The sequence below is a fragment of the Methylibium petroleiphilum PM1 genome, from assembly GCF_000015725.1.
GTDB classification, from domain to species: Bacteria; Pseudomonadota; Gammaproteobacteria; order Burkholderiales; family Burkholderiaceae_C; genus Methylibium; species Methylibium petroleiphilum.
In genome coordinates, this window is the sequence record NC_008826.1 from 57,672 (window position 1) to 113,704 (window position 56,033).

55 protein-coding genes and 1 pseudogene (2 of these 56 cut by a window edge) are annotated in these 56,033 nt (G+C 65.2%); 31 read left to right on the plus strand and 25 right to left on the minus strand.

Annotation, left to right across the window (positions count from 1 at the left end; genetic code table 11):
* The 4 genes and pseudogenes from MPE_RS19625 to MPE_RS24345 form a co-directional block, all read right to left on the minus strand.
* On the minus strand, window positions 1-256 hold the 5' portion of the coding sequence (locus tag MPE_RS19625) for a hypothetical protein (protein ID WP_041930346.1). It extends 155 nt beyond the left edge of the window; the window shows 256 of its 411 coding nt (coding positions 1-256); its start codon is at window positions 254-256; its stop codon lies off the left edge, out of view.
* A gap of 558 nt (window positions 257-814) precedes the next feature.
* A pseudogene (locus MPE_RS19635) lies at window positions 815-3,616 on the minus strand (Tn3 family transposase); the annotation flags it as partial.
* Window positions 3,617-3,660: 44 nt separating this feature from the next.
* Window positions 3,661-4,853 (minus strand): IS3-like element ISMpe1 family transposase gene (locus MPE_RS19640; protein WP_085984391.1). Its coding sequence is split into 2 segments (ribosomal slippage): window positions 3,661-4,598 and window positions 4,598-4,853, totalling 1,194 coding nucleotides; the frame shifts between segments, so codons are not numbered across the junction.
* 28 nt (window positions 4,854-4,881) lie between these two features.
* Window positions 4,882-5,022 (minus strand): hypothetical protein, encoded by a 141-nt coding sequence (locus MPE_RS24345; protein ID WP_158304635.1) that lies wholly within the window; start codon window positions 5,020-5,022, stop codon window positions 4,882-4,884.
* Window positions 5,023-5,390: 368 nt separating this feature from the next.
* Here MPE_RS24345 and MPE_RS19650 point away from each other — a divergent pair, with 368 nt between their 5' ends.
* From MPE_RS19650 to MPE_RS19675, 5 genes are all read left to right on the plus strand, one after another.
* Window positions 5,391-6,974 carry an ATP-binding protein gene (locus MPE_RS19650; protein ID WP_011831466.1) on the plus strand — a complete coding sequence of 528 codons (1,584 nt, stop codon included), beginning with the start codon at window positions 5,391-5,393 and terminating at the stop codon, window positions 6,972-6,974.
* A 164-nt stretch (window positions 6,975-7,138) separates the two neighbouring features.
* Window positions 7,139-7,441, plus strand: coding sequence for a hypothetical protein (locus MPE_RS19655; protein WP_011831467.1), 303 nt, complete (start codon window positions 7,139-7,141; stop codon window positions 7,439-7,441).
* Window positions 7,442-7,880: 439 nt separating this feature from the next.
* Entirely contained in the window at window positions 7,881-8,111 is a 231-nt protein-coding gene (locus MPE_RS19660; protein WP_011831468.1) for a hypothetical protein, read from the plus strand.
* Between the two features lie 14 nt (window positions 8,112-8,125).
* Window positions 8,126-8,788, plus strand: a complete 663-nt coding sequence (locus tag MPE_RS24455) for a DUF7673 family protein (RefSeq protein WP_011831469.1) — start codon at window positions 8,126-8,128, stop codon at window positions 8,786-8,788.
* A 189-nt stretch (window positions 8,789-8,977) separates the two neighbouring features.
* Window positions 8,978-11,287, plus strand: a complete 2,310-nt coding sequence (locus tag MPE_RS19675; protein WP_112191199.1) for a site-specific integrase — start codon at window positions 8,978-8,980, stop codon at window positions 11,285-11,287.
* 190 nt (window positions 11,288-11,477) lie between these two features.
* On the opposite strand, the gene MPE_RS19680 is transcribed toward MPE_RS19675, so the two are convergent.
* Complete coding sequence (locus MPE_RS19680; protein ID WP_011831471.1) at window positions 11,478-12,485, minus strand: ParB/RepB/Spo0J family partition protein; 1,008 nt, start codon at window positions 12,483-12,485, stop codon at window positions 11,478-11,480.
* Window positions 12,482-13,675, minus strand: coding sequence for a ParA family protein (locus tag MPE_RS19685; RefSeq protein ID WP_011831472.1), 1,194 nt, complete (start codon window positions 13,673-13,675; stop codon window positions 12,482-12,484). The genes MPE_RS19680 and MPE_RS19685 overlap by 4 nt, the downstream gene beginning before the upstream one ends.
* Before the next feature lie 893 nt (window positions 13,676-14,568).
* Between MPE_RS19685 and MPE_RS19695 the strand changes: the two genes are divergently transcribed.
* From MPE_RS19695 to MPE_RS19705, 3 genes are all read left to right on the plus strand, one after another.
* Window positions 14,569-15,825, plus strand: coding sequence for a replication initiation protein (locus MPE_RS19695; RefSeq protein WP_041930350.1), 1,257 nt, complete (start codon window positions 14,569-14,571; stop codon window positions 15,823-15,825).
* A gap of 170 nt (window positions 15,826-15,995) precedes the next feature.
* Entirely contained in the window at window positions 15,996-16,412 is a 417-nt protein-coding gene (locus tag MPE_RS19700; protein ID WP_011831475.1) for a hypothetical protein, read from the plus strand.
* A gap of 946 nt (window positions 16,413-17,358) precedes the next feature.
* Window positions 17,359-18,627, plus strand: coding sequence for a replication initiation protein (locus MPE_RS19705; RefSeq protein ID WP_259372588.1), 1,269 nt, complete (start codon window positions 17,359-17,361; stop codon window positions 18,625-18,627).
* 4 nt (window positions 18,628-18,631) lie between these two features.
* On the opposite strand, the gene MPE_RS22950 is transcribed toward MPE_RS19705, so the two are convergent.
* Window positions 18,632-19,849 carry a hypothetical protein gene (locus tag MPE_RS22950; protein ID WP_049820940.1) on the minus strand — a complete coding sequence of 406 codons (1,218 nt, stop codon included), beginning with the start codon at window positions 19,847-19,849 and terminating at the stop codon, window positions 18,632-18,634.
* Between the two features lie 65 nt (window positions 19,850-19,914).
* Between MPE_RS22950 and MPE_RS19715 the strand changes: the two genes are divergently transcribed.
* Window positions 19,915-20,127 carry a hypothetical protein gene (locus tag MPE_RS19715; protein ID WP_041930352.1) on the plus strand — a complete coding sequence of 71 codons (213 nt, stop codon included), beginning with the start codon at window positions 19,915-19,917 and terminating at the stop codon, window positions 20,125-20,127.
* Window positions 20,128-20,172: 45 nt separating this feature from the next.
* Here the strand turns inward: MPE_RS19715 and MPE_RS22955 are convergent, their stop codons facing one another.
* Window positions 20,173-20,937, minus strand: coding sequence for a hypothetical protein (locus MPE_RS22955; RefSeq protein ID WP_011831480.1), 765 nt, complete (start codon window positions 20,935-20,937; stop codon window positions 20,173-20,175).
* 7 nt (window positions 20,938-20,944) lie between these two features.
* Window positions 20,945-21,772 carry an HDOD domain-containing protein gene (locus MPE_RS19730; RefSeq protein ID WP_011831481.1) on the minus strand — a complete coding sequence of 276 codons (828 nt, stop codon included), beginning with the start codon at window positions 21,770-21,772 and terminating at the stop codon, window positions 20,945-20,947.
* 122 nt (window positions 21,773-21,894) lie between these two features.
* On the opposite strand from MPE_RS19730, the gene MPE_RS19735 reads away from it, so the two are divergent.
* From MPE_RS19735 to MPE_RS19765, 7 genes are all read left to right on the plus strand, one after another.
* Window positions 21,895-22,530 carry a hypothetical protein gene (locus MPE_RS19735; protein WP_049820942.1) on the plus strand — a complete coding sequence of 212 codons (636 nt, stop codon included), beginning with the start codon at window positions 21,895-21,897 and terminating at the stop codon, window positions 22,528-22,530.
* Window positions 22,531-22,698: 168 nt separating this feature from the next.
* Window positions 22,699-23,076: a hypothetical protein gene (locus MPE_RS19740; RefSeq protein WP_041930353.1), complete on the plus strand. Its 378-nt coding sequence runs from the start codon at window positions 22,699-22,701 to the stop codon at window positions 23,074-23,076.
* Between the two features lie 2 nt (window positions 23,077-23,078).
* The gene (locus MPE_RS19745) at window positions 23,079-23,624 is read left to right on the plus strand and encodes a hypothetical protein (RefSeq protein WP_011831484.1); all 546 of its coding nucleotides are present in this window, start codon (window positions 23,079-23,081) and stop codon (window positions 23,622-23,624) included.
* A 441-nt stretch (window positions 23,625-24,065) separates the two neighbouring features.
* The gene (locus MPE_RS19750) at window positions 24,066-24,311 is read left to right on the plus strand and encodes a hypothetical protein (RefSeq protein WP_011831486.1); all 246 of its coding nucleotides are present in this window, start codon (window positions 24,066-24,068) and stop codon (window positions 24,309-24,311) included.
* A 234-nt stretch (window positions 24,312-24,545) separates the two neighbouring features.
* Window positions 24,546-24,836: a hypothetical protein gene (locus tag MPE_RS19755; protein ID WP_011831487.1), complete on the plus strand. Its 291-nt coding sequence runs from the start codon at window positions 24,546-24,548 to the stop codon at window positions 24,834-24,836.
* 72 nt (window positions 24,837-24,908) lie between these two features.
* Window positions 24,909-25,205: a hypothetical protein gene (locus MPE_RS19760; RefSeq protein WP_011831488.1), complete on the plus strand. Its 297-nt coding sequence runs from the start codon at window positions 24,909-24,911 to the stop codon at window positions 25,203-25,205.
* Between the two features lie 38 nt (window positions 25,206-25,243).
* Complete coding sequence (locus MPE_RS19765) at window positions 25,244-26,434, plus strand: hypothetical protein (RefSeq protein WP_011831489.1); 1,191 nt, start codon at window positions 25,244-25,246, stop codon at window positions 26,432-26,434.
* A gap of 112 nt (window positions 26,435-26,546) precedes the next feature.
* Here MPE_RS19765 and MPE_RS19770 read toward each other — a convergent pair whose 3' ends face one another.
* A complete protein-coding gene (locus MPE_RS19770; protein ID WP_011831490.1) occupies window positions 26,547-27,206 on the minus strand; it encodes a hypothetical protein in 660 nt (219 codons plus the stop codon).
* A 142-nt stretch (window positions 27,207-27,348) separates the two neighbouring features.
* On the opposite strand from MPE_RS19770, the gene MPE_RS19775 reads away from it, so the two are divergent.
* Together MPE_RS19775 and MPE_RS19780 are read left to right on the plus strand one after the other, a co-directional pair.
* Window positions 27,349-28,140 carry a hypothetical protein gene (locus MPE_RS19775; RefSeq protein WP_011831491.1) on the plus strand — a complete coding sequence of 264 codons (792 nt, stop codon included), beginning with the start codon at window positions 27,349-27,351 and terminating at the stop codon, window positions 28,138-28,140.
* A gap of 142 nt (window positions 28,141-28,282) precedes the next feature.
* The gene (locus MPE_RS19780) at window positions 28,283-29,650 is read left to right on the plus strand and encodes an Eco57I restriction-modification methylase domain-containing protein (RefSeq protein ID WP_011831492.1); all 1,368 of its coding nucleotides are present in this window, start codon (window positions 28,283-28,285) and stop codon (window positions 29,648-29,650) included.
* A 115-nt stretch (window positions 29,651-29,765) separates the two neighbouring features.
* Here the strand turns inward: MPE_RS19780 and MPE_RS19785 are convergent, their stop codons facing one another.
* The 3 genes from MPE_RS19785 to MPE_RS19795 all read right to left on the minus strand — a co-directional run bounded on the left by MPE_RS19785 (window position 29,766) and on the right by MPE_RS19795 (window position 32,045).
* Window positions 29,766-30,761 carry a lambda-exonuclease family protein gene (locus tag MPE_RS19785; protein WP_237706458.1) on the minus strand — a complete coding sequence of 332 codons (996 nt, stop codon included), beginning with the start codon at window positions 30,759-30,761 and terminating at the stop codon, window positions 29,766-29,768.
* A gap of 132 nt (window positions 30,762-30,893) precedes the next feature.
* Window positions 30,894-31,157 carry a hypothetical protein gene (locus MPE_RS19790; protein WP_011831494.1) on the minus strand — a complete coding sequence of 88 codons (264 nt, stop codon included), beginning with the start codon at window positions 31,155-31,157 and terminating at the stop codon, window positions 30,894-30,896.
* 630 nt (window positions 31,158-31,787) lie between these two features.
* Entirely contained in the window at window positions 31,788-32,045 is a 258-nt protein-coding gene (locus tag MPE_RS19795; RefSeq protein WP_041930354.1) for a hypothetical protein, read from the minus strand.
* A gap of 223 nt (window positions 32,046-32,268) precedes the next feature.
* On the opposite strand from MPE_RS19795, the gene MPE_RS19800 reads away from it, so the two are divergent.
* Genes MPE_RS19800 through MPE_RS19810 form a run of 3 tightly spaced genes read left to right on the plus strand, consistent with a single transcriptional unit; the run spans window position 32,269 to window position 40,057 of the window.
* Window positions 32,269-37,116, plus strand: a complete 4,848-nt coding sequence (locus tag MPE_RS19800; protein WP_011831496.1) for a DEAD/DEAH box helicase — start codon at window positions 32,269-32,271, stop codon at window positions 37,114-37,116.
* 59 nt (window positions 37,117-37,175) lie between these two features.
* A complete protein-coding gene (locus MPE_RS19805) occupies window positions 37,176-38,639 on the plus strand; it encodes an SMEK domain-containing protein (protein WP_041930355.1) in 1,464 nt (487 codons plus the stop codon).
* Window positions 38,636-40,057 carry an argonaute/piwi family protein gene (locus MPE_RS19810; protein ID WP_011831498.1) on the plus strand — a complete coding sequence of 474 codons (1,422 nt, stop codon included), beginning with the start codon at window positions 38,636-38,638 and terminating at the stop codon, window positions 40,055-40,057. Before MPE_RS19805 ends, MPE_RS19810 begins: the two co-directional genes overlap by 4 nt.
* A gap of 66 nt (window positions 40,058-40,123) precedes the next feature.
* Here MPE_RS19810 and MPE_RS19815 read toward each other — a convergent pair whose 3' ends face one another.
* Complete coding sequence (locus MPE_RS19815; RefSeq protein ID WP_011831499.1) at window positions 40,124-40,555, minus strand: hypothetical protein; 432 nt, start codon at window positions 40,553-40,555, stop codon at window positions 40,124-40,126.
* A gap of 158 nt (window positions 40,556-40,713) precedes the next feature.
* Between MPE_RS19815 and MPE_RS19820 the strand changes: the two genes are divergently transcribed.
* Window positions 40,714-40,920 carry a DUF3563 domain-containing protein gene (locus MPE_RS19820; protein WP_011831500.1) on the plus strand — a complete coding sequence of 69 codons (207 nt, stop codon included), beginning with the start codon at window positions 40,714-40,716 and terminating at the stop codon, window positions 40,918-40,920.
* A gap of 71 nt (window positions 40,921-40,991) precedes the next feature.
* Here MPE_RS19820 and MPE_RS24105 read toward each other — a convergent pair whose 3' ends face one another.
* The 6 genes from MPE_RS24105 to MPE_RS19850 form a co-directional block, all read right to left on the minus strand.
* Complete coding sequence (locus MPE_RS24105) at window positions 40,992-41,216, minus strand: hypothetical protein (RefSeq protein WP_041930356.1); 225 nt, start codon at window positions 41,214-41,216, stop codon at window positions 40,992-40,994.
* Between the two features lie 2 nt (window positions 41,217-41,218).
* Window positions 41,219-41,716: a hypothetical protein gene (locus MPE_RS19830; RefSeq protein ID WP_011831502.1), complete on the minus strand. Its 498-nt coding sequence runs from the start codon at window positions 41,714-41,716 to the stop codon at window positions 41,219-41,221.
* A complete protein-coding gene (locus MPE_RS19835) occupies window positions 41,709-42,242 on the minus strand; it encodes a hypothetical protein (protein WP_041930357.1) in 534 nt (177 codons plus the stop codon). The genes MPE_RS19830 and MPE_RS19835 overlap by 8 nt, the downstream gene beginning before the upstream one ends.
* Before the next feature lie 142 nt (window positions 42,243-42,384).
* Window positions 42,385-42,603, minus strand: a complete 219-nt coding sequence (locus tag MPE_RS19840) for a hypothetical protein (protein ID WP_011831504.1) — start codon at window positions 42,601-42,603, stop codon at window positions 42,385-42,387.
* Between the two features lie 105 nt (window positions 42,604-42,708).
* Entirely contained in the window at window positions 42,709-43,626 is a 918-nt protein-coding gene (locus tag MPE_RS22960) for a hypothetical protein (RefSeq protein WP_011831505.1), read from the minus strand.
* A gap of 19 nt (window positions 43,627-43,645) precedes the next feature.
* Window positions 43,646-43,960, minus strand: coding sequence for a hypothetical protein (locus MPE_RS19850; protein ID WP_011831506.1), 315 nt, complete (start codon window positions 43,958-43,960; stop codon window positions 43,646-43,648).
* 211 nt (window positions 43,961-44,171) lie between these two features.
* Here MPE_RS19850 and MPE_RS24460 point away from each other — a divergent pair, with 211 nt between their 5' ends.
* Window positions 44,172-44,798, plus strand: coding sequence for a P-loop NTPase family protein (locus tag MPE_RS24460; protein ID WP_011831507.1), 627 nt, complete (start codon window positions 44,172-44,174; stop codon window positions 44,796-44,798).
* Here the strand turns inward: MPE_RS24460 and MPE_RS19860 are convergent.
* The 5 genes from MPE_RS19860 to MPE_RS19880 all read right to left on the minus strand — a co-directional run bounded on the left by MPE_RS19860 (window position 44,747) and on the right by MPE_RS19880 (window position 48,195).
* Window positions 44,747-45,682 carry a hypothetical protein gene (locus MPE_RS19860; RefSeq protein ID WP_041930358.1) on the minus strand — a complete coding sequence of 312 codons (936 nt, stop codon included), beginning with the start codon at window positions 45,680-45,682 and terminating at the stop codon, window positions 44,747-44,749. The genes MPE_RS24460 and MPE_RS19860 overlap by 52 nt on opposite strands.
* Entirely contained in the window at window positions 45,679-45,990 is a 312-nt protein-coding gene (locus MPE_RS19865) for a hypothetical protein (RefSeq protein ID WP_041930359.1), read from the minus strand. The genes MPE_RS19860 and MPE_RS19865 overlap by 4 nt, the downstream gene beginning before the upstream one ends.
* 19 nt (window positions 45,991-46,009) lie before the next feature.
* Window positions 46,010-46,483 (minus strand): RDD family protein, encoded by a 474-nt coding sequence (locus tag MPE_RS19870; RefSeq protein WP_011831509.1) that lies wholly within the window; start codon window positions 46,481-46,483, stop codon window positions 46,010-46,012.
* A 79-nt stretch (window positions 46,484-46,562) separates the two neighbouring features.
* Window positions 46,563-47,114 carry a hypothetical protein gene (locus tag MPE_RS19875; protein ID WP_148211105.1) on the minus strand — a complete coding sequence of 184 codons (552 nt, stop codon included), beginning with the start codon at window positions 47,112-47,114 and terminating at the stop codon, window positions 46,563-46,565.
* A gap of 67 nt (window positions 47,115-47,181) precedes the next feature.
* Window positions 47,182-48,195, minus strand: coding sequence for a ParM/StbA family protein (locus MPE_RS19880; RefSeq protein WP_011831511.1), 1,014 nt, complete (start codon window positions 48,193-48,195; stop codon window positions 47,182-47,184).
* A gap of 273 nt (window positions 48,196-48,468) precedes the next feature.
* Here MPE_RS19880 and MPE_RS19885 point away from each other — a divergent pair, with 273 nt between their 5' ends.
* The 8 genes from MPE_RS19885 to MPE_RS24350 all read left to right on the plus strand — a co-directional run.
* On the plus strand, window positions 48,469-49,041 hold the full coding sequence (locus tag MPE_RS19885) for a hypothetical protein (protein ID WP_011831512.1): 573 nt from the start codon (window positions 48,469-48,471) through the stop codon (window positions 49,039-49,041).
* 2,348 nt (window positions 49,042-51,389) lie between these two features.
* Window positions 51,390-51,725 (plus strand): hypothetical protein, encoded by a 336-nt coding sequence (locus tag MPE_RS19890; protein WP_011831513.1) that lies wholly within the window; start codon window positions 51,390-51,392, stop codon window positions 51,723-51,725.
* A 29-nt stretch (window positions 51,726-51,754) separates the two neighbouring features.
* On the plus strand, window positions 51,755-53,641 hold the full coding sequence (locus MPE_RS19895) for a UvrD-helicase domain-containing protein (RefSeq protein ID WP_148211106.1): 1,887 nt from the start codon (window positions 51,755-51,757) through the stop codon (window positions 53,639-53,641).
* 50 nt (window positions 53,642-53,691) lie between these two features.
* Window positions 53,692-54,156: a hypothetical protein gene (locus tag MPE_RS19900; protein WP_011831515.1), complete on the plus strand. Its 465-nt coding sequence runs from the start codon at window positions 53,692-53,694 to the stop codon at window positions 54,154-54,156.
* A gap of 23 nt (window positions 54,157-54,179) precedes the next feature.
* Window positions 54,180-55,049: a 4,5-DOPA-extradiol-dioxygenase gene (ygiD, locus tag MPE_RS19905; RefSeq protein ID WP_011831516.1), complete on the plus strand. Its 870-nt coding sequence runs from the start codon at window positions 54,180-54,182 to the stop codon at window positions 55,047-55,049.
* A gap of 40 nt (window positions 55,050-55,089) precedes the next feature.
* A complete protein-coding gene (locus tag MPE_RS19910) occupies window positions 55,090-55,542 on the plus strand; it encodes a hypothetical protein (protein WP_011831517.1) in 453 nt (150 codons plus the stop codon).
* Window positions 55,543-55,574: 32 nt separating this feature from the next.
* Window positions 55,575-55,940, plus strand: coding sequence for a hypothetical protein (locus MPE_RS19915; protein WP_011831518.1), 366 nt, complete (start codon window positions 55,575-55,577; stop codon window positions 55,938-55,940).
* On the plus strand, window positions 55,937-56,033 hold the 5' portion of the coding sequence (locus tag MPE_RS24350; protein WP_011831519.1) for a hypothetical protein. It continues 74 nt past the right edge of the window; only the first 97 of its 171 coding nucleotides appear in the window; it begins with the start codon at window positions 55,937-55,939; its stop codon lies beyond the right edge, outside the window. The genes MPE_RS19915 and MPE_RS24350 overlap by 4 nt, the downstream gene beginning before the upstream one ends.

Below are 56,033 nucleotides of genomic sequence, written 5' to 3' on the forward strand. Positions count from 1 at the left end.
CGAACACCTCGCTGGAGGGATGAACCCACAGGAAGGCCTGTTGAGCCGTTGCGAAGGTCCTGGACCCTTGGTAGCCCATCCGAGCATCCACAACCACGCCGCGGATGGAGATGCGGTCCCGGGCTCCAATGGCGTCCAACAGCTCAACCAGCGGTCCGGCCGGCTTGGTGCCGGATGGAAGCTGGCCGGTGGTCTGGAAGCGCATCAGGTCGTGCGGATTGGTCGCAAGGCGGCGCATCTGTTTCGGGGTCACCATGGCGCTTCAGGTGTAGCTCGGAGGAGAGTAGGTGAGGCGAGGGCGGTCCTCTCCCGGCCGGCGGGGGAAGATGCTTCCAACGCTCCGGTCGACGGACACCAATCGCACCGCCACGCATTCGACGGTTCTACGCTGTGCGGCCTCGCCGGTGGTCCATGTGAGCGCTTGCCGGGCGTGTCCGATCAGCGTGAACGCTGAGGCTTCCAAGGCGAGGAGGTGTCGAGCCTGGGCTTGGACCGCAGCCAGTTGCGCTTCGCGGACGTCCGTGCCGGGCTCCGGGTCCGGAAAGGCGCACCGCGCGGACTGCAGCAGGGCGTCGTCGGTCCTGATGATCCGGCCAGAGACGACTTGGCCCGGCGTCAGGGGATCGAACTCGAGGCCGAAGAAGACCGGCTTGGGGTCCCCTTGTTTTCGGTGCCAAAAGTGACGGTACGCCTCTGCCCGTAGAGCCAGCATTGGCGCGGGGTTCGCTTTCAGACCGCGCGCAAGTGCTTGTCAGGCAATGAGTTCCTGTTGGTCCTCCGATCGGCCGCTGAAGGCCTGTTTGTGGGGTCGATCTCAGCCAGCAGCACCTGTTTTCACTGCAGTTTGTGACGGCAGGATCTGGCCCGCGTAGCGCTCCAGCGGGAAGCGGAAGACTCCCCGCAGGTTGATGCCTTCAAGGCGCGTGGGCGCAATGCGCCCGGTCAGCTCGGCCGGCACGATCTGCCGCCTATTGGCCCACCGGTCCAGCACTACCTGCATCTGCGCCGTGTTCCATGCCATCACGATGTTGGCCAGCAGGCTCAGCGCATCGGCCACCGCTTGCATTTCGTCGGCTCTCCGTGCCTGCGCTGGCCCCACACGGCCGGTGTAGATCGCCCGCTTCAGCGCATTGACCGCCTCGCCGCGGTTGAGGACCCGTCGCAGCTCGCGGCGGAACGCCTCGTTGACGAAGTAGTCGGCCAGGAACGCCGTGCGCAGCAGCTTGCCCAACTGGACGCCGGCGTCGTAGATCGGGTCGCCTCGGGCGGCCGAGCCGAACCTGGCCAACGCCGTGACCGCGCTGGCGTGGCCCGTGATCACCGAGGCTGCCAGATGCACCAGACTGTCCCAGTGGGTCTCTATCAGGGCCGTATCGATGGTGGCCTCGCACACGGCAGCGATCTCCTCGGGCACCTTCATGCCGCGCGGCACGAACAGGTGCCGCTGATTGAGCTCCCTGAGCCTGGGACACAGATCGAAGCCCAGCAGCCGAGCCAGGCCCATGGCGAAGTCGGTGTAGCCGTGCGTGTCCACAGCCAGTTGCGTGGTCTCGACCTTCTCCTGCCGCACCACGCCCTCGATGGCCGCGCCAGCCTGACGCTCGTTGAGCACGATGGGCTGGGCATGGAAGATCCCCCAGCGGTCCTTGACGTGGCTGTAGATGCCGATCGAGGCCGTCTGCCGCCTGGGGTCCTGCCGTGCCTGCCAGACCCGGCGGCTGGTCTCCAGGCTCATCATGTCTGACGAAGCCAGATCCGCTCGGCCCCAGGTGGCGGCGATCGGTTGGCGTTGCATGTGCTCCAGCACCGCCTGGCAGGCCAGCGCCAGGCGCCGCTCGTCACCGGCCCAGCGCATAGCCTGGCGAATACTGGTGGCCGACAGCTGCGGGATCATCCGTGCGCACTCGGCCGCAGTCAGGCTGGTGCCGTGGGCCAGGATGCCGGCGTAGACCATCAGCAGTTCCTGGCCAGATCGCGGCTCGCGTGCGAGCATGATCCAGCTGAAGCGCACCTGGGCGTCCACCGCCAGGATGACCTCGGGCAGTTGCACTTCGCCGATGCGCTGATCGAGCCGGCTGCGCAGCCTGCTGACTTCGGGGTCCTCATCGTCGGCCGCCAGCGGAGCCAAGTGCAGTTCGTCGTCGACACGCAGCGCGCCGGTGCGTACCGCCGTGGCCACGGCGTCGACGCCGGCGCGCACGCGCTCCAGCAGCGGCGCGAGGTAGTTCGCTGCCTTGGCCGGCATCTGTAGCCTGGCGTAGTGGCGCCGGGCCTCAACCTCCCAGCGCTCGTCCGGGATGAACAGCCGCTCGCGGCCTCGGAAGCTCAGCGAGTGTTCGATCCAGATCGAGCCATTGCGCAATCCCCGGCGCAGCGCGAACAGGGTGGCCACTTCCAGTGCCCGGAACGCCCGCTCCCGGTCGGTGTCAGCGATGTCCTGGCGCCACGCTGCCCCCAGCCGTGCAGCGGTGACATCGACAGGCAAGGTCTTGTCGCCGGCTGCGTACTGCGCGCGCAGGATGTCCAGCGCCTGCAGCGCCGGGTGCTCACCCGTGGCCGTCCACGACAGGCTCCCAGCGGCCACCAGCAGCGAGCGCACCGGGGCGATGGCGGCGATCAACTGCCGACGGATGCCCGAGGCCCGGCTCGGTGTTCTCTGCGCGCGCCGGGCTGCGACCAGTTCGAGCAGGCGCGTGCGCAGTTCGGCCGTGCCGGCTTCGTCCCGGGCCAGCTCGGCCAACTCCTGCAGCAGCAACTGGTACTGCCGCGACCAGTCGATGGGGGCAACCGCATCGTCGGCACATTGGCGCCAGAGATCGGCGACGCGGCGCTGGAACATGAGGATGAACTGGTCGGTGGCCGTCAGCAAGCAGTAGCGCAGGAAGCAGGCCGTCTCGACGGTCCGGGCGGGCTCCTTGACGCGGGCGTTGACCGACGGCGCTCGCGAGGCCATGCGTCGCGCGTAGCGGCGCACCAGCACGTTGTTGATCTCGGCCAGCGCGCGGTCGACGCCGAGCTCCTTCAGGCAAGTGATTCGCTCCAGAACCTCTGCTATCTGCCGCGTGGAATGCTTGGCCGGCGCGCTCCACAACCAGGACTGGCAGGGTTGTCCATCAGGACGCGGGGCATCCAGCACCGCGCTCCAGCGCTTGAGGGTCGAGACGGGAACCGACTGCCGAACCGCCTCGGCCGTCGTGCGCTCGAGCTCGCTCAGGGCGGCCGCCACCAGGCCGCGGATGTCGCGCTCGCGCAAGACCAGCAACCTGTGGCTGTACAGCCATTGCCGGGCGTGGACGATCAGACGTTCTCGGTCGGCGCACTGCGCGACTTCATCGCGCAGCACACGCACGAGCGCACGACGCTGGTGCTCAGTCATCCAGCCAAATCCCAGGGACTCGCAGGCCAGCTGTTGGTGATCGAACAGGGTGCGGCCCCGTGCATACAGCGCCCGCACGGACGCCAGATCGGGAGTCTCGATGCCGAGTTCGCGGCCCAGGTGGGCCAGCAGGACGCTCGGCACGACGCGCACGCTGTTCAGCGGCCGGCCGGTCATGCGCACGAAGCCGATGTGCAGCGCCAGGCCCAGCCGCAGACCGTCGCCGCGGCGTCGCGCGATCAGCTTGACCTTGCCCCTGAATCCCGTAGCTCTTAGCATCCTTGTTACGCGGCCTTGTTGAGCTGTGCCGCGACCCAGCGCTCTTCATACTGCCTGGGGCTGAGGTAGCCCAGCGAGGAATGTAGCCGGCGGTGGTTGTAGAAGGCCATCCAGTCGATGACCTCGTCCATAGCCTGCCTCCTGGTGGCGAACTTACGCCCATGCAGTCTGCCGACCTTCAGGCGCCCCCACAGGCTCTCGGTCGGCGCGTTGTCCCAGCAGTCGCCCTTGCGGCTCATCGACGAGCGCATCCCGTACCCGGTCAGCGCCTTCTGGAACTCGTCGCTGCAGTATTGGCTGCCGCGGTCCGTGTGCACGATCAGCCCCGGCGGTGGCCGACGCCGGAACCACGCCATGCGCAGCGCGTCCGTCACCAGGCTGGCGCGCATGTGGGGCTGCATGCTCCAGCCCACGATCATCCGACTGTGCAAGTCGATGAAGGCCGCCAGGTACAGCCAGCCTTCGTCGGTAGCGATGTAGGTGATGTCGCTCGTCCACTTCGCGTTGGGGCCGTCGGCCGCGAAGTCCCGCTGAAGCAGGTCTGGCGCGATCGGCAGGTTGTGCTTGCTGTCGGTGGTGACGACGAACTTGCGGCGGCCCCGAGCCTTGATGCCGTGCTGCTGCATCAGGCGTCGAACCCGTTCCTTGCCGACGCGGTGGCCCCGGGCGCACAGCTCCTTAGTCATCCGCGGCCATCCGTACTCCTGACGGACCTCGGCGTGAATGGCACGCACGTGCGCCAGCAAGGCCTCGTCGCTCAGACGCCCCGAGCCCGGCCGGCTCGGCTGGCGTCGATACTGGCGGCGTTGGTGCTCGAAGTACCCGCTGACGCTCACGCCCAGCACCTCGCAGCTCAGGCTCACCGGCCAGCTCTCCTTCATCGTCCGGATCCAGGCGTACTTTGCAGAACATCCTGCGCAAAGTACGCCGCCGCTTTTTTTGCGATGTCGCGCTCCATCTTCACGCGCGCCAGTTCCGCCCTCAGCCTGGCCAGCTCCATCTGCTCTGGCGTCACCGGCCGGTCGCCAGCGCCACCAAGCTGCCCCTGCTCACTGGAGCGCACCCAGTTGCTCAGGCTGGCCTTGGGAATGCCCAGCACCTTCGCCGTCATCCCCACCGACTGGCCTGCCCTGACCAGCCTGACGGCCTCCAGCTTGAACTCCTGCGTGTACTTCCCACGCACTTGCTTGTCATTCATCTCGTAGCTCCTGTCTCTGATTCCATCATCAGCCAAGAACTACGTTTTTCGGGGGCAAGGTCAGCTCTCGCTCGGCGGGGCTGAAGCTGAAGAAGGCCTGCAGCTCAAACTGGCTGAGCTCACGCGGCAGCTCGCGCTGGCCCAGATACGGTGATTGCCAGCCTTGCATGGCCTCGCTCCCAACTCAAGCCTCGGGCCGCCCACGATAAGCCCCTGCGCGAGCCAACAGGAAAGTTCATCGAATCAACAACTTACCGAACAGCGCTCGAACGGACCCGCGCCAATGCTGGCTCTACGGGCAGGAGCGTACCGTCACTTTTGGCACCGAAAACAAGGGGACCCCTGGCTCTCACGATCGGTATCACCGGAGCAGGTCGCCCCCAGGAGCCCGTCAGCGACCCGACGCTCTTTCCCGCCATTTCCAGCGTGTTGTGCACGACCTACTGTTTCATCTACATGGTGCAGGGGCTGCGTTGGCGTGACCAGCTGCGTCGCGCCTTGGTCAGAGAGCATGCAGCCGCCGTGGAGGTGGGAGCAATGAAGAGCAGGTTCCTCGCCACGATGAGCCACGAGATCCGAACGCCGCTGAATGGCGTTGTCGGTGCAGCTGAGCTGCTGCAGAAGAATGGCTTGAGCGAACGCGAGAAGGCGCAGATGGTGTCTCTGCTCACCCAGAGCTCCCGGGCTTTGATGGCGCTGATCAACGACATCCTGGACTGGTCGAAGCTCGACGTCGGGAAGGTCATGATCGAGCGGCACCCGATCAACCTGCGCGCCCTGGTCTTCGAGTCCAACGAGCTCTTCGCGGCACAGGCGGCCAACAAGGACATCGAGTTGACCTCGAGCTGCAATCCTGACGTGCCTCGCACGTTGCATGGAGACCCGACGCGGATTCGGCAGATCGTCAACAACCTGGTCAGCAACGCCGTCAAGTTCACCGAGCGCGGCGGTGTGCACATCCACCTGTCAATCGACGGCATCGACCCGAGCGAACGGCATCAGGAAGGCGACCCGCGTACGGTGCGCATCGAGGTGTCCGACACCGGCATCGGCATCTCGCCAGAAAAGCTCGGCAAGCTGTTCAAGGCATTCAGTCAAGGCGATGTCTCGGTGACGCGCAACTTCGGCGGTACCGGGCTGGGCCTCGTGATCAGCCAGGAGCTGGCCAACCTGATGGGCGGCCGCATCGAGGTCTCCAGCACCCCGGGCGTGGGTAGCGTCTTTACCGCCTTGCTGCCGATGATCGCGACGGATCAGGTCGCGTCTACCGGCGTGCCTCGAGCTCGCCCCGACATTATTCTCGCCGCCACCAACGTGGGCTTGCGGCGGCACATCCGGTCGCTTCTCAGCGACTTGCGCATCGACCCAACGACGGTGGGACACATCCCAGACGAGTCGGAACTGTCGGAATGTCGCTTGTTGCTGGTCGACGCGCCCATGTTGGCTGGCATCACCAACCTGTCGGCGTGCCTGGATCGCCATTCCGCAGCCGGCCGTCGAGTCGCAGTCCTCACGCCGCTGAATTGCGACGCCGTCGTTGGCGTTCTTCCCGAAGCAGTTCTCCTGTACAAGCCCGTTCGACTGACCAGCATTCGCGCGTTGGTCGATGCCGTCGACGGCGTCTCCACCAGCACTGGCGAACAACGAACCGGCTCCGATGGAGCGCAATCGACGCCGCCGCTTCGAGGCTTGCGCGTACTGATCGCGGAGGACAACCAGGTCAACCAGGTTGTGTTCCAGGCAATGCTCGCCCAGGCAGAGGCCGACTGCAGCATTGCTCGCAATGGCCAGGAGGCCCTCGACGCGCTGGCGGAGCACAAGTTCGATGTCGTGCTGATGGATGTCCAGATGCCTGTGCTCGACGGGATTTCTGCCGTGCGAGAGTTGCGCGCGCGCGAGTCCTCGAACCCAGGCTCCGGTCGCACGACCGTGGTGGCCATGACCGCCAACACGGAGCCGCAAGACATTGCCCAGTGCCGCAGCGCCGGAATGGACGACTTCCTACCCAAGCCGTTCTCCATCGGCCAGCTGACGTCCGTGCTCGCGCGCCACGCCCATCGCTCGCCCGCTGCCGCTGGCCAGGCGCTGGCCACAGGCGCGGCGGCGTCGACTTTGAAGTGATGAGCTGAGCGTGTTTGCAGCCGGGCAAATGCCCGAGAGGTAGTCAGCCACCGCCTAGTCGTCGTCGCCCGGCCATCGAAGCCGGGTAGCGCGGTTCGCTGGCGGTGTGAGCCATCTCCTCTGGTCAGGTCGATTGGAGACCTGCTTCAACCAAGGAGATGTTCATGAGCACAAACTCGGAATGCGCCTTCATCGAAGTCGCGAAGGGCAAGTGGTACTACTTGCTCGAGGACTACGACGCGCCCAAAAACGCCTGGGACTGGCGCGACCACGCCAGCGCCTACGGCCCCTTTGCAACCGAAGAAGCTGCCGACCAGCACCTGCGCGACAACCACGCCAATCCCGGAGGCTCCTGGTCCAGGCCGCTGCCCGAAGGCGTGGACGCACTCGACATGTCGAAGGACGAAACGCTCGCCAGGCTGATCCAGTCGGCACGCGCGCCGACGGCCAGCCGCCGCCGCTGGTGATGGCTCGCGCTTCGGCGCACTTCGCAACCCCTTCAAGCCGCCCCGGTCACATCGACCTGGGCGGCTTTTTCCGTTCCTGGCGCGACGTGCTGCAGGCGTTGGCCGCAAGCAATGGCGCTCGACGAGCGTTCGGACCATGTTTGCTGCGCAGCAAATAACCCGTGATTCGCTTTCGCCACGGTCCGAGGCGTAGTTGATCGCTAAGCAGCCAATGGAAGGACAGGTCGACGTGTGGCAGCCAAACGACCAGCGGATCGGCAGCAGAGCACCACGCGAACCAGCCCGGCGTTTTCACCCTCTGCTATTTATTGCGCTGAAGTCGTGTCCTGATTACTGGTGTTATGAGGACATCGGTTAAAATCTCCGAACGGGGCATCGCGCTCCACGAGCCTGCCCAACCCCTGGGCTTTCTGAACGGCAACAAGCACTTGGAGAGCGCATGCCCGACGATCTGAACGACTTCCCGCGGCGCGGCATGCTCCGCGATCGCGACCACCAGCGGCTGGACGACCTGCTGACGGCGTTGCTGGCCGACCTGGCCGCCGGCGCCGTCACTGCCGACCAGGTGCGCATCGAACTGGCGCACCTCATCGGCGCGGTCGACATCGGCAATCGCACCGAGGTGGATGCCTCGCTCGACCTGGGGCGCAAGCGCGCCCAGCGTCGCTGAAGGAGCCGGCCGCCATGCCCGCACCAACATCGCGCGTCGAGCTCGAGGAAGCCGGCTTCGAGGCCCTGCAGCGCCTGTACCAGGTCGCCCTCGGCGACGCCGGCCAGTGCCGATTCATCGCGCGCTTCCTGCTCGGCCTGTACAACGGCACCCGCTTCCCGTTCGACCTGACGGACCTGCGCGCGATCGACGAGGCGCTGTTCGAGGACTGCATGACCGTCCTTCGCATGGACGCCCGGCTGTGCCGCCAGGAGATCCACCTGTACTTCACCAACGGCGGCGCCAAGTTCGAGCAGCTGGTCCGCGACTGGAACGTGCGCGACGTGGCCAAGCTGGCCGCCACCGGCGACGGATCGCCGCGGCCGGGCCCGGAGCGCGGCGTGCTGCGACACGAGGACGACGTCAGCGCCAGGCTGGTCAGCTACGGCAACTCGCCCGGCTACCGGGACGCCACGCTGACGCTTGACTGCGAGGCGATCGGCGACAACCGGGATGCCGTCGGGACCGTCCGACTGAGCATCCACCTGCAGCATCCGTCGACCGTCGATGTGCTCCAGCACCTCCAGCACGTGCACGCGTTCGCCTGGCGCGACTGGCCGCGGCGCGCGCCGCTGGACGCCAAGGATGGCGAGCAGCGTCCGGCCTGGCTGGACCGCCCGAGTGCTTCTCTCGCATGAACAACGAACTGGCGCCATCCCAGCCACCCTTTCGGCTGCGCTCACACCCATGGTGCGCCCTGCCCTTCCCTCTCAAACTGCGGGTTAACCCGTAGCGCCTCGGCCGTGCTTGACCCTTCTTCCGAGCCTCCCGGCGACGCCAGCGACGCCCCGGCGAAGCGCAAGCGCGGCCGCCCGGCCGGCGTGAAGATGCGCATCGCCGCCGACCAGCTGCGGCACCACCACTTCAGCTTTGTCCGGGAGATCATCGAGCTGCCCGACCAGCCGCTGAAGAAGCCGTGGGAGCGGTATCTCGCCTTCGAGGGCGGGCCGAGCGATGAGCGGCACTACGCTGCGCGCCTGCGCGAACTCGTCAAGCTGATGCGCTTTGCCGCCACCGAACGCGGCCTGGCCGCGCGGGCCGACGTCGCGCTTGCCGGCGTCATCCCGCCGTCGCCACCGCCCTCCCCTGCCCTGCCGAAGCCGTCGGCGGCGGCACCGGTCCGGACGATCCCCGACCTGGATGAGTGGGTCGGGCAGCGCTGCGAGGCCCTCGGCATCGACGTCGACTTCCAGACACAGGCCGAGTGGCTGGCCGAGTACGAGGAGGAGTTCGGTTTGAACGCGCCGCCGGTACCGATGCCGGCCACCGCCCTGCCCTCGCCATCGCCGGCGCCGGCCTCGAGCGGCCGCGCGCCCTCCCCTGCCCTGCCCAAGCGCCAGGACCGTCTCGCCGCCCTGAACGAGCTCGCGCATGCGCTGGCCAAGCCCCCTGCCCTTTCCGACCCCCTGAGCGCCTGGCTGTCGGAAGACTTGGCGCGCCGTCTCGCCGGCACGGAGGTCGATGGCCGGCGCCTGCCTCTGCTCACGCTGGACAACCTGATCACCTTCGTCAACCTGTACCACTACCGCTGGTGGGAGCACGTGCCGCGGCTTGGTCAGGAGCGCGGTGATCGGCTGACTGCCTGGCTGGCTCCCCTCTCCGACGCCCTGGGCCGACCTCTCAAGGAGGTGGCTCGAAGGCCACAGCACGAGATCCGCCTGGCGCGCGAGCGCGCGCTGCGCGGCAGCAAACGCTACGGCATGGTCCCGCTCGATCAGCTCGCCGTTCCGCCCGACCTCAGCGGGCGCGATGGCACCTTCAGGTTGCCCGGGGTAAACGTCTGGGGCGTGGACACGGACTTGGACGCGATCTTCAACTGGATGGCTCGATACGCGACTTCGCCGCGCACCTCCGCCTCCTACGGGTCGATCGTCGAGCGCTTCTACCTCTGGGCCGTCCTGGTGAAGCGCAAGCCGATGTCTTCGCTCACCGAGGGCGACATGCGGGACTACCGGGACTTCATCACCCGCCCGCCCGCGGACTGGGTCCAGGAGCGCTTCGTCATGCGCGGCGGCCCCGACTGGCGGCCGTTCCGAGGCCCCCTTTCCCCGGCGAGCCGCAAGCGCAACTTCATCGTCATCTCGATGATGCTTAGCGCGATGGTCGAGAAGGCCGGCTACCTCAAGGGCAATGCTGCGGAGGGCGTGCTGCGCAGCCTCACCGTCCGCGGCCCAGCCATCAACATCGACCGCACCTTCACCGACGCTCAATGGGCGTACGTGATGCGCCGGTGGGACGAGGAGTACGCCTCGTGCGGCCCGAGGCACGCCGACGACGAGGAGCAGCCCTTCTGCCCCGACGATGGTCACCCAGACCAGGAGTTCACGCGCGCCGCCCTCCTCCGCCGTACCCGCTTGGTGCTCGAGCTGGGCGCAACGACGGGCCTGCGGCTTTCAGAGTTCCCCACCACGCGCCTCAAGTCGATCGCTCGCCAAGTGGTTGATGGCGAGGAAGTCTGGCTCATGACCGTCCTCGGCAAGGGGAACAAGCTGCGCGAGGTGCTGCTGTTTGACGACGTGCGGGAGATGGTCGAGCAGCACCACCGCGACATGGACATGATGGGCACGGCGTTCGACCCGAGCAATACGCGCAAGTTGCGCACCCTGCACGAGGACGACGCGCTCTCGTCCGAACCAGTGGCACCGCCCGCCGCGGAACCCGACCCCTCAGCTCTTCTCCTGCCCGGTGCGCCCCGGGCCGCGGACGATCCCGACTGGACGCTACGTCCGCTCATTGGGGCCTTACGCAAGGCCGGCCGCCGCTGGAAGCTGGATGCCAATGGGGTCAAGGTGATTGATGAGGAGTCGCCAAGGAACGCCGACCGCTACGGCTCGATCGATCCCTCAGGCCTCTACAAGTCGCTGAAACGCTTCTTCGAACTCTGCAAGAAGGACGCAGCCGAACACGGCCTGCCTACCGAAGACGCCAAGGCATTTGCCTCTGCGTCGACGCACTGGATGCGCCACTTCTTCGCAAACACCGCCCTCGCCGACGGTGTCGCAGCCGAGGCCGTGAAGGACGCCATGGGGCACAAGAGCCTGAACACCACCTCGATCTACCTACGCACGGAGCGACGGCGAATGGTCGAGCAACTCGGCAAGCTGAAGCGTCGCGGCGCACCTGGTGGAGCCGGGTGATTAACGGTTAATCACCCTCTCGGCGACTGACGCGCCTGGCCTCGCAAGTCGCGCTGAGCGGCCCGCAGACCCCGGTGATTAACCGTTAATCACCCCGCGCGAAGGCGCCCTCGCCTCCTCTACCTGGCCGCGACAGTCCAATGAAAACGGGGCCCTTGGCCCCGTTCCTTGCGCCCCGCCGAGACGCGCTTCAGTCCTTGAACAGCTTCTCGATGAACTCGATGAGCCTCTTTTCTGCGGCCGGCTGCAGCGCGCCTCCTTTGACCTTCAGGGCAATCCCACCGCGCTTGTCCCGCAGCAGTGTTCCGACCACCCGATCGCCAACCTTCAGTTCGCGCTGCTGAGCCCCAGCGCCCTCCCCTTGAGGGGGCGAGGCAACGCTGATGAGTCGGTCGAGCACCACCTTCGACGCCGGTCGCTCGGCCATCTTGCCGATCGCCTCCGCTTCAGCGGTGACCTTGACAGCGTCCTTCTCCAAGACGTCAGCCAACTCCTGTGCCCACCGGAACTGCAGATCGAGCGGCGACGGGAACGCGGCGATGATCGCTTCTGGCAGGGACGCCAGCTTGACCGCTGAACTCACCAGCGCCTGGTTCACGCCCAGCTTGGCCGCCAGTTGCCGTTGCGAGCTGTAGAGCCCCGCTTCGAGCGCGTCCTTGTACATGACGCCCTGCTCCCACGGCGTCAGATCCTCCCGGTTGCGGTTCTCTCGCTCCATCTCGGAGAAGAGCTCTTCCTCGCTCATCCTCGTCACGACGATCGCGTTCACCAAGAGGCCGAGCTCCAGGCAGGCGCGGTGCCGCCGACGACCGTAGACGATCTCGTACTCGTCCTTGCCGTCAGCCCCCTGCCCCACAACGCGCACCTTGATCGGCTGCACGTTCTCGCCGGCGGTCTCGATCTCAGCCTTGAGCTCCAAGTACCGCGGCGTCTGGAACGACAGTTCGTGCCGGTTCTTCCAACGGCTTTGCCGAATCCGCTTCGGGTCCAGTTTCACGACGGTGTTGCCGTCCTTGAAAGTCGCGAGTTCGGCCTCGAGGTCCTGGACCTTGTGGTGCGCAGTGATCGACTGCGTGATCGCGGCGACGCCGGACCGCCGCGTCGCGGCAGGCGCCACCACTTGCCCACTCTTCTCGTCAGCAGGCTCGTCGCCTAGGTTGCCCAGATCGACGCGAGACGCCTTGTCCTTCAAGCTCATGCTGCTTCTCCCATCGTGTTGCCGGACAGCTGGCGCAACCAGGCGACGCCCATCTGCTCCTCGATGTGCTCGACGACCCGATCGTAGGTCTGCGTCGCACGCTTGCGCGGCTGGTCATACACCGTGCCGAACTCAGCCGAGGCCGAACCAGCGGTGCGGGTGAGCGGTACCTCGACGGGCATCACCTTCTCGCCATAGGCAGCCGTGATCCATTCGCGGACCACCGGCGCCGACAGATCTTCCGGATCAACCTTCGAAAGCAGGACGTTGATGAACTCGAACTGCTTGACGGCGCCGTGCTTCTGCAGCCCCTCGGTCAGCACCGACACCAGGCTCCAGAACTGGGTGCTCGACAGGAAGTCCAAGGAGCTGGGCGGCAGCGGCATGAGGATGCCGTCGGCCGCCATCAGTGCGTTGATCGTGAGGTAGGACAGGGCAGGTGGCGTGTCAATGATGATCGCGTCGTACTTCAACCTGGCGTTATCAATCCCGTTGTGCAGCACGTTCCAGAACTGGAAGTTGCGCACGTTCATCTGTCGCGCAGGCAGATCGAACTCCGCGGAGAAAAGGTCGGAGACGGCGGGCACGAGGTCGATGCCCTCCCAGTAGGTCTCGCGAATCGCGTACTCAATCGAGTCCCGCGCGCCGCGACACAGCGGCAGGATGGTCTCGTCCTCATCGATCTCGGCGTCAGGCAGGTAGCCGAAGAGCGACGTGGCGCTCCCTTGCGGATCCGCGTCGATCAGCAGCACCTTGTGGCCCCTCATGGCCAGGCCCTGCGCTAGCGTCACCGCGGTGGTGGTCTTCGTGACGCCACCCTTGAAGTTGGCGGTAGCGATCGTCACAGCCTCCGCACCTTCCGGACGCAGCTTGCTCTTGCGCAGCTCTCGGGACCAGGCCCTCACGTCGCTCAAGGTGAACGCCCGGCGATGGCTCGCGGTCTGGCCAGGCGGGAGGTCACCCTTCTTGGCGCGGTAGTCGATATGCTTCGGGTCCAGGCCGACGATCGCCGCCATGTGCGCTGTGCCAAACGTCGGTGCCTGCTTCTTCGCGTTCGGTGCGAGCATTGCCTTGCGCACTCGCTGAACGACCGTCCCAGCTCGCTCCGCGATCTTTCCGAACGCCTCTAGCGTTACGGGCTGCCTCCCGATAAGCCTGAGGGCGGTGTCTGCGTCGCTCTTTCCATCCATGCTGAGGTCCCTTCTTTGACTATTCGGCAATTCTCGTGCAACCTGGCCACTTTCGCCAAGTCTCCATACCCTTGCCTAGTCGTTGAATGAACCTCCGCGAAATCCGGACGATGCGCTCCAACTCCGCGAAATCCGGACGATTGCTCTTCCTCGTGGATAACCCAGTCCCGATCCTTTAACTATCACAATAATTCAGGACTTTGGTTGGCGAAAACTCTTTTGTTATCAATGGGTTACGCTGCTTTGCGTCCGGGTAACGCGAAGGACCCGTCCGGCATCTGCGAACCGGCGTCTGTGGATTGCGAACCGATCGTCCAGCCCCTTCTGGACAACGTCCGGATCCCGCGGACCCTTATCCAGCACTTATCCACAGGCCAGATCTCGGTGCTCGAGCTGGTCTGGAGGCGCTTGCCGATGCTCACCTGCTTCCCCATCGTCCGGATTCCGCGGAGGCGAGCGAAGAGTCCCCCGTCTCTCCCTCGTGCGAGGATCGCGCCGCGCTGCACCGCGGCATCGTCCGGATCCCGCGGACCCGTTGCCCGGCTCGAGCCACGTGATCGTCCGGGTTTTGCGGACCCTGAGTCACCTGGCCGCGCCTCGCCATCGTCCGGATTTCGCGGACCTCCAGCACCCGGCAAGCACCGCCATCGTCCGGATTCCGCGGGGGTAGGGCGCTCAGAGCCGATTCGTTGTGCCCAGTACAGACGCCGCCGGTCGGAAAGCGGCGCCCGCAGCGGGCTCGCCCGCTATCGTCCAATGACACTTGGACGTAGACTTGCCAGATGTCCGCGGCCCCTTCAACAGACCCGTCCGTCAGCCCTCTGACGCTCAGGAAGTCTGTCACCACTCTGGCGATCGCGCCACAAACCGAGGCGCTAACGCGCACGGCCCGGATGGCCTACAACCTGATGATCTTCATCGCGCAGAACATGCGCGAGGACGAGGATGGCGGCTACACGGCGCCGATGAGCGAGATCGTCAAGGGGTACGGCGGCACCACACGCGACTCGGGCCGCGTGCGCGGGTACATCGAGCAGATGTGCACCACGCTGGTCCGATGGTTCCCGTTGTCACGCAGCGATGAAGAGCAGGCGAACACCCAGGTGACGATCGCTGGCCTGCCTGATCCGCCGGAGTCGGCAGAGTGTCGCGTCTTCAGCCTGTTGTCGGAGGCGAGGTTCACGCGCCGCGGCGGCGAGCAGTGGCTCACCTGGTACTTCCCGCCGACCATCCGGGAGACGGTTGTCCATCCTGTTCGGTGGGCACAGGTCGACATCCAGGAGATGTCGCAGCTGTCGCACTATGCGAGCGTCGCACTATTCGAGATCTGCTCGCGCTACAAGGACGTGCCTGGCGGCCTGACCAACCGTGCCGCACCGGTCTTCTGGGTGCGCGCGCTGCGCGGCGAGCCAGAGGAGCGCTCGAAGGTTCGAGAGTGGCGCAAGTTCAAGAACGAGTCGCTGAAGCCGGCGCTGGCCGAGATCAACCAGAAGACGAGCCTGAACGTCGAGCTGATTGAAGTGCTGCGCGGCAAGACCACGGTAGAGGTGCAGTTCTCTGTGCGCCGCAAGCCTTCGGTGAAGGTCGTCGCGCCGATCGACCTCAGCCTCGTGGAACTGGCCGAGAGTCTGGGCCTGCGCGAGCGCCAGCTCGACCGCCTGGTCGAAGACTACAGCGAGCAGAAGGTGAGGAAGGCGCTCGAAGCTATGGTCGCGCGCAACCGCTCGATGCCCGGCTCGCCGATTCGCTTGCCGTACGGCTACCTTCAGAAGGCCCTACGCAACGAAGCGCTGGAATCTCCTCTTCTGGATGAGCCCGCAGAGGAGACCTCGGCGGTGCGAAAGCCGCCTCGCTCGCGCAACCAGCAGGAGCAAGAGCGCCAGGACCAGTGGATGGCGGACCGCCGCGCTCAGCTGAATGCGGCGCTCGACAACCTGTCGGTGGACGAGCTCGAGTCCTATGCCGCCAGTGCGCGCGCCACGCTGGCAGAGAAGGGCTTGCTCACGCCGGCCATGCTGCGTCGGTTCGACCAGAAGCAGTACAGGGCCCCGATGATCTGGGAGTACATCCGCACCGCCTACGCCGAAGCTACCTTCGGCCCTGACTGGCGCGCTGCGCCGCCCGCCGTGGAGAGTCATCAGACAGAGTGAATCGAAGCGATACATCCGCCGTATCACTACCTGATATACTTCAGTTGTTGCTTGTGCAACCGGAACAAGAGCTTCGTCTTACACGCCGACGTGGTTCATATCCGGGTATCAGGACGCCTCGCAAGACGACCTGGTACTTCAACCCAACCCAACTGAAAAGGAAACATTCCATGTCCCTCAACATCACCCTCAAGGACGGCAACGGCGCGTTCTACGTCAACCAGTCGACCAAGCAGAACGCCCCGAAGCTGGAAGGCTTCGTCGAGTTCTCGCTGGACGGCGAGAAGGACGGCCCGAAGCTGCGCCTGGACGCCGCCGCCTGGACCAAGGACAAGGACGGCCTGGCCTACTACAGCCTGTCGATCGGCGGCCTGAACGGCGCGCTCTTCCCCGAGAAGGAGAAGAAGAGCGCCGAGAGCCCGGACTACACCGGCTCGGTCGGCCCGAACCGCGAGCTGCGCATCGTCGGCTGGAAGCGCAAGGCCGAGTCGAACGGCGAGATGTACATCTCGCTGCTGATCTCCGAGCCGAACCGCCAAGGCCAGCGCGCCCCCGCGGCCGCCGGCAAGGAAGCCGCGTTCATCTGATCGCGACCTTCTGAACCCACAGGGCTCCCACGTCTATGACGCGGGGGCCCTTTTTCTTTTCGCTCGTGGGCTGCGCGGTCGGATCTGGCCCTGAGCGGCGGCAAGCATTTCCTTCAGATCCCCGAGAAGATCGCACGCAATGTCCGCGCCGAACGCATGGTGCTGCTCTACATCACTGGCGCATCCGATCAGTCGCACCAGGGACTCAGCACGCACGAGCACCTGTGAGGCTTCATCAAGAATCTCCCAAGCAGGGTGAACCGTTGCGACCGCGGCGTCATGACGATTGATAGCTCCCATGACTAGCACTCCCTTTTGATGATCGCTGAGCCTCACGACCACATCGTGTTGCTCGGATCGCGCGGTGACAAGCGATTTAGCTAGTGATGTGCAGGCGTTCGGTCGGCCCTACTGAAATGAGCCAGTGGCGAACCGCGATCACATACCTTGTGCCTCGAAGCGACAACGTTGCAATCGTTCGGCTTCGCCGCTATGGCTCGGCAGCCGCATAGTCGGTCGCAGCGCTGGTACCGGCTTGCAGGCCTCGTGACCCCGTGCTTGGTCACCAGCGAGCTGCCCTGGATCCTGTCACCTGAGCCCGCCATGCCGTGAGGTGACCGCTTCACCGCGCGTGGTCACCTCACCCCGAGTCCACACACCTGCCGACCCGCCGGCCGTCACCCAGCACCCCGAGTCCACACACCTGGCGCCCCGCCGGCGAGCACCTGCAGCCCCGCAGCCAGGCACCCGATCGGCCGCTAGCCCGCGCTATTGCTTGCTTCGCTGAGCGCAAAGGTATTGAAAGTGTTCAAAGTTCCTTGAAACACACAAAGGCGGCCTGGAAAGGAAGCCCCTCTTTTCCGTCGATCGACGGGTGACATCGGCACCCAGAATGAGTGACTTCCTTGTCTTGCCGCGGTTACCTGTCATGTCACGTTCGAGTGCCATGCCCCAGAGAGGGCAGGCCAGTCTTTTCGCCTCTGAGGACGAAGCTGATCCCTACAAGAAAGCTGTCGAGATCGTCCACGCGCTTCCGCGTCAGGGCCTGTCCTTGCTCAGCCGGAAGGTTGGGAACTGCCTGCTCCGGCAAGTCGTCAACGTCGGCCCTCGCGACGATGCTTGGTACGAGATCGGCATCAGCCCGCTGGCCCAGATGGCCGGCTTCGACTCCAAGGACTTCGCGCACCTGAAGTCCGCGCTGCGCGCCCTCATGGGCTTGGTCTTCGAGTGGGACGTTGTGACTCCGGTGACCAAGCGCCGCGGCTGGGAGGCTGCCAGTCTCTTCCCCAACGTGAAGATCCCTCCCGGCGCCGGCGTCGTGCGCTTCCAGGTCAACCCCGAGCTGCTGCCGCTGATCGTCAAGCCCGAGGTCTACGCGCTCATCGATATGGCCGTCGTGCGTCGATTCCGGCGCACCGCATCTCTCGCGCTCTGGGAACACTGCGTTCGCTTCGAGCGCGTCGGCGCGACGTCAGAGGTGCCTTGGCAGACGCTGCGCGACATCCTGCTGGGCCAGTCGGCCGACTCGAAGACGTACAACGAGTTCAAGTATTTCAAGGCCAAGGTCCTGGCTCCCGCGATCCGCGAGATCAACAGCGAGTCGAACCACCAGGTCGAGATGCGCATGAACTACGTCGGGCGTTTCGTCTCGACGATCGCGTTCACCATCCGGCCGAAGGCTGAGGCTACCGACAGTCTGACACCTGAGACCATGCACATCGTCGGCGAGATGGTGCAGATCGGCGTGCCGCAGGGCGACGCGCGCCGCCTGGCCAAGATGTACGGCGAGGCCAAGCTGAAGGGCGCGTTGCAGTACACGCGTGATCGCATGGCTGACACGAAGCGTGAGCCGCTGAGCAATCCAGGCGCCTACTTCCGGCACGCCCTGCACACGGGCTACGCGCGTCCGGCGGAAATCGCCATCGCGCCGGAGCAGACCACTTCGCCGAGCGAGGACCTGGCCACCCAGCTTCGCTCCCACCGGGCAAGAGAGGCTCAGGCGTACTACCGAGAGCTCGACGCTGACGAACAGCGCCAGCTGGTCGAGCGGTACAACTGCCAGCAGGCACTGGGAGCGTTGCAGGTGAAGACCAAGCCCACGCGCGCGGCCGAGGCGGCCTTCTCGCGATGGCTGGCGATCGACACGTGGGGCGAGCCGTCCAAGGAGGACCTGCTCGAGTTCGCCGCGCAGATGCTGGCGGCGAAGACTCGCTGAGGCTTTAGGCCGCGCGCGCCGCGGGCGCTTGCGCCGGCGCGTTGAAGAGCTCGGCCTGCTTGCGCACGAGGGACAGCAGGATCTCCGGCGTCAGGAACGGGTCGTTCTTGAGCATCTGGCGCATCAGCAGCGTCGTGACCGCGTAGCCATCGCCCGGCATGATCGGCACGCCGCGCGGTGACTGGCCCTTGGCATTGACCGAGAGGTAGAGCTTGTTGCCCTGCTGCTCGATCGTGAACCACTTCGAGTTGTTCTCGCCGTGGCCCTTGCCCTCGAATCGGTTGATCCAGCCCATGAAGACGGCCAGGACCAGCGGCAGCTCGCGCTGCGACAGCTGGATGGCGATCTTGCGCTGCCAGTCATACTGGCGCGTGGCGCTGGCCTCCGCCGCTTCCAGGCGCACCGTGTGCACCTTGGCGCGGGTCTGGTCGGCGCTGAAACACAGCGCCGCCTTGCCACCGTAGATGTGCTGGCTAAGGTACTCCTGGTCGGCCGACGCTTCCGCCGGCTCGGCCTGGCGGGCCTGCTGGCGCTGTTCGTGACGCTGATCCTGGCGCTGCGGCTCCGGACGATGCTCGGTGCGCTGCTCTTGACGGGCAGCCGGCTCGCGCCGGCCGCTGTCACGCCCCATGTGCGCGCGGCCCGGGATGTCTTCGTCGAACTCCGGCGGGGCAGGGCGATCGTCACCATGCGGCGCGTCGCCACGAGGGGAGGGCGCCGGCGCCGCTGCTGCAGGTGCTCCGCGGCCCGGGCGGTAGTGCATCGCGTTGGGCATGACCACCGCCGTCGTGGCGGCGCCGCGCGCCGGAGGCTGCGCAGGCGCTTCGGCGGCCGCAGCTTCGGCCTCGAGGTGGCGTGCGATCGTCAGCCGGATGTAGCGCGCGTTGTCGCCGTCGGGTAGGCCGGCTTCGTCCCACTCGCGGACGCGCATCGCGAAGTCGGGGCCCTCGGCCTTGCCGATCGCCACCATCGTGCGCGTCGAGAGCGCAGCCAGGCGGCCGCGCTGCAGGCGCTGGATTGTCGACTCGTGGCAGGCCAGCAGCACGCCGCGCAGGTAGTGCGACTCGCGCGCGGAACCTCGCTTCGCGCCTTCGAGCGCGCGCACGAGCATCGTCCCCTCGACCTGGAGGATCTCGTTGATGATCTTCTCGTTCGGGGTCGGGATCTTCAGCGCGCGCACGGCGGCGGCCAGCTGGGCGGGGTCGATGTGCTTGGGTTCCATGAGCGCATTATAGCTAGCTTCGCTATCTTTGCTAGCATTGCTGCACATGCGTTACACTCGCGGCCATGAATCGGGAGATCGAACCGGCGCCGCCGGCCGACAGGGTGCAGATGAACGTGAGGCTCCGGCGCGACCTGGTGCAGGAGTTGATGCGCCTGGGCGGCCTGGAGCAGGCCGAGACGGGCCGCCGCGTCACCCAGCAGCAACTGTTCGAAGCCGCCGTCGAGAGCTACGTCGCTCAGCTGCGCAAGAAGCACGGCGCGCCCAGCAAAGGGTGACGACCCCGCTCCCTTGATCGGTGAGCTGGTCCGCGGCCGCGTCGGCTACCAGATGTCGACGTCGAGCGCCTTGACGAGCTCCTCCATCGGATCCACCGGCAATCCGTTCCAGAGGAGATCTGCCGGCCTAGCCACATTCAGCGACAGGAGCACTGGTGAAAGCGGCAGACCGATCGTCTTGGCCACGGCGCGCATCGTGCCCAGGTCCCGAAGTGTCGCTGGCTCGCTGTCACGCCACGCGCGGATCAGATCGAATGGAAGCCCTGTCTTCGTACAGGCCTCTTCCAGCGACTGCGAGAAGGTGGATGCGATGAACTCATCAAGCACGACCTCTGGGTGCCCGGCAAACTTCGCGCGGGAGATGTCGCCGAAATACTGAGCGAGGGCATGAAGCATCTGCTGCTTCGACTCCGAGCTACCCGCGAGCGCACGATCCAAGAGCGACTGGATCTCTTCCTTCGGTGCGTCTCGGTCGCCTATGCGATTGATCAGCGCCTTCATTGCATCCATGTCCACCACCCTTGCGGGATCAAACATGGCACTGGCCAACGCGCGTATGTCCTCCGTTCTGAGGACGTCGGCCAGGAAGAAGATCCTCACGCACGGACACCCGAGGAACTGAGCAGTCTTCTCGATCTGCGCGCGCCCGAGGTGATCGTAGATGCTCAGCGGGCGGCTGTTCGGCTTCGCGTCAAAGCATTCGAGCAGGACGTCCGGATCAAACCCGCACGCCGTCGCGGCATCCTCGAACTCGATGCCTCTCTCAATGGACTTGTCGATGATCGCCTGGTACAGGCGCTCCGCGATCATGCGCGCCTCATGAGATGGCTGAGACCAGTGCTCCAGCCTGGTCGGCGCTTCGCTTCAGCTGATCCGCCAGCCACTTCTGCTCCACGCCTAGCGAGCCGAGAGTTTCGCCACCGATGCCTTCGAGCACCGACTCGATGCCGTCCCCTCTCAGCGCGCCGCTCGCCGACACGCTCCCGCAGTAGACGGCCGAAGGGAGCCCGCGTGGCGCTGCGTCACGCGCGATGTACTGCTGCACTGCCTCAGTGATCGTCGCTGGCAAACCCCACCGCCTCAGGAGCTCGCCACCGACCTGGGCATGATCGAATCCAAGCACTTCTTTCTCGACTGCGGCACGTGCCGGAAGGTCCATGGCGACTGACCGATCGCGCACCTGCTGAGCCTCATCCGGCAGAGTGAGGTGCATGACGAGCACGCCCAAGCTGTGCAGCAGGCCTGCGGCAAACGCCGAAGACCCCTCGCTACTGCCTCGCGCCGTGATCGCCGCCGCCACCTGCCCAGCGATGGCGCTGTGCATCCAGTGGTTGGTCATGTCCACGCCACGAACGGTCCCGACTGCAGACATTGCGCATGACGCGAGGACCAGCACCCTGAAATCGCTGATTCCGAGCACCCGAATCGCGTGCTCGATCGTGCCTACGCTGCCCTTGCTTCCGTAGAAGGCGCTGTTGGCCAGGCGCAGCGCTTTCGCGGCCACCACCTGGTCCTTGGCGATCACATCGGCGATCTGACGCATGTCCGAACCATCGCTTCGCGTTACGCGGTCGAGCTCCAAGACGACTTCCGGCAGATGCGGCAGTCGTGTGGCCTGTCCAAAGACGCGGTTCAGATCGCTCATATAGACCCCGAATTCTAAATTTCGGCCCACCTGTCTGGAAGGTTTATTCGCGCATGTTGCCGATCTCCGTGGGCACCGTCCACCTGGACCCCGCTCCACCAACCTTCCGACAGGAGAAGCTCATGCTGACCATCGCTCAACAATCACATCAGTCCCGTGATCTCGCTTTCACCGTCGTCGGGTTCTTTCCGAGCGGCGAGGGCTACTCCGACACCGTGCTCGCTCGCGACCCCGAGGAAGCCAAGATCCGCGTCATCTCGGATCTGCGCTACTCGGAAGAGGGCGGCGATCTGGAAGTCTCCTGCGTCCTGGACGCCGCCGGCAAGGTGGTGGAGGACTCGACGGCCGACGCGTTCGACATGCTTGTCGAATCCGACGCCCTGGAGATCCTGATCACCCACCTCCGCGAGACGATTCCCGGCCCGGCCACCTCGGCCGCGGACGCGTCGGAGGCCAGTGAGATCGACATGCTCAACACCTACCTCGAACTGTTCGAGCTGGTGCTGAGCGACGCGCCCCACGCGCTCGATGGCCTGACCATCGGTGCCGACGGGTACGCGGACGAAGACCTGACGTTGCGCTTCATCGACTCGATGGGCGCCGACCACGAGATCATCCCCGCCGAGGCGCTTCTGCACCTTGCGAGGAAGTCGCTTCAGCTGGGCTTCGGCCCGGCCGCCGCGCAGATCGAGTCCCTGGCCACGCGGGCCCGCTCCGCGGTGAGCCTCGCGGTTCTCGAGGCGATCTGCGAGTCGTGATCCGCCAGGCCTGCGCCCCGCAGCCTTCCACCCCCGCCCCAACCGGCGGGGGTTTCCTTTTTCCTCATCCGCCGCGCGCAAAGCATGTCCGGCCTCGCCACGCCCGTCGTCACCCTCGCTGTTCGTCATCACCGGGCATCCCGACAACGTGCGAAAGCACATCCAATCATGCTCAAGTCTGACCACACCACAGTCGGCGCCTCGGCCGACCTGATCGTCTGGCGCTGGCGCAAGCCCGGGCCCTACGAGTTGCTCTTCCTGCGCAAGGGCGCGACCTGCTTCTACACGAAGCGCGGCAACGAGATCCTTTGCCACGTCGTGCGCGCTCCGTATGGCGCCCTGGACCAGGCGACCCAGGTGGTCTCCGGCGACTCTGCTGCAGCCGTGATCGCCGACCTCTCCAAGGACGGCGCGATCGAACACAGCATGCCGGGCGACATGCCTCACTGGACCGACGAGGGCGTTCTGCTCGACTTGGTCACCCCGGCGGCGGTTCAAGCGATGTACGCAGCCCCGGCTGCCACACTCGAAACCCTGGAGTTCTGACCATGGAAAAGCTCGACTTCTTCCTGTCGCTCGTCACCGAGAACCCCGTGACGCTCAACAAGATCGGCGACAACAAGGCCTTCCCCGGCTGCGAGGAGTACGCGATCGATCACCTCCGTCTGACGCCAGGCTTCGAGCTGGGCGACTTCATGGAGGACAGCACCGTCTCGGTTGCCGAGGAGGTGTTCGTCGTCGACGTGTCGCCTCCTGGTGCCGAACCGAGCAAGGCGGCTCACGCCGTGTGGCGCGTCGCGCTCAAGAGCGGCCCTGTCGCCTTGATGCGCGTGCGCATCACCGGTGTCGAGGACGACCAAACGGCAGAGATCATGCTCGAAGGCTCCGGCCAGGTGATCGAGGATCTCACTCTGGAGCCCTACCTGCAGCTGTCGATGGTCGAGGCCGCGCGCCGCGAAGCCTTCGAAGAGCTCAACAAGATCGCTCTGGCCACGGCCAAGCTGATGAAGGGCGTCACATCGCTGTTCGGCGACCCCGACCAGCAGGAAGCCGCAACCGCCACGCTCGGCCAGGCTCTGTCGTTCGCCGACTGACCAGCCTCAATCCCTCCAAGCCGCCCCTTCGTGGGCGGCTTTTTCTTTCAGCGGAACAACAAGACCCGGTTGGTGGTGGCAGCACCGCAAGCGGCGGCGGCGACGAGGACGAACACGGTTGTGTAAGGCCAACGCGTCTTATAGGCCCATGTTCTCGATTACCAAGGGCACAGGCCAACGCAAAGACCTTTGCACATCCCCCAACCCTTCAGGAGCTCCCAAATGACCCTCGTCCTCTGCGCTATCGCCATCACCGGCTACATCCTCAGCCGTCCGGTCGTTCGCCTTGCGGACAACCTCGGCTGGCTGTGATCTGAACCCGCTCTCGAAGCCTTGCTTCGCTGAGCTAGAGCCCTCCAAGACCATGTCTTGGAGGGTTTCTTCTTTTCCTGTGTGCCGCATCTCGTTTGGCAGATCCAACCAACCCCACAGGAGCATCCCATGCACACCTCTCCCGCCCAGGCCGCACCCGCGGTGCGCCTGCCCATGAACGTGAAGTGCTTCGACCGCGCACCGTACAAGGACACCGTCGAAGTCCAGAGCGGATGGCACCCCGACGGCCGCCGCTTGATGGTGACGATTCCGAACCCGATGTCCAAGAGCTGCCGGTACGACCTGAAGCTCGAGGAGCCGGGCTGTCAAGGCTGCCGCTGGCAGCGCGAGGACGATCCGCGAGACGTCGCCTAACCAGCACCAGAGGCCCGACCGCCACCGGTCGGGCCTCTTCCCTTTTTTGTTCCGCGCTCGACTGGAAAGCGGTGTCTACGCGATCTTCCAGCCCTTACCGTGGAAAGGATCGTTGACGCCTAAGTCGTTGTTTTGCTTGATGTTTTCGATTGCTACAGGTCGTTCGTCGAGCCTATGATTAACGCTTATGCAGAAGCACTCTTGCGCTGCGACAACTCACTAGGGAACACGATCATGTACGCACAGACCACGAACAACGACCACGGCGCAATCGACATCGGCCTGGAGTGCCTCGGCTGCATCGGCGACGCCGGCCAGGCCACTTGCAAGATGTTCGCTGACGGCCTGTGCACCGGCAACCGCGCCGGCAAGTGCATGCGCGCGGCGATGGTCGACCACGCCGAAGCCCAGGCCGAGATCATCCTGGCCACCATCGCCCTGATGGCGCGCACCGCCAAGTCGGGCCGCGACCTGCGCGCCCAGCTGCCCAAGATCGAGAAGATCATGGCCGCGACCGTCGCCTGATCAGAATCCAATCGCTCCATCTGCTTTACACATACGTGTGATTTCGCTATAGTCGCCACCACAACACATATCATGAACGGTCTGAACGCTTTTTCCCCCATCGAAATCGGTCTCGACGCCCTCGGCGTGTCGTCCCCTGAAGGGATGCTGCAGCAGCTGGGTGTCGAGGGTGTCTATGGTGACGACATGGTGAAGCGGGTGACGAAGCGCGTCGAGGAGACGCTGATCGACCACCCCGAAATCCGCAGCGAGATCGTCGCGGCCGGCCTGTACATCCTCCTCGGCGAGGTGGATGACATCGAGCAGGTTCGTAGCGTGGTGCTGCCGCGGATGGACCTTGCCGTCGACCGCGCACTGGTGGCCGCCTAAGAGCGAGTCCATCTGCGCGGAAGCAGAATGAGAATTACATGCTGGCAGAAGCGTCGGCGATCGAGATCGCCGAACTGACCGCAGCCGACGACGGCCGGGACAGCCCACAGCTCGACAATCTCTCGACACAGGCCGGCCTCGACGAGGCTGACCTGCGCGAGATCCAGGCCGAAAGCGCAGCCGCGCCGGCCTCCCCCCTCGAAAACATCCTCGCGGAATACATCAAGAATCCCTCGGGCGACAAGACACGTATTGACAAGATCGCCTCGATCATGTTCAATGATGCCCGTGTTCGCAAGATCTGCCGCTTGCGAGCACTGAAGAACGGCGTCGACATCGACGAAGTCGATGACGTGCTTCAGCGGACGATGGAGGTCTTCTTCGCCAAGATGCTTGCGAAGATGCGTTCGTCGGATGCTGTTTACGCAGTGGTCTACGCGGTCGCCAACAACGTAGCCAAGGAAGTCTCTCGGGAGGCGTTCGCCCTGGTCATCAACCACGACTCGATCGAGGTGATGAAGGAGAAGGGTGACGATCTTCGGGAAGCCGACCTGGCCGGACGAGAAGAAGAAGACCGCGACTTCATGGTCGACACCCGGATCAACAACTCATACCTCAGCACTCGCCTCAAAGGCGTATTGGAAGGAAAAGGTACCTTGGGCGACACGGGAGTCTACAAACCGGAGTTCGAGACCGTGCCCTTGGTGAGCGTCACCAAGGTCAAGCGCGCGGAGGGCGACCAGCCCGCTGCGCAAGTCATCGACATGCCGAAGCCGCGGCCGGAGCAGGCCAAGCGCGATCTGTCCGCCGATCAGCAAGAACTGGTCGACATGATCGAGAAGCTGGGCGTGCGCAACCAGGACTTCGCCGTGCAGATCGGCATCGGCCTGCCGCGTCTGTCCTCGTACATCTACGGGCGCACGGCCTCCGTTCCGAAGGAGGTCATGGATCGTGCGCGCGAGGTGTTCCACGATCAGAGCCATGGCCTGAAGGAGCTGAAGAAGCGCTTCGACAAGCCGATGTCCGAGATCCTCAAGTCCTGGGCCAAGCGCCTGGATGCGAAGACGAACGAGGAACTGGCCAGCCTGCTGAGCGTGACCACGATGACGATCCATCGCTGGAACACGAACGAGACCAAGCCGGACAAGACCGCGCTGGTCCGCTACGACGCGCAGGTCGGCAAGATCGAGGAGGCGATGAAGTCGGCGCTCAAGCGCGTCTCCGGCTGACCTCGAGCAAGCCGCTTCCTCCGCAGACAGGGGCCCACTTCGGTGGGCCTTTTCCTTTTTTGCACGGTGCAAAGAAGAAGGCCCCCACGAATGTCGTGAGGGCCTGTCAGGGTTAGCGGCTCATCCGGGTGCCCTGCATGAAGGCAACCCAGTTCTGCGCCTTGGTCAACGTCTTGAAGCGAGCGTGGAGCTCGCCGTCGGCGGTGACCTGGTGGGGCAGCTTGTCGTCGCCCGAGGGGCTGATCTCGAGCTTGGCCATGCGGTACGTCGGGTGACGGTACAGCTCGCGTTTGCTCGTTGCGTCGATGATGCGCACGATCGAGGCGTCCAGGATGGCCGGACCGCCGCAGTCGCTCTGCTTCTCGATGATCAGCGGCACCTTCAGGAAGCCCGTCGATCGACCGATGCGGCCGAGCACGTCGTGCTCTTCCATCCAGTCGTTGCCGGTCTCGTGGTCGCCCAGGAAGATGCGCAGCTTGATGCCGCGCTCGCGGGCGTCCTCGAGGATGCGGCGAACCGGCTGCGTCGTGCGCGGGTCGAACCAAGTGCCCAGGTCGCGGCCGCTGTCGCGCAGCATGTTGAGCAGCTTGATGTAGTTCTCGTACTGCTCCAGCTTGCCGATCTGATCGGGCGTGGGCTCCAGAGCCTTCACGCCCAGGCGTTCGGCCAGGGCCTTCGCCTCGCGGAAGCAGTTCTCGAAGCCGAAGCACGAGTAGCCGCCGGCGGACTTGATGACGAAGAGCTTCTGCTCGTTGTTGATGGTCACGTTCATGGTTTCTCCAGGGGAGGGTTGTCGGGATACCCGGAGATGGCGCACGCACGGAGTGAATCGGTGGCGTCGTCGTGGCGCGTGTCGCGCATCACGTCGCATCAGGGGCACGGTGCCCCTGCGTCACCACGAAAGGAATCTACGAATGAGCATCAAAGCACTGGCCCTGGCCATCGAGCAGAACTACGCCGCCGGCATGTCCGGCGGGGACGACACCCAGTTCCAGGCACTGATCGACCTTGGCGACCAGGCTGCGGAGATCATCAAGATGGAAGACGAGCTCGTCGCCAACCGCGAGACGCTGCGCCGCGTCTGGGCCCTGGCTCAGCAGCTGCAAAAGTCCCTTGGGTGGATCGAGACCTTCATCCGCGAGCACGGCGAGTGGTGGGGTAGCGAGGACGTCGACACGGCCGAGAACGAGTGGCTGAGCAACGCGCGCGATCTGCTCAAGCTGTTCGAAGACGTGCCCAAGACGGCCCCCGAGGCCTCGGCCGCGCGTCACAGCAACCCGCTGTCGATGTTCACCGAGACGGAGCTGCTCGACGAGCTGCGCGGCCGCGGTGCGGTCGCAAGCGTCTGGACTGCCGAGGATCTGTCGTTCCTCGACGAGGATGCCCCCGAGGGCGTCACCGACGAGGAGCTGCCCGCTCTGAAGGCGCGCGCGCTGGAATCTGCCGGCCGCAGCCTGGAGGACATCCTCGGGGCGCGCGGCAACGAGCACCTGGCCGACTGGTGGCACATGAACTGCGACGACGTCATGAGCGCGCACGAAGAATCGCTGGTCAAGGCCTGCGAAGCCGCCGGCGTCGAAATCGTGGACGATCACACGATCACCTGGCAGCACGGCGGAACGGTCCACAGCGGCACCGGCTCCTCGTTCGAATCGGTGGCCGCGGCCGCCCGCGACGCGATTCGCACGCTGCGGATCAAGATCTGACGCGCAACCCCTCAAGCCCCTCCCAGTTCGCTGGTGAGGGGCTTCTTCTTTCTCGGGCGCAGCGCAAGCGCGCGTGAGCCAGCGTGTTCCTCATCTCGCAAAGCAAGGCGTACGTCACGCCTCTTTCAACGGAGAACTTTCAATGGACATGTTTGGACAATCTGACCGCGAACTGGCGATCGACGCGCTCCACGCTTCGACCGCCATCTACACCGCGGACCCCGTGGTCAACCAGCTGCTCGACATGCTGGACTGGCCCAACGGCACGCGCCGCCTGGTCGACCCCAGCTGCGGCGATGGCGCCTTCCTCGGTCGTGCGCTGGAGCGCCTGCTCCTCGCGTACCCGAACATCGACGACGCGCGCCTGTCGCACGTGATCGAAGGCTGGGAGATCCACTTCTTCGCGGTGTCGGAAGCCCGTGCACGCGTTGCCGGTGTGCTGGTGACTCATGGCCGCCAGGCGGCCGACGCGCGAGCACTGGCCGAAGAGATCGTACGCCACGGCGACTTCCTGCTGGAGGGCCCTCGTGAGCCGGTCTACCATGCGATCGCGGGAAATCCCCCGTACCTTCGCTTCGCCAATGTGCCGCAACCGCTGCGCGACGACTACGAGCGCGAGCTGCCCGACTACGCGACGGCCGACATGCTGCACAGCTTCCTCGATCGCTGCGCGCTGTCCCTTCACGGGGACGGCGAGATCGCTTGTGTCACGAGCGATAGGTGGCTCTTCAATGAAAACGCCGCGCGCCTGCGCGAAGCGATCGGACAACGACTTGGCATCGCTCACCTCGAGCGCCTGGACGTCACGAGCGCCTTCTACCGGCCGAAGCTGCGCCGCCGCGGCGCGCCGCCGCGGATTCACCCGGTGGGCGTGGTACTGCGGCATGCCGCCCAGTGCGCTTCGCCGCTCTCGAAGGCTCCGGTGTTCCCGGGCGCTGACGACGAGGTTGACGCCGGCGGCCCGACGCTGGGGGAACTCGCGAAGGTGAGCATCGCCCCGTGGCTGGGCACCCCAGGGATCTTCCTGATCCACGAAGAAGTGGCCAAGGGTCTGCCGCGCGACGAGTTGGTGCCGGCGATCGACACGGACGACATCACGCAAGGCGTGCTCGGCAAACCGACGCGCTACGCGATCCGCACGCGGCGCGACGTGGACCCGAGTGCTGCCGTCATGGAGCACCTGGATCGCGAGCTGCCACGCATGTGCGCGCGCGGCCGCAAGAGCCCGCGCTGGATGCCGCCCGAGTCGTTCGAGAAGTTCGATCTCTCGCAACCGTACCTGCTGGTGCCTCGCATCGCGAAAACGCTGCGCCCTGTGCGCGTGCCCGCTGGCATGCTGGCGGTGAATCACAACCTGTCGATCGTTGCCGCCGGCGACCGATCCCTCGACGAGCTCGAGGCGATCCTGTCGAGCGACAAGGCGATGGAGTGGATCAGCCGGCGCGCGCCGCGACTGGAGAACGGCTACTTCAGCATCACGACGCGTCTGCTCCGGTCCCTGCCGGTGTAGCGCTCAACCTCACCCCGGCCTGGCTCTCTTCGGAGACCAGGCCGCTTTTCTTCGTGAGCTTGGCGCAGGCGCAAAGAAAAACCCCACCCAGCAGCGCTGGATGGGGTGGGGTGGGTTAGACCGTCAGGATGAACGAATCGTCGACCACGGTTGCGATCGGGTCGACCTTGGCGTCCGACTTGGGTTGCTCTTTCGGCATTTGCAGCGCTTCGGGGTTGATCTCTTCCGCGGTTGCAGCCTCTCTCACCTGAACGGTGGTCGAGTCTTTCTTGCGGAACTTCTCTTCCTCTTCCGGCGTGTACGTGAAGCCCTTGGAGGCCAGGAGCTTCGCCATGTCCACGGTGCCCTTGCGGGTCACGCGGGTGACGATCACTCCGGCACCTTCGCGTTTCTGTTCGTCGTCTGCAAGCAGCGAGATCAGCGCCTTGCGGGCGGCTTCTTCGCGCTCGGCGGCCGCGTCGGATTCCATCTTCAGGGCGCGCCACAGCGTTGCTGCAGCAGCCCATTCGTCGGACTCCCATACGCGAGCCGTTACCCGTTCCCAGAATCGCAGCGAGGCATCGATGATGGCTTGCTGACGAGCAGGGTCTGGGTAGACGATCACCAGGGCGCCGTTGTCACCGTCGAACGACCAGTAGTGCAACTCCTTCGCTCCCGAGACAAGCAGCTGCTGCTGCGTCTGGTCGACGTAGTAGTCGGGCACCAGGCCGTTCTTGGCGAGCATGTGCGCTTCTTCGCCCGGGCACTTCACCTCCAGCGCGATCGAGCCGTCGATCTCCAGTCCGTCGAGCGAGGCCCTCAGGATCGGATGCGTCGTGCTCTCGAGAACCATCGGCACCATGATGTTGCCGGTGTGCTTCTCGTAGGCTGCTCGCGCCTTCGGCTCCAGCTTGATGCCGCGCATCATCGCTGGGTTCATCTTCGGCCCCGGGTCGAGGCCGATCTTCTGCCGGTACAGGCCGTAGGGTGTTGTCCATTTGGACCTCCCCATGACCGCGGGCGCGTCAGACGCGCCCAGTCCGTTTAGTCTCCACGCCAGCCATTCAGGTGTTCCCTGCTTGGCCTGGGCGCCCGAGACGACTCGGTATCCCATGTGGATTTGCTCCTTCACGTTGAACAAGAGCGACGTGCTCCTGGTGAACCGTGATGAGCCACTCGGGCGTGTACTTCGACCCCCGGACGGAATGCGCAATCCAGAAAGAGAAGCCCGCCCAACGCATGAAGCTAGGGCGGGCAGGGTGGTTCAGCTGGCGGCCGGCGCGGGGCCGTTGGCCAGCGCGTAGCGCCAGAGCGTGTTCTCGGGTCGTTGCCCGTTCCAGCGTTCGACCAGCGAGACCGCTGACCGCGCAAGGGATGCGATCGGTGTGTAGCGCCAGTTGTCGTCGCTCCAGCACGGCTCGTGGGTGCCGTTGAAGTCGCCGACGGTCGTCTTGCCGGTGGGGATGTGGGTGCGGGTGAAGTGGAACGGCCTGGCCAAGGTAGCCGACCGCGATACGATGGCGCTCATGTGATCTCCGTTGGGGGAAGCGGCGGCGCCGCGAAAGCGTGTGCCCAGGAGATGCGAAACGGCCGGGTGGAAGCTGGAAAGAAACAAGGCCAGGTCACCAATGGTGAGCCCGGCCCTGGTCAAAAAGATCGGTGCGACATGGTCGCGCGCGATCTGATGCCGAAGCATCGTTTTTGACTCAGGGCCGGACTCGACAACAGTAAGTCATTTGCGTTTTCTCGCGGTCTGCGAGCAACTCGAGCTAGTCGTGTGTCTTCGACTCTCACTTCCTACGAGGCCTCTGGGGCTCGATCGATGTCCACCCACGGGTTACCGGGTATGTGACGTGTCTTTTGGGTGTCTGCAGCTGATTCATCAGCAGCACGAAACCTAAGGTTGTGGGAAAGCGGTGCACCGCACCTCCAAACCAACCGCGACCAATCGGGAAGCATTGAGGAAACACACAGCTCAGTCTGTCTGGGGTAGTACGCTGACCCTTAGACAAGGATGACTGCAGGGAGCATGTGCTCGGAACGGGCAATGACGCCTCTCGCTCTCTTACCGTGCCCCACGTGATGCGTAACGCGGGCACATACGCGATCAGTGCAAAGAAGAAGCCCCGAGCGCACATGGTGCACCCGGGGCGGCTGGTTAGGGCCTGCTTACATCTTTGAGCTTCGCGCAGATCTTCTCGGCCTCCTCCTCGAGGCGCTTGCGCTGGACCTGTCCGGCAGAGCCGAAGCTGTTGCGCGCGGCTTCCAGCTGAGCTGACTCGCACGCGGCGCGCGCCAGGTGCAATTCGCTGACACGCGCGACGCCGGCGAGGACGTAGCAGCCGTAGGCGATGCCGAGCAGGACTAGGAGCTTGAAGGGCAGGTCTGCGTTCAGAGCTTTGACGATGGTATCCATGGGGATCTCCTCAGTGGTTGACGTGACCACTGGGGATGCCTTGCGCGCACACGTACCCTTGCAGCCCGTCCGTCGCATGCGACTACCAGGAGGTGGCGAACACATACCCTGAGCAATTCCTCCATCCATCATTGCCCGCCTTCCTCTGTTCGGTAGCGCTCAGCTGAAGGCACAATCTCCCGGTTCATTCAAGGTGTCGGAACAAGCATCCAGGGAGATCCAGTTGAGCAAGCGCACGCCGAAGGTCACATCGCTCGATGACGTGCTGTCTCACTTCAGAGAGGCAGCGCGTACGAACCGCGACCTTGGAACCAGCTTCGAGCGACTGTTCGCAACCTACCTGGTGACTGATCCGCAGTATTCGGACCGCCTGAGCGACGTTTGGCTTTGGAGTGAGTGGCCGGATCGCTGGAGCGTCGACGTCGGCATTGACCTGGTAGCCCGAGAGCGCGGCACCGGCGAGTATTGGGCGATCCAGTGCAAGTTCCTCGATCCAGATACCTACCTGCAGAAGGCTGAGATCGACTCCTTCTTCACCGCCTCCGGGAAGAAGTTCTCAACCAAGGACGGCTCTCGGCACTTCGCGCATCGGCTGATCGTCTCCACGACTGACAAGTGGAGCAAGCACGCCGAGGATGCGCTGGCCAACCAGGTCACACCGGTCAGCCGACTCTGGTTCAAGGATCTCGCGAACAGCCCGATCGACTGGGCGAAACTCGATCTGGCGCGTCCCGATCAGTTGCGACTGGTGGCGCGCCACGAGACGCGACCGCACCAGGACGAAGCGATCGACAGTTCGCTGGCAGGCTTCAAATCGGTCGATCGCGGCAAGCTCATCATGGCCTGCGGCACTGGCAAGACGTTCACCGCTTTGCGTCTGGCAGAGCGTCAAACACCGAAGGCCGGCCGCATCCTCTTTCTCGCGCCGTCGATCTCACTGGTGTCGCAAACGCTGCGCGAGTGGACCGCGCAGGCGCAGGAGCCCTTTCACGCGTTCGTTGTCTGCTCGGACAGCAAGGTCGGCAATGACGACGAGGATCTGAAGACGCACGACCTAGCGTACCCGGCAACCACCGATCACAAGGCTCTCGCAGCCGCGGCGAAGCTGCTGAGCAAGAACCGACGCACCGTCGTCTTTTCCACCTACCAGTCGATCCAGGTGGTGGCGGACGCGCAGAAGCTCGGCCTGGGTGAGTTCGACCTGGTGGTGTCCGACGAGGCGCACCGAACCACTGGGCTGACTCTCGCAGGGGATGACGCATCCGAGTTCGTGAAGGTGCACAACCCCGCGCTGATCAAGGCGAAGAAGCGTTTGTACATGACCGCCACGCCGCGCATCTACGGCGAGGCCTCGAAGACGAAGGCCGGCGAGCGCGAGGCGGTTCTCTTCTCCATGGACGACGAGGAAACCTTCGGCCCCGAGTTCTACCGCCTAGGGTTCGGGAAGGCCGTGAGCCTCGATCTGCTCTCTGAGTACAAGGTGCTCATCGTGGCGGTGGAAGAGGAAGCCATGGCCGGCTTGGCCAACGCCTACAACAACGCCTACAAGCTCGACGACAAGCGCGCGCTCGACATTCGCTTCGCCACGAAGATCATCGGGGCTTGGAAGGGTCTGTCGAAGCACGGCCTCGTGGAGGTTGACGAAACCGGAGATCAGGCTGCACTGCAGGAGGACCTGCAGCCCATGAAGCGCGCGGTTGCCTTCTCAAGATCGATCCGCGACTCGAAGCAAACCACCGAGGTATTTGGCCAGTTGGTAGGTCTGTATCACAGGATGCACGCCGGCGAGGAGACCAAGCTGGTCGAGTGCGATCTTGACCACGTGGACGGAGGAATGAACGCGCTGGTTCGCCTGAACAAGCTGAACTGGCTGCGCGCCAACCCTGGCGATGGCTCGTGCCGCATCCTCTCGAACGCAAGGTGTTTGTCCGAAGGGATCGATGTCCCGGCACTTGACGCGGTTGCGTTCTTCGACACGCGAGAGTCAGTGGTCGACATCGTGCAGTCGGTCGGCCGCGTGATGCGCAAGGCGCCCGGCAAGAGGTTCGGCTACATCATCCTGCCGGTGTGCATACCTTCGACGAAGGTCGCGAAGTACAACGACTACATCGAGAGCGACCCACAGTTCAAGGGGATCTGGCGCGTCATCAAGGCTCTGCGCGCTCACGATGAGTCGCTGGTGGACGAAGCAGAATTCCGTCGGAAGATCACTGTGATCGGCGACAGTGGGGGCAAGAGTGGCGGTCAGGATCGGAAGAACGAGAACCTGCCGCTTGACTTCCCCGTCCTGCCGCTCGACAAGGTTGCCGAGGCCGTGTATGCGGCCGTGCCCAAGAAGCTGGGCGACCGCGAGTATTGGAGCCAGTGGGCGCGTGACGTCGCCCAGATCGCTGACCGACTGGTCGCGCGCATTCGCTCTCTCGTCGAGCGCCCAAAGCCGAAGAAGGCCTTCGCATCCTTCCTCAAGGGTCTGCGCGAGAACCTGAACCCGGCGGTCTCACCGGACGAGGCCATCGAAATGCTGGCGCAGCACATCATCACGCGCCCTGTGTTCGAGGCCTTGTTCGAAGGCTACTCGTTCACGAAGAACAACCCGGTCTCACAGTCCATGCAGAAGATCGTCGAGCTGCTCGATGATCATGAGGTCGGCAGCGAGACAGAGGGCCTGGAGAAGTTCTACGCGAACGTGCGTGACCGGGTCAGCCTGGCCAAGAGCGAGAAGTCCCGCCAGGAGATCATCCGTAATCTGTACGACACCTTCTTCGGCAGCGCCTTCCCGCGCGTTGCCGAGAGACTGGGGATCGTCTACACGCCGATCCCTGTCGTGGACTTCATCATCCGCAGCATCGAGGTCGCGCTGCGCCGGCACTTCGATGCAAGCATCTCCGATGAAGGCGTTCAGCTCCTCGACCCGTTCACTGGTACCGGAACCTTCCCGGTTCGTCTTCTGCAGCTGGGATTGATCCGCCCGAAGGCGCTAAAGCGCAAGTATCTGAGCGAGCTGCACGCCAATGAGATCGTGCTGCTGGCCTACTACATCGCCACGATCAACATCGAGAGCGCCTTCTTTGCCGTCGCCGGCGAGCACTTGCCGTTCGAGGGGATCGTTCTCACCGACACCTTCCAGCTCAACGAACCGTCACAGGGTGACGTAGAGGGCGGCTTCTCCATCGAGAACAGCTCGCGAGCCAAGAAGCAGCGGCAGCAGCCGATTCGAGTGGTATTCAGCAATCCGCCTTACTCTGCGCAGCAAGACAGTGAGGGCGACAACAACAAGAACGAGGACTATCCGCTTCTTGACGAACGAATCGCCAGCACCTACGTGGCGCGTTCGAAGCGAAAGCTGTTCAAGAACATGTACGACTCGTACGTGCGAGCGATCCGCTGGGCATCCGACCGGATCGCAGATCGGGGGGTGGTCGCCTTCGTGACGAACGGCTCGTTCCTGAAGGCGCCCAATCTCGACGGCGTCAGGCTTGGTCTCGTGGAGGACTTCAGCCACTTGTACGTCTTCAACTGCCGCGGCAGCGCGCTGGGCCAGGGAGAGATTCGTCGCAAGGAGGGTGGTGGGATCTTCCGCGAGGGCTCCAAGACACAGGTGGCGATCACGGTCTTGGTCAAGGACCCCCGGCATCAGGGGCCCAGTGAGCTTCACTACTACGACATCGGTGACTACCTCACGACCGAGCAGAAGCTCGATGCGATCGAGCGTCTTGGAAGCATCGAGAGCGTGCCCTGGTCCCGGCTGCAGCCAAACGAGGATGGCGATTGGGCCGAGCAGAGCGACCCCAAGTTCGCGACTTTCTTGCCGCTTGGGGACAAGGACGGCAGCGGCGATCAAGTGGTGTTCGGTGTCTATACGCTTGGCGTCATCACGAACAGGGACGCATGGGTATCAAACTACTCGAAGCAAGCCGTAGCACACAGCGTTCACAAGCTGCTCGAGCAGTACCGTGCCGACTTGCGCAAGTACAGCAGCGCAGTGAAAGGTCTGAGCAAGAAGGAGTACCCCGACGTCGACGGATACATCACCACTGACAGCACGCGCATCAGCTGGACCCGTTCGCTGAAGGCAAACCTCAAGCGCCTGAAGAAGCTAGAGTTTGACGAAGCAGCCATCGTCAAGACGGCGTACCGACCGTTTGCGCCGCGGTGGCTTTACTTCAGCAGAACGCTGAACGAGATGGTGTACCAAGTGCCGAAGCTCTTTCCCACGCCAGCTCACCCCAACGTGGTGATCTCGAGCACCGGCGTGGCCGATCGCAAAGGCTACTCGGCCTTCGCCGTCGACAGCATCCCGAACATGCACCTCACCGACACGGGCCAGTGCTTCCCGATGTACTGGTACGAGAAGGTTGGCGGAGATGACGACGACGAAGAGGTTGATCGTCAGGACGAGCTCTTCAGCTCGGCAGCATCAAAGCAGGTTCCCGACGAATTTGGCTACATCCGACACGACAGCATCACGGACTGGGCGTTGCAGCAGTTCCGGTCGACTTACTCGGACAAGAAGATCAGCAAAGAGGACATTTTCTGGTACGTCTATGGCGTTCTCCATTCGACGGAGTATCGACAGAGATTTGCAATCGACCTGAAGAAGTCGATTCCACGGGTGCCATTCGCTGAGGACTTCTGGGCGTTCAGCGCGACCGGTCGCAAGCTCGGAGACCTCCACCTCGGCTACGAGAGCGTCAATCCTTTCGATCTCCACGAGGAGGCGGGACGGCTGGTCATGGAGGCGAAGGACTACAGGGTTACGAAGATGGTCTTCGCGAAGAAGGACGGTGGCGCAGACCAGTCGGCCATCGTTTTCAACGAGCATCTCGTGCTGCGTGGCATTCCTGCCCAAGCCTATGAGTACACGATCGCGGGCAAGTCGGCAATCGAGTGGGTGATGGAGATGTACCAAGTCAAGGTCGACGCGGACAGCCAGATTCGCAACGACCCCAACGCATGGTTTGACAACCCGCGTGAACTGGTGGACCTGCTCAAGCGCGTCATTCGAGTCAGCGTAGAGAGCGCCAAGCTGATCCAGAGTCTTCCAGCATTGGCTGAGCGGAGCTCGCCGTGAGTGAGGGCGTCGTCATTTCGCGGACATTCGATCGCTCGCGCAGGTTCTGAAGGCATAACTTGAAGCACCTTGCGCTACTCCACGAGTTCACGGATCTGATGTCGCAGCTCGTGACGCAGGTGGAGGCCTCCGCGGCCATGAGCCAGTTCGACATCCACCGAGCATCCGAAGGGTTGGTGTTGGGGCTACTGCGTGAGTTATATGGTTGGCCGAGGCTGCGCAATCTGAACACGGAAGAGCGAACCAACTTCCCTGGGATCGATCTCGCTGACGACGAGGCGCGCGTGGCAGTGCAGGTCACGGGCACGCCGACGCTGGACAAGATCAAGGGAACCGTCTCCACCTTCCTGACGCACGGCCTAGACAAGCGGTACGACCGACTGGTGATCTATGTCCTGACTCGGAAGCAGGGCAGCTATTCGCAGGACGCGATCGACAAGGTGTCTTTGGGACGCGTGAACGTCAGTGCTCGCGACGACATACTTGATGTGCGTGACGTGTGCGCCAAGGCGTCGACCGTTGATCCAAAGACTTTGGCGAACGCACTTGAGGTCCTTCGCTCCTACATGCGAGGAGGCGTTGCTGCCGGTCTCGCTGAGGAGGACTTCGACCCTCCCGCATTCCCGGTGGAGCGCGCCATCCTCAATCTCATTGAGGTCTACTTTCCAGCGCGCATCTACGTTGCGGACCTGCGCGACGATGTGGGTTCGAAGGCCGACAGGCGTCCGCGCAATGAACGCAAGCTGATCAGGACTACGCTGGAAGAGTTGAACTTGCGTGTGCCCTCCGGCTACGAGGTAAGCAGCAGGCAGTTAATTACCTTTCACCCACTTGATGATTCTCAGGGGCCTTTTGCGAGACTAATAGAGCTTGGGACAGTCACCCCGCTGGTTCCGTCAGAGTTCTATGGGAGCAACAACGATCAGGAGCGGATCTTCAAGTCGTTGCTACGCTTCACGCTGCAGCAGAAGTTGCACAGGCATCGCGTGCGCTGGTTTCACGACGATGGGCTCTTTGCGTTTCTGCCGTTTGATGACAAGGAGTCACTTCGCGAGGAGACGTGGACAGGTCACAAGAAGACGTCGCGCCGAGTGTTTGAGCGAAAGCAGAACAAGAACGACCCCAGCAAGACCTTCATCTGCAAGCACTTCGCATTCGCCACCGACTTCGTGCTGAACGACGGTCGTTGGTATATCGCGCTCACCCCCGACTGGTACTTCAGCTATGGCGACGACTATCGGCGCTCGCGGTACGCGGACGAGTCGTTGAAGTGGTTGAAGCGGAAGGAAGTGAATCGAACAGTCACCGACCACTTCCGGTTCTTGACGTCCTGGCTAGCAGCTCTCGATCAGGACGATTTGTTCGCTCTGGCTGCAGGTGGCGCGCCGACGCTAACTTTCGGTGAGGTACTGGCGTTCGACAATCACCCATCTCTTGATGATGAGGCTTGGCTGCCGCTGCGCGACGCCACAGGCGACGACGACGAGGCCGCGACGATCAAGGGCCTATTCGACTCAGAATGAAGCTCGAACACATCCCGGAACCACGACTACGGTTCGCGTCCGGCGAACACATCTGCCCGCGCAGGGGCATCGCAGCTTACGGCGTGTTCGATCGGAGCATGGACTCCCGCCGCACTGACGTCATGATTGGCGGGGTAGGCACCGCTACATGCATCGAAGCGCTCGGCCGGTGGGTTGAGCGCTGCAGTTCGGAGATTCCTGCGCCGGAGACGGCGAAGCAACCGAACCTGCGGGTGCCGTTCCCCGGGGTCGGCCGCGGCCACGCTTTCGATGCCAAGCTGGTCTTTGGCAGTGACCTCGCTCGGACACTGAAGAAAAGCGAGGTCGACGAAATCGTCGCCATTGGCGACCGAACCACCAGGCTGTCGAAGGCTATTGACCTTTACTACGAGCACATAAAGTTCCTTGCGCAGAATCGGCAGATCGACGCCGTGGTCTGCGTGATTCCCGATGCTCTCTACAAGGTGGTAGCGACGGAGGAGTCGAATCCGCTCGAAGAGACACTTGATGCAAGTGTCGAGGTGGCGTCGGAGCTGAACTTCCGGCGCGCACTGAAGGCCAAGGCCATGCACTTGGGCAAGCCGTTGCAGCTCATACGAGCCTTCTCGCTTGAGAGCAACAAGAAGGGACAGCAGGACGATGCCACTAAGGCATGGAACTTCTGCACGGCGCTCTACTACAAGGCTGGGCCACGCGTTCCATGGAAGTTGTCAGCCGACGACAGGCGACCTTCATCTTGCGCGGTCGGGATTGCGTTCTATCGCAGTAGAGATCGACAGGTGCTCAACACCAGCTTGGCGCAGATCTTCGATGAGTTGGGCAACGGTCTGATCCTTCGTGGCACCCCGATCGACATGACTCGGGATGACCGAGTTCCCCACCTCAATGCCCAGCAGGCCTACGACCTTCTAACTGCCGCACTCAACGAATACAGAGTCGCGTTGCGCAACTTTCCAGCGAGGATCGTGGTCCATAAGTCGTCGAACTTCTCAGCGGAAGAGATCGACGGCCTCAGCGAGGCGGCCTCCGACCTGAGGATTGATACCGTTGATTTGGTCACCGTGATGGACTCGAGGTTGCGTCTCTTTCGGGAGGGAAACTATCCTCCGTATCGCGGGACAAGGATTGAGATGGACGACCGCCGCCACGTCCTGTATTCCCGGGGCTCGGTTTGGTACTACAAGACCTACACCGGGCTCTACATCCCCGAGCCTATTGAGTTGCGAATCGTGCGGTCCGAGGAGTCTCCGTCGTTCATCGCTCGCGAGATTCTGGGACTGACCAAAATGAACTGGAACAACACGCAGTTCGATGGAAAGTACCCTGTTACGCTCGGATGCGCGAGAAAGGTCGGCGAGATCATGAAGTACCTGAGCGACCGGGACGATCCGCAGATTCGCTACGGCTTCTACATGTGAGCCGAAGCTGCGAATGTAAAACGCCCCGGCAGATGAACTGCGCGGGGCGTGATGGGGTTGGCCTGGTCAGGGAGCCGGGAAGGGTTCGATCAGGTCGGCGGTGTCGAGCGAGCCGTGGAGCTCGTCGAGCTTGAGCGTGTCGAGGAAGTTCTCGAACAGCGCCTTGCGCAGCCGATCGGCCGAGACCGTCTCGCCGGCGTCATAGCCGAGCGACACGACGCCGGTGATGGCGATGCCGACGGTGACGCCGAAGTCGCCTTGCGCGTGCGCCGCGTGTTCCGTGATGCGTTGCGCGATCGCCTCGAGGTCTCCCTCGGCCGTTCGCTTCGCGCTCGCGCCGATCTGCGCCTTCGCGGCGGCGATCGCCGCGTCGGCCCGGCCGAACATCGTCTGCAAGCTGGGCAGCGTCGCGTCACCGACGGTGCGCGCGTACTGGGTCATCTCCTCCAGCCGGGCGAGCAGCTGCTCGACGGTGACCGGTTCGTGGTTGGTGTGCATGTCGTTGCTCCTGTGAAAGAAGAAGGGCGGATTCCCTTCGTAGGAGCGAGATGCAGAACGCGTGTCCGCAACTTCCGATGCCGAGTTGGGCGGCGATTCCGGGCTTATTGCCTCGACGCGACAGGCCGGTAGCCGGTACGATCTGAGGGTTAACCCTAATGCCCCTGAAGAACGCCATGAGCGCCCTGCTTTCCTTCCTGAAAGGTCTGTTCCAGATCTCCCTGCCCACCCAGCGTGAACTCGACGAGGCCTACCTGGCCGGCTCGGTCGACATGAGCGACCTCGAGCGCCGCATGCGTGAGATCGACGGCCGCGGCCGCAGCTTCCACCGGAACGCGCCTCAGTTCGGGCTGTACGTCCGCTGACCGTCTGCGCTGGCCGGCGCGACGAAGAAGAACGCCCCGGCAGATGAACTGCGCGGGGCGTGTGGGTGGGTTTAAGCCGTGGGCTGTCTCACGACGTTGTAGTGCACGCCGCTGACGCCGTACGTGCGCTCCAGGTCCTCGACCCGAGGCGTCACGAATTCGACGCAGCAGTCGCCCAGGCCGTGACCTGTGTCCTGGTTTGCGAACTGACGCCCTTGAAAGCGCCCGCCGCAGCAGGTGCACAAGAGCCAGCGAATGGGCTTCGCCGCGTCCGGATGGATGACGGTGGCCGCCATGTTCAGATCTCCTTGAGTTGAGCTTTGGTGTCGGCGCTGGTCGCCGCCACCCAGTAGAAGCCGGTGGCGTCCTGCTGGCGCTTGAGCATAGGCACCTCGATTTCGTCGAGTAGCTTCTCCCAGTTGCTGAAGCAGTAGCCTCGGCCGGCGAAGCCGGCTTCGACCGAGCCGATCATCCAGACGTTGCCGTGCAGGTCCTCGCGGAGACACCACTCGGCTCGCCATGGATCGCGCGCCTTCAGCTTCCTCGGGCAGTTCGTGCACTCACCTTCGTAGGTGCACATGCCGTAGGCCGTCGGGTTGCCCAGCTTGGCCATTCCGCGCAGCGTGTCGAGCGCCGCAGGCTTGGTCATCGGCCGCAGTTCACACCTGGTGGTGGGCGAGAGCGACCAGAGTCCCAGCCGATTCCTGCCTTGACCGTCCGGTCCGCGCGGGTCGAACTGGTCATCCAGGCAGACGCGATGCGAGATCTGCACCCGTTGGGCGACGATCTCAGCCATTGCCCAGCTCCGCCAGCGCGCGCCGCAGCGCGTTGCGCATGTCGTCCTTCGACTTGGCCATGCTGTAGTGCTTCAGCGCCGAGCCGCCGCCGCGCAGGATCGCATCGAGATGCGTGTCCAGCTGGGCGTCGGTGATGCCGGTGCCGGCCTGGAGGCCGAAGTGCGCCATCAGGTCCGCGATCGAGCAGCCTTCGCTGCGGATCTCGATGTCGGTGTGCTTGATGTAGGCGCTGAAGGTGAAGTCCTTCTTGCCCACGGCCAGCAGGTCGCACTCGGTGCGGATCTCGTTCTCGTCGCCCACGCGTTCGACTTCCTCCGGCTCCGCCTCGGGGTCGAACTGCAGGAACTGGGCGCGGTAGTCGAACGACTCGATGCGGTGCAGATCGTTCGCTTCGGCCAGGGCCGCGAGCTTGACGATCTTCTTGGCGGTCTCCAGGTCGATGGAGAAGACCACGACGCGCGGCGTGATGTCGCACTCGCCGCCGCCTTTGGCCTCGACCTTGTAGTCCTTGTTCGTGATGCTCATGTTGGGTTCCTTTCGGGTGTTGCGGGTGTTCCGCGGTTGATGTACCCGTGGAGATGCGCAACACCTGGGCGCACTGCCGCCGCCGCCGCCCGGCAAAGAGAAACGCCCCGGCAGCATGGCTGCGCGGGGCGTGAGGGGTTGGTCAGTTCGACGGCGAGGCGTAGCCCGGCTCGACGAACTCCTGGAACATCGGGTCGGGATCCCAGCCCTGTTCCGTTTCGACGTGGATCATGCGTCCGGTGGCGCTGTTGAAGCTGGTGCTGAAGGCGCGGATCTCGCGATCGCGCAGCAGCTTCGACGCCGCGGCGTGCGCCAGGTGGTACGAGTGGTCGCGCGCGGGGTAGTCCTGCAGGTTGAGCATGGTGGCTCCTGTGTTGGAGGGTTGACGAACACCTGGTGATGTCCATCTCGCGCGAAGAAGAACGCCCCGGCAGATGAACTGCGCGGGGCGTGAGGGGTTGTTGCGTCAGGCTTCGCTCAGCGCGGCCGTTTCCACGGCGCGTGCGCGTTGCTCGATCACCGACTTGAGCTCGGCGATGTCGGCGCCGGCCTGCAGGCAGCTGTCGTCGTTGACCAGCGCCTCGACGAGCGATTCCGCGAACTGGTTCGGGCTCCAACCGGGCTCGCCGATCTTGGTCGCCAGGTTGTCGAAGGCGAGCTTGACCAGGTCGGCCGCGCCGCACACGTCGGTGTCCGAGATGCCGAAGCGGGCGACCAGTTGGTCGATCCACGCGTCGAGCGACTCGGGTTCGGCCGGCGCGCCGGCGGGCTGCTGCTGCTCACGCGCGGCGAGCACTTCCTGGAGGTAGCCCCCGAGGTGCCAGCCGTCGGGCAGCTGCTGCCGGTTGAACCAGTAGAACGCCGTGCGGATGGCCATGTCGGCGTAGACGCCGCTGGGCAGCATCTTGAAGTCCGGCATCGGCTGGTTCACCGATCGCCCTTCGGCCGCGTACATCGCCTCGAACCGATCGCGTTGGCTTTCGATCTTCGACTTCTGGTCGGCCTTCAGGTCGGCGAGCTGGGAGCGCAGTCGGCCGGTCTCGAGCCAGAGCTCGTCGGCGGTCCGCCCGCTCTCGCGGTGGATCTCAGGCGCTCCCTTGGCGCGTCGGTAGCCCGAGTGGGTCTCGACGTTCATCGTGTAGTCCGGCTGATGGAACATCTCCTCGAGCTCGCGCTCGGTGAAGTGCACCAGCGTGCCGACGTCGGTGAGGACCTGGTAGAAGGTCAGGCCTTGCTGCTGCTCGCTGCCGACCAGCACCGCGTTGCCGATGCGCCGGCCGTCCTTCGTGCGCAACTGCGCGCCGATGTCGGTCCAGCCCTTGGCTCTGCCGGTTGCCCACGGCGGCAGGAACTCTGCCAGGGCTTCTTCGTAACTCTCGTTCATGCTGAACTCCTGTTGATGGTCAGTGCGCGCCGCCGCGCAGCTTGCGTTCGTGTTCCTCGACAGCCGGGCGGACGTGCGCCGGCATCCAGCCGCCGCAGCGCTTGATCTCCACCAGCACATCCAGGGTCGCCCGCTGGATGCCCGCGTAGCCGCGCGTGCCGTACTCGATCAGCGCCTGGCGGCGCGCCGAGCGGATGTCGCCCTCGTACTCCTTGACGGTGCGGCCGAAGGCCGTGTCGACGATGAAGATGCGAGGAACGGTGTTGGGCCGGTAGGTGAGCGGCTTGTCCTGCTGATTGCCGACGAGCTTCGGCGTGGATTGAAAGACGTGCATGGGTTCTCCAGTGAAAAGGCAAGATCGCCTCGTCCATGGAGATGCAGCACATGCACGACGACACCTGTGATCTACTCACGGTCGAGCGCACAACTCCGGCGCCGCCCGCCCGCACTGGGAAACACGCTTCGGCGTGACGGACGCACACACCACCTCGACCTTGCGGCGTGAGGTGCAAGCGGGCAGCACGTACAGCGCCGAGGAGATCGAGATGACCAAGCCCGCCCGGGCTCCGGCGACCGCCACTCTGGTCGCCAAGGCCAAGCGTGCCGCCAAGTCGATTGCACGATCCACCGGCATGAGCCACACCGAGGCGCTCGAGCGCGCCGCGGCCGACGCCGGCTACTCCAGCTGGCACGAACTCCAGCGTGCGCACGCCGCGGCCGCGCCGGCGCCCGAGCTGCTCGTGGATCCGAAGCTGCCGAGACGCTTCGACCAGACACCGAACGAGGAACGATCGAAGGCGCATCTGGATGCGTGGTGGGACCGGCCATTTGCGCTTCGCCGGCCGGATGGGCAGTACGACGTGCGCTGCCTGGACGGCGGCGCCTGGGATCGCTCGACGTGGTACGGGCTCGCACCGGACCTGGAGGCGGCGAAGGAGTTGGCGGTGAAGAAGCTCGCGGCCTGGCGCGGGTTCCGCGAGGCCCCAGTTGTCTCGATGACAGAAGGAGGCGAGGACCTGGTCGTGCGGATGCCGCAGCGGCCGGACCAGCCGATGGAGATCCTCTACAGGGCGAAGGACCATGCCGACGCCGGTCGCTGGCTTCGCGAGCATCGCGAGGCTCAGCAGGCCGCCGGTTCCGGCGTGGAGTCCGAGAAGTCGACGGTGGGGTAGGGCGCCGGGTCGTCGACCATCGTCGCTTCGAGGTCGAGTTCGACCGTCTCGTTGGCCTTGTGCGGCACCGAGAGGTAGGCCTCGAGCTTGTCGATCTTGAGCCCCGGGTCGATGCCGAGCGCGGCGAACCTGCCGGCCAGCCACGTCCAGAAGGCGGGGTGGCGATTCACCGCGGCCAGGCCGTGGTCGAGCAGGTGCTGCTGGGGCACCTTCGGGTTGGACAGGCGCAGGCACTGGGCGTTGTGCTGGGCGTCCCAGTAGTGGACCAGGACTCGGACCTGGTTCGGGCGCATGCTGTCAGGGCACTGGCCGGCCAGGATCGCGCAGTAGCGTGCATAGCCCGCATCGTCCAGCAGGATCTTGGCGGTGCGCACGAGGGTGCCGCGCGCCAGGCCCGTCGACGAGGCGACGGCCTCGGAGAAGACGGGCAAGGCGGAGTGGTTCGACCCTTCTCCGCCGGGCTCGGCCGTTTCGGCCAGCCGACTCAGCCGGTCGCGCGCCGCGGCAGCGACGCCCTCGAATTCGGTGTCCGACGTGAAGTTGCGGACGGCCTGCAGCAGCAGCGCCGGGAGGATCGGCCCGCGATCGCTCTCGTGTTGGACGGCGGTGAGCACCGTCACCACGATGCCGCCGCGGATCTGGCTCAGCGGCTTGGTGACGGCGACGAAGAACTGCTTGTCCGGCAGGGAGAAGAAGAGTTCGTAGACGCAGCCTTCGAAGTGGTTCTCGGCGCGGTTCAGCTGGACGGCCATGCAGTCGGCGAACGCATCGAGCATCGCCTGCTCGCTCATCGTGGTGCGCTCGGCCAGGCGCTTTCTGGCGTGCGGGCTGAGCGAGTAGACCAGTCGGGGGGAGGGCGCCACTGGGCGCAGGAGCGTGATCACGGGTTGCCGTTCGGGTAGATCGCCACGCCGACGGCCGGCTTGCCACGCGCGCGCAGCTCGGCCGCCGCGCGCTCCATCCATTCGGCCAGCTTGTCCAGCGCCTGCTCGGCGTCGTCGGCTTCCACCTCCGGCTGCATGTCGGTGATTTCGGCCACGACCCGCTCGATCCTGAGGCTGGTGGTCACCCGCAGGTTCAGGGTCAGCCACGTGCCGCCGCGGCCGGCCTGCTTGTTCACCAGCTTGTAGTCGGTGACACGCGTCGGCAGCGGCTCGTCGACGTGCTGCGACTTGATCAGTTCGATGCTCATTGTCTCGACTGCGCAAGCATCAGTGCGTGGTGACGACGGTCTTCGCGGCCAGGTCGAACAGGGCCTGCCGGCGCGGCAGGGCTGCTGCGACGGCGAACGCCGTCACGGACAGCACGAAGACGACGGTCGACGCCGCGCGGCCGCCGGCGAACTCCTCGGCCGCCAGCACCGCGAGCACGGCGCCGATGCGGACGGCCTGGCGCAGGCTCGCGCGCCAGAAGCCGATGCGGCCGCCTTCGAGGCTGGACACGCGGGTGCTGAAGATCCGGCCGCCGAGCGTCGCCTGCAGGTCGGACGATTCCATCCCGGCGCTGTACAGCCACCAGAGCAGCGCGCTCATGGCGACCGCCGAGTAGAGGCCGGCCGTGCCGAACACGACGCCGAAGATGAAGGTGATGCCCAGCGAGATGGTCAGGCCGAGGCCGCCGTCGAAGGTTGCGGCAGCGATGCGGCGCCAGAGGCCGGCGTAGGGGAGGGTGGCGGTGGTCTTCATGGTGTTGTGCCCGTAGGGCGTCTCTCTTTTCTGTTCGGTCTATGTGTTGCGCGGGTAGGCACCGGGCAAAGGGTGAAGGTCAGAACATCGTGTCCAGGGCTGCGAGCGCGTCCATCGCGTCGTCGGTGATGGCACCGGCGTCCGTCGGCGCGTCTGCGGCGCTGGCGGGTTGGGGCAGCTCGCTGGGGTCGAGGGGAGCAGGAGCAGCAGTGGGTGGAGGAACAGGTGCGGCATGCACAGGAGCGGGCGCGGGCTGGTGAAGGGGAGCACCAACGGCGGCGCCGTGGTGAGCCGCCTGTTCGCGAACTGGTTGCCGGGGCGCGTCGACCACCGGCATAACAATTTGTGCCCGCGGAACATCGACCGTGGGAGTCGCGACTGGTTTGCGCGATCCAGGCTTGGGGCCCGGCTTCTTCCGGTGCATCACCTGGCTGCCGCCGATCGGCATGGCGAGCAGGCGGCCGCCCGGTCCGTTCACCACCCGAGCCAGCCGCTCCTCGAAGTCCGGCGCGTCCTGGTTGTCGAGCATCCACTGGTAGATCAGCCCCCGAATGAAAGCCGACTCGACCCGTCCCGGCATGCGTCCGAAGAACTCCACGACCCCGGGCGTTTGATGCTCGAACAGGGTCAAGGAGATCCTCTTGGAGGTGCGGTCTGCGGAAGTCATCAGTCCGATTGGTTCGGTTCAGCTCGCCTGATCAGGCGGTTGCCTTCTCGGCCGCCATCGCGCGGCGGAGCATCTGGCCCACGCCGTAGCGGCAGAACCCGTCGGCCACGGCCATGCGGGGGTTCTCGAGCAGAACCGTGTGGGGCCACTTCTTCTGCAGGCCGGCCGCCAGGATCGGGGCGCCACCGCCGGCGAGCAGTACGCCGTCCAGCGAGCGGACATCGTTGGACAGCACCGAGTCGGCCATGGTCATGATCTTCTGGACCACGTGGTCGACCGCTTCGGCCACTTGGGCTTCGATGCGGCGCTCGCCGAAGTCGACGATCACGCCGGTGCGCAGCGCCTCTTCGGCGGTGAGCGGCGTCGCCTGGATGTCCTTGGCCGCCAGGATGCGGACCAGGTTCTCGGCGGCGAAGTGAACGCCCTCGCAGGAGACCGCGGCCCGCTCGATGTAGTTGCCCTCGCGCATCAGGAGGAAGTCGGTCGTGTAGTGGCCGACCTCGACCACAGCCCAGGACCGGTTCTTCCCGTCCGGCCGCTTCTGGCGGTCCTTGATCGGCACGCCGCGAGCGTCCATGAAGAAGTTGCAGTAGGCGCCCATCGGTTGGGGCAAGACCTTCATCTCTGCAGCGACCACCGCTTGGGTGCGCTGCGCGAGGGCTTCCTTCTGCCGGCCGAACAACGAGGCCGGGGTGCCCAGAACGATGTACGGCGAGTCCAGGCCGGGGACACCCAGCGCGGCCAGGCGCTTCATCGTGGACGCGACCAGAGCCAGGTACTCCGGCCCGTTGGTCCAGTCGTGCGACAGGCCGACCGACATGTTCACGCCGCCTTGCAGCCGGGCCGTGTCACCGGTGAAGTAGCGCTTGCCCAGCACCTCCACCGTTTCGAGTTCGGCCCGCGCGGCCGTGCCCTCGTCGTTGATCGGGAACGCCGGCGAGACCAGCGAAGGGAAGGTCAGGCGGTAGTAGAGCCCGTTGGCGAAGGCGACGACCTTGACGGCAGAGCGTCCGACGTCGAGTCCGATGATGGTCTTGGTGAGCATGGTGTCCTTGAAAGAAGTACCGAACAAGAAAAGAAGGGTGTGGCGACGGTGGTTTGTGGGTCAGTCGACTTGCGGGAACGAATTGCAGAAAGTTCTCTGCAATCAATTACAGAAAGTTCTCCGCAATCCATTGCGGAAACGGAGCGGATCATACGATACCTAACACGTATGTGCAAGACTGCGTGTATCATGCGCACCTAGTCGGACGCGGACAGGCCCCAAAGTCCGCCTCCAGCCCCTCTCCCTCTGAACCCCCCGATTTCCCATAAGCACATGGCACCCGTTGATCCCCCCGAGATCGCCGAAAAGGAAGACATCCACTCCATCCTCATCAAGATGGCCATGGAGACCGCCACCTCGGTGGCCAACCAGGTCGTTGTCGTTGACGAGGCCCTGGCTGATCTGGACCAATTGCTCTACCGGTTGCAGCCGAAGATGACTGGTCGAATCCGCATTCAGTGGTGGCGCAAGGAGAAGAAGGATCGCTACAAGCGCGCAGTGCCGGCGTACTGGTATTGGGCGAAGGGCAGCAAGTCGTGGCTGGCCGACGACCACCCGATCCCCGGCCTGCGGCGCCGCGGGAAGACCCAGGGCAAGTTCCACCGCAACCGCGAGGTGATGAAGGTGCTTCTTGGTGTGGCGCAGGATCTTCTGGAGATGCGCACGAAGCTGATCAACCAGATCGCCGCGTTCTCAGCCGACACGAAGAAGGTGGTTGGTCCGGCGGGCAGGAAGGCAGGCGCCAGCAAGCAGACGCTCCGGCGCATCGAGAGCGAGGTGGATGCCGGCAAGCACTTCGACTGGAGCCTGGAGGGCACGAGCTCGGACAAGCCCGACCTGACCTGAGCCCGCTGACCGTTCACTGAGCCCCTGGTGGCCCGAGCCCTTTGGCCGTGGTCCCGGGGGTTTCTCTTTGCCCTGACCTTGGTCACCTTGGGGGCGCGAACCAGCTGACCGTCGAGAGGCATCTGCGATGTCCGAACCCTGGCGTGGGCCCTGTGGGGTGCTTGAGCCAGCTGACCGTCGAGAGGCACTTGCGTCGTCTGAATCCCCGGGGGCCTGGACCCAGTGCGTCCCCTGACCGTCGAGAGTTTGGCGTGTGCCCATCGGGTTGCCGGCCGCACCTGGTGGTGTGCGCTGTCAGCGGGCCAGGCGTCGACGGCGCGGTGCGGGGTGTTGTGCAGGCGAGGCAGGTGAGGTGAGGGGACGGAGATAGGGGCCGGGTGGTTCGGGTGGCGGCGGCCGGGCGGGGACAGCGGCCGGGGGTGTCGTCCCTTTGCCTTCCGGGACATGGGCCTTCGCTGACCGTCGAGAGGCACTTGCGTCGTCGGAACCCGTGCTCGAGGCCTGTGTGGTCGCGAGGCAGCTGACCGTGGAGAGGCACTTGCGTCGGCTGGATCCCCGGGGGCTTGAACCTCCTGGCGGGCGCAACCGTCGAGAGGAAAGCGCGTTCCCCCTGGGTTGCCGGCAGCCCTTGGCGGTGGCCTTGTGCAGGTGGTGCAGGTGACTCATGGGGTGATCCGGTCGGTCCGGTCGTCCCGTCGGTGCAGGTGATCCATGGCGTCATCCGGTGGGGTCGGGCCTGCTTGTCCAGGTGGCTCAGGTCAACGTAGATCGGGGCAGGTGATCTGGGCCGGCGGTCGCGCAGCTCGTCGTCATCGTCCGGGGCGCGGGTCCTTTGCATGGCCTCGGTGTCCCTCGGCCGGGGTCATCTCCTCATCCGGTGGCGGGCGTCTTCGCATCGGTGCTGCTGGTTCTTCCGGTGGTGCATCTGGTGTTCGCATTCACCGGGGTCGCCCCCAAAGGCACCCTCCTAAGCTCTTGCGCAGGCATAACTATTTGCGCCTGTCCCGACGGTTGAGCACTTGGTGGGCAGGAGGCCTTTTCTCCTTGTTCGGTCTGGTCTTCTTGTGTGGGGGCCCGGCCGGTGGGGGTGCGGCGGTGGGTGCGGGTGCGCCGCTCGTTGGCGGCGCGGCATGGGTGGCGGCATGCGGGGGCGCGTGGGTAGCGGGTGCGGCGTGGGCCCGCGCCCTGGTAGCCGGCGGGGCCTGGGGCCGCTGACCGTCGAGAGGCGTCGTGTAGCGGTCCGGCGGTCGGGTCCTCTCCTGGGCCCACTGGGTCACCTGGGCCTTCTGCTGACCGTCGAGAGGCCGGGGTGCTGCTGCCGCCTGGTCGGCGTGGACATCCCTGGTGGCGTCCGCTGACCGTCGAGAGGCACTTGCGCCGGTGGATCCTTCTGCTGAGTCCACTGGGTCACTTGAGCCCTGGCTGACCGTCGAGAGGGCCAGCTTCGCCTGCGGCCTCTTGGCGCGGACAGCGGGCACTTGTTCGTCTGGGTCTTCTTCTTCGTTCTGGGTTGGTTGTGCGGGCGGGGCGGGCAGGGCGTCTTGTCGTGGTGGGCGTTCGGCGTGCGTAGCGGGGTGGGCGTCTTGCGTCGTCAGCGTGGTGGGCCGGGGCCTTCGCTGACCGTAGAGAGGCCGTGGTGATCTCGGGGCCGGGTGGGCGTCTGGGCGTGGTGGGCGTTCTGCGTGGACAACGTGGTGGGCGTCTTGCGCGGGCAGCGTGGTGGTCCGGGGGCCTTGCTGACCGTAGAGAGGCCGTGGTGCGGTTGCCGCCTGGTTGGTGGGCGTGGGTAGCGGGGCGGGCCTGACCGTCGAGAGTTTGGCGTGTGCCCCCTGGTGTGCGTGAGCCTGCTGGTTGGTGGGCGTCTGGGCCGTGGTGGGCGTCTGGCGGTTGTAGCGGGGAGGTCTCGGGGCCTGCTGACCGTCGAGAGGTTCTCGAGCCCCCTGGTGTTCTTGTTCCGCGGTGTGCGTGAGCCCGGGTGGTGGGCGTCTGATCCGGTGGTGTGCGCCCGGCGCGTATCCCCGGGTGAGGTCGGGGCGGGATGTCTTCTCTGGGCCTTCTCTCCGGCATAAATGGCTGGGTGCCGAGCTATCCTTTCCCCTCTCCACCCTGCATAAATGCTTGGGCCCTTCTGGTGGGCTCGAACCCGGTGGTGATCTTGAACTGCGGCCGGTGGAGTTCTCTTCTACGGGAGCGCTCCGTCATAAATGGATGGGCATCAGCATGCCTTCTTGATGGCCTCGCACCGGCATAAATGCCTGTGTCGGTGTCACGCAACACGGACTGATAAAGCCGTTGCGTAAAACCGATACTGAGGCTATCATTGAGGCATAAATCGTTGAGCCACATCCATGAAGACCTTCGCATCCCTCACCTCCGCCGCAGTCGCTGCACTCCTCGCCGCTTTCGTCGGTGCCATCGCTGGCTTCTTCGTCGGCTTCGTCGGGGTCCTGGCGTTCGGTGTGACCTTCGCCTCTCTTCCCCTGTTCGGTGTCGGCGGCGCGGCCCTGTTCGGCCTGGTGGGCGCCTACAGGGGCTACACCCGGGCTGCTGATTCGGCAGCTGTGGTGGACCCGGCCTGGGCGGCTGAAGACGTGGTGACGGCCGGCAGCGATGTCTTCGTCGCTCCGGACGAGCCGTTCACCCCGGTCAACCACCTGTGGCAAGACGGCAGCAAGGGCGAGTGAGCCCGGCGCAACGAATCGAGATCCAGATCATGACGACCCTTCAACTCACCCCCGAGCAGAGCCTGATCGTCCACAGCAGCGTGGACGTGCTCCTGGTTCAAGCCTTCGCCGGCACGGGCAAGACCTCGACCCTGATCGAGTACGCCCGGGCCAACCCGCATCTGCGCATCCTCTACCTGGCGTTCTCCAAGGCGATCCAGCTGGAGGCGGCCAAGCGCTTCCCGACCAACGTCACCTGCAAGACCACCCACGGTCTGGCCTGGCGGCGTTCGGGCGCCCTCTACAAGGAGGCGGGCAAGCTCGGCTTCATCAACGTGCGCGACCTGATGCAACTCTTCAGCGTCGAGGCTCGTGAGGCCCGGGTCGTTCTCACCACCCTGGAGCGCTTCATCCAGTCGGCCGACGCCAAGGTCCAAGACGCCCACGTGCCCTCGGACATCATGAACACGGCTCACCGTGCAAGGGCGGGTCAACTGGCGGCGCGTGCCTGGGACGTGATGCGCGACCTGCAGAACTCGGCCCTGAAGATGACCCACGACGGCTACTTCAAGTTGTTCCAGCTGAGCAACCCGGACCTGTCGATGGAGTGCGACGTGATCCTCGGCGACGAGTGGCAGGACACCAACCCGGTCACCCACGCCCTTGTCTCGGCACAACAGTGCCGCAAGGTCTTCGTCGGCGACTCGCACCAGTCGATCTTCGCCTTCCGCGGCGCCGTCAACGCGATGAAACAAGTCAAGGCGGAACAAGTCCTGCGCCTGACCCACTCGTTCCGCTTCGGCTCGGGCATCGCCCAGCTCGCCACCAAGATCCTCGCCGGCCTCAAGGGCGAGAAGCACCCGCTCGTCGGCCGCGGCCGCAACGAGTCGGTCTTCACCGTCGACCGCACCCGCCCCTACACCGTCATCGCCCGCTCCAACGGCACCCTCTTCGCCGAAACCGTGGCGCTGCTGGGCCGCGTCAAGTTCCACCTGGTCGGCCTCGAAGAAGACCGCGACCGCAACCTGACCTACGCCCCGTTCGAGAAGCTGGTCGACGTCCACTACGTCCTCACGCACCAGGGCCACCTGGCGCGCGACGCGTTCATCCGCGCCTTCAAGTCGCCCGCCCAGCTCAAGGACTACGCCGGCGCCGCCGACGACAAAGAACTGCTGATGCTGGTCAAGATCGCCGAAGACTACGGCCGCAACGTGCCGGCCCTGGTCTCGCGCATCAAGGCCGAAGTCCTGCGCGACGGCCACGACGCCCACGTCACCCTCACCACCGCCCACCGCTCCAAGGGCCTGGAATGGGATCAGGTCGTGCTCTGCAGCGACTTCGAGGAATTCATCGGCGACAAGGGCGACCTGCGCCGCGCCACGACGCAAGAGCTCGTGCAGGAAGCCAACCTCCTGTACGTGGCCGCCACCCGCGCCCTGCGCGCCCTGGAGAAGAACCGCCAGATCCTCGAGATCGAGCAGCTGCTGGCCAAGGCCAACTTCGAGCTGCCGAAGGAACAAGCCCTGCCGGCCCCGGCCGCCGCACCCGCGAAGGCCCCGGCCGCCGCCGCGGCGCCGGTCGCCCCGCGCGCCGAAGGCCTGGCTGCCACCATGCACTCGGCGGAAGAAGCTGCGCGCGCCGCTCAACCCCCGGTGCAACTGGCCGGCGAACTGCCCAAGCTGCCGCACGACTTCCACAAGCGCGCCCTGCTCGAGCAGGTGCAGCACGCGATCCTCGTGGTCGGCCTGCTGGACCTGGGCGAACTCGCCGCCCTGCTGGCGCGCACCCGCGAAGACACCGCCCGCATCCTCGGCAACCTGATCGCCAAGGGCCACATCTCGGCTCGCCTGTTCGCCCACGAGCCGGCGATCGCCGCCTCGGCCACCGCCGCCCAGACCCAGGCCGCCGCACCGCAAGCGGCCATCGACTTCCTCTGATCCACCCGCGCCAACCCTGTATTGCGCAATCCACGACAACGAACCTGACCATGACCCAGCCCAAGACCCCGATCACCGTCTTCGAGAAGATCCGCCAGCAGATCGAGCTGCCCGGCCCCGCGGCCGCGCCCGGCGCGGCCGCCGCGATGTTCGCCGAATTCAACGTGCCGGCCTTCCTGGAAACCCAGGCCGCTTCGATGCGCACCGCCGGTTTCCGGGCCGCCGCCGAGCTGGTCGAGGCGGGCACGCACGTGTCGCTGTCCTGGGTGCCGCAGCGCGACGCCGCGCCCGATGCGCCCGAGGCGCGTCTGGACATCCGCGTGGTCGAAGGCAGCAACCGGCCGTTCCGCGCGCGCTTCATCTACCAGGCGTTCGACGGCCAGCGCGAGGTCGCCGGCGTCTGCGCGCAGTACATGGACGCGGCCCTGCTGAACCGCTGGTTCGCCCACTTCACCGAGCTGTGCCTGACCGCCCAGGCCCAGGCCGCCGAGCACCCGGCCGGCGCCGCCGCCTGATCCGAAGACCGCCGAGCACTCCGATGCAGTCGCGCCGCGCCGCCCTCGCCAACCTGTCCGCCCTGGTGGCCAGCCTCACCGCCAGCCCGCTCCTGCAGGCCGCCGGCGCGAGCGCGCGCATGCCGTCGATCTTCATCGGCCACGGCTCGCCGATGAACGCGATCTCGCGCAACAGCTTCACCGACACCCTGGCCGCCTGGGGCAAGCGCCTGCCGCGCCCGCGCGCCATCGTCGTCGTCTCGGCCCACTGGCTCTCGCGCGGCGCCACCGGCGTCACCTCGAACCCGGCGCCGCCGACGATCCACGACTTCAGCGGCTTCCCGCGCGAGCTGCAGGAGATGACCTACCCGGCCAAGGGCGACCCGCGCCTGGCCCGCGAGATCGCCTCGCTCATCCGCAGCCAGCGCGGCGTGCCGACCACCGAATGGGGCCTCGACCACGGCACCTGGACCGTCCTGCACCACCTGTTCCCCGGCGCGCCCGTGCCCGTCCTGCAGGTGTCGATCGACTACGACCAGGGCGCCGCCTTCCACCTGGCCATCGGCCGCGAACTCGCCGCGCTGCGCGAGAAGGGCGTGCTCGTGGTGGGCAGCGGCAACATCGTGCACAACCTGCGCGCCACCGACCGCGGCACCCCGGAAGGCCAGATCGCCAGCCGCCCCTGGGCCGCCGCGTTCGACGAGGCGGTCAAGGCCGCCTTGTCCCAGCGGGACGACAAGGCGCTGCTGGCCTACGAGAACCTGGACGGCGCGGCGATGGCCGTGGCCACCCCGGACCACTACTGGCCGTTCCTCTACGCGCTGGGCGCGGCCGACGCCGGCACGCCGCCGGCCACCGTGTTCGAAGGTTTCCACAGCGGCACGCTGTCCATGCGCTGCCTGCAGTTCGGCTGACCCGCCGCCCCAGAAGCAACCACCCCGAGAGGAGCCCACCATGACCACCGTCTTCGAACAGATCCTGACCCAGGTCGACCGCGCCGGCACGCCGCCGGCCGAGGGCGCCGAGGCGCGCATGGCGCAGGACGCCAAGCTGTTCGCCGACGCCGGCGTGCGCGAGTTCCTCACGGCCCAGATGGAGGCGATGCGCGCCGCGGGTTTCCGCGCCCGCGTGCACTCCAACGACATCGGCGTGGCCAACCAGGTGCTGGAGTGGCACCCGGCCGCCCTCGGCGAGATGCCGGCGCGCGCCACCGCCACCTTCGACATCAGCTCCACCGGCGACAAGACGGTGCGCTTCACGGCCCACCTGTCCTACGTGAACGACGAAGGCCAGGAGACGCAGCTGTTCCTGTCGGCGACCTACCTGGATCGCGCCCTCCTGGAGCGCTGGTTCGCCACCTTCGTCGACCTGTGCCTGACCGCGCGCCGCAGCCGCGGCACCGTCTGACCATCACCGATCAAGGAAGGGGATTTCGCTCCATGCTGCCGTTCACGCCCGACACCGCACTGCCCGCGCGCACCGATTCGCGCCAGTGGCTGCGCCTGCTGCACAAGCGGCTGCAGGCCCTGGCCGCCGGCGCCGCGGGCTTCGTCGTCGTGCTCGAGGACGGCTTCGACACGCTCAGCGTGGGCGCCAAGCAGGACGACGGCACGCTCGACCCGCTGCTGGTGGTGAGCGTGGCCGGCGGCTTCCTGATGACGATGAGCCTGCTGGGCGAGATCGCCGCGGCCGACACCTGCCGCCTGGCCGACGCCGAGGGCCTGGCCCGCATCGAAGAACAGGTGGTGGCGCTGATCGGCCTGGCCGGCGCGCTGCGCGCCGAGCACGCGGAGCTCGCCCGATGAGCGGCTGGGAGATCGCGATCGCGCTGCTGGTGCTGGCCGCGCTGGTGCTGACCCTGCGCCTGATCCGCCGCGGCGGCACGCGCCGCCTGGGCG

Coding starts and splice junctions, on each gene's coding strand:
- MPE_RS19655 (WP_011831467.1), top strand. CDS start 7,139: ATGAGCACAAACTCGGAATGCGCCTTCATCGAAGTCGCGAAGGGCAAG.
- MPE_RS19685 (WP_011831472.1), bottom strand. CDS start 13,675: ATGGATGGAAAGAGCGACGCAGACACCGCCCTCAGGCTTATCGGGAGG.
- MPE_RS22950 (WP_049820940.1), bottom strand. CDS start 19,849: ATGGAACCCAAGCACATCGACCCCGCCCAGCTGGCCGCCGCCGTGCGC.
- MPE_RS19915 (WP_011831518.1), top strand. CDS start 55,575: ATGCTGCCGTTCACGCCCGACACCGCACTGCCCGCGCGCACCGATTCG.
- MPE_RS19745 (WP_011831484.1), top strand. CDS start 23,079: ATGGAAAAGCTCGACTTCTTCCTGTCGCTCGTCACCGAGAACCCCGTG.
- MPE_RS19815 (WP_011831499.1), bottom strand. CDS start 40,555: ATGCACACCAACCACGAACCGGTCACCGTCGAGCAGCTGCTCGCCCGG.
- MPE_RS24345 (WP_158304635.1), bottom strand. CDS start 5,022: ATGCAAGGCTGGCAATCACCGTATCTGGGCCAGCGCGAGCTGCCGCGT.
- MPE_RS19795 (WP_041930354.1), bottom strand. CDS start 32,045: ATGGATACCATCGTCAAAGCTCTGAACGCAGACCTGCCCTTCAAGCTC.
- MPE_RS19735 (WP_049820942.1), top strand. CDS start 21,895: ATGCTGACCATCGCTCAACAATCACATCAGTCCCGTGATCTCGCTTTC.
- MPE_RS19835 (WP_041930357.1), bottom strand. CDS start 42,242: ATGAGCATCACGAACAAGGACTACAAGGTCGAGGCCAAAGGCGGCGGC.
- MPE_RS19850 (WP_011831506.1), bottom strand. CDS start 43,960: ATGCACGTCTTTCAATCCACGCCGAAGCTCGTCGGCAATCAGCAGGAC.
- MPE_RS19900 (WP_011831515.1), top strand. CDS start 53,692: ATGACCCAGCCCAAGACCCCGATCACCGTCTTCGAGAAGATCCGCCAG.
- MPE_RS19675 (WP_112191199.1), top strand. CDS start 8,978: ATGCGCATCGCCGCCGACCAGCTGCGGCACCACCACTTCAGCTTTGTC.
- MPE_RS22960 (WP_011831505.1), bottom strand. CDS start 43,626: ATGAACGAGAGTTACGAAGAAGCCCTGGCAGAGTTCCTGCCGCCGTGG.
- MPE_RS19715 (WP_041930352.1), top strand. CDS start 19,915: ATGAATCGGGAGATCGAACCGGCGCCGCCGGCCGACAGGGTGCAGATG.
- MPE_RS19885 (WP_011831512.1), top strand. CDS start 48,469: ATGGCACCCGTTGATCCCCCCGAGATCGCCGAAAAGGAAGACATCCAC.
- MPE_RS19895 (WP_148211106.1), top strand. CDS start 51,755: ATGACGACCCTTCAACTCACCCCCGAGCAGAGCCTGATCGTCCACAGC.
- MPE_RS19880 (WP_011831511.1), bottom strand. CDS start 48,195: ATGCTCACCAAGACCATCATCGGACTCGACGTCGGACGCTCTGCCGTC.
- MPE_RS19650 (WP_011831466.1), top strand. CDS start 5,391: ATGAAGAGCAGGTTCCTCGCCACGATGAGCCACGAGATCCGAACGCCG.
- ygiD (WP_011831516.1), top strand. CDS start 54,180: ATGCAGTCGCGCCGCGCCGCCCTCGCCAACCTGTCCGCCCTGGTGGCC.
- MPE_RS24105 (WP_041930356.1), bottom strand. CDS start 41,216: ATGGCGGCCACCGTCATCCATCCGGACGCGGCGAAGCCCATTCGCTGG.
- MPE_RS19810 (WP_011831498.1), top strand. CDS start 38,636: ATGAAGCTCGAACACATCCCGGAACCACGACTACGGTTCGCGTCCGGC.
- MPE_RS19730 (WP_011831481.1), bottom strand. CDS start 21,772: ATGAGCGATCTGAACCGCGTCTTTGGACAGGCCACACGACTGCCGCAT.
- MPE_RS19705 (WP_259372588.1), top strand. CDS start 17,359: ATGCCCCAGAGAGGGCAGGCCAGTCTTTTCGCCTCTGAGGACGAAGCT.
- MPE_RS19660 (WP_011831468.1), top strand. CDS start 7,881: ATGCCCGACGATCTGAACGACTTCCCGCGGCGCGGCATGCTCCGCGAT.
- MPE_RS19910 (WP_011831517.1), top strand. CDS start 55,090: ATGACCACCGTCTTCGAACAGATCCTGACCCAGGTCGACCGCGCCGGC.
- MPE_RS19830 (WP_011831502.1), bottom strand. CDS start 41,716: ATGGCTGAGATCGTCGCCCAACGGGTGCAGATCTCGCATCGCGTCTGC.
- MPE_RS24455 (WP_011831469.1), top strand. CDS start 8,126: ATGCCCGCACCAACATCGCGCGTCGAGCTCGAGGAAGCCGGCTTCGAG.
- MPE_RS19770 (WP_011831490.1), bottom strand. CDS start 27,206: ATGAACGTGACCATCAACAACGAGCAGAAGCTCTTCGTCATCAAGTCC.
- MPE_RS22955 (WP_011831480.1), bottom strand. CDS start 20,937: ATGATCGCGGAGCGCCTGTACCAGGCGATCATCGACAAGTCCATTGAG.
- MPE_RS19790 (WP_011831494.1), bottom strand. CDS start 31,157: ATGAGCGCCATCGTATCGCGGTCGGCTACCTTGGCCAGGCCGTTCCAC.
- MPE_RS19840 (WP_011831504.1), bottom strand. CDS start 42,603: ATGCTCAACCTGCAGGACTACCCCGCGCGCGACCACTCGTACCACCTG.
- MPE_RS19865 (WP_041930359.1), bottom strand. CDS start 45,990: ATGAGCATCGAACTGATCAAGTCGCAGCACGTCGACGAGCCGCTGCCG.
- MPE_RS19700 (WP_011831475.1), top strand. CDS start 15,996: ATGTCCCTCAACATCACCCTCAAGGACGGCAACGGCGCGTTCTACGTC.
- MPE_RS19755 (WP_011831487.1), top strand. CDS start 24,546: ATGTACGCACAGACCACGAACAACGACCACGGCGCAATCGACATCGGC.
- MPE_RS19740 (WP_041930353.1), top strand. CDS start 22,699: ATGCTCAAGTCTGACCACACCACAGTCGGCGCCTCGGCCGACCTGATC.
- MPE_RS19695 (WP_041930350.1), top strand. CDS start 14,569: ATGGCCTACAACCTGATGATCTTCATCGCGCAGAACATGCGCGAGGAC.
- MPE_RS24460 (WP_011831507.1), top strand. CDS start 44,172: ATGACCAAGCCCGCCCGGGCTCCGGCGACCGCCACTCTGGTCGCCAAG.
- MPE_RS19870 (WP_011831509.1), bottom strand. CDS start 46,483: ATGAAGACCACCGCCACCCTCCCCTACGCCGGCCTCTGGCGCCGCATC.
- MPE_RS19760 (WP_011831488.1), top strand. CDS start 24,909: ATGAACGGTCTGAACGCTTTTTCCCCCATCGAAATCGGTCTCGACGCC.
- MPE_RS19820 (WP_011831500.1), top strand. CDS start 40,714: ATGCCCCTGAAGAACGCCATGAGCGCCCTGCTTTCCTTCCTGAAAGGT.
- MPE_RS19780 (WP_011831492.1), top strand. CDS start 28,283: ATGGACATGTTTGGACAATCTGACCGCGAACTGGCGATCGACGCGCTC.
- MPE_RS19890 (WP_011831513.1), top strand. CDS start 51,390: ATGAAGACCTTCGCATCCCTCACCTCCGCCGCAGTCGCTGCACTCCTC.
- MPE_RS19775 (WP_011831491.1), top strand. CDS start 27,349: ATGAGCATCAAAGCACTGGCCCTGGCCATCGAGCAGAACTACGCCGCC.
- MPE_RS19765 (WP_011831489.1), top strand. CDS start 25,244: ATGCTGGCAGAAGCGTCGGCGATCGAGATCGCCGAACTGACCGCAGCC.
- MPE_RS19750 (WP_011831486.1), top strand. CDS start 24,066: ATGCACACCTCTCCCGCCCAGGCCGCACCCGCGGTGCGCCTGCCCATG.
- MPE_RS19680 (WP_011831471.1), bottom strand. CDS start 12,485: ATGAGCTTGAAGGACAAGGCGTCTCGCGTCGATCTGGGCAACCTAGGC.